Genomic DNA, 54,672 nt, shown 5'->3' with positions numbered 1-54,672 from the left:
GTTGGGGGTTCCCCCTGCGAGAGTAGGACGCCGCCAGGCTAATTAAAAAGACACAACATATGATTTCATTCATATATTGTGTCTTTTTTACGATTCCTCCTTTTAAAAAACAAGTTCCCATACTATCTATTTCAGTAAATTCCAATTTAACAATTCTTAAAACAAAGAAGTTAGTACATTCCGTTATGCAGTTTAACCTTAGAAAAGCTGTCAGTCCCCCCACTACTGAACAGCGTTAATGTGAAAGGCACATTGTTATATTTTTTAAAACATTATTCTGAATATAGTGTCATCTATGATATACTTGAGTAAAGAACTAGATGGATGAAGGGAATATAAATAATGCCAGAATATACCCCAATAAGTTGGCTGAAACCAAAAAATGATTTTGTCTTTAAATTAATCTTTGGTAGTGATAATAAGCGGTCCAGGGAATTATTGTTAGCTTTTCTGAATGATGCTTTAAATGTACCAGAAGGGCCAAGCTTTGAATCTGTAGAAATATTGAACCCCTTTTTTATTCAACAGAACGTTACTGATAAATATGCAATTTTGGATATAAAGGCGAGAGTTTTCGGGTATGGTTATTAATTTAATTGACTTTACATTTTTGCTTCGCATTCTTATCTTAGTTGTTATCGGTTAATGGAAGATTATACGCATGAGGCGTACGGCTATAACCCGCGATAATTTCCGATAATCCTCTCCTTTACCTAGTTGCTCTTCATACAACTTCGCACTATAGTATAAGAATCTTTTATCCAAGTTTTCTGATTGGTTAATTGCATTTCAACATTTACATAATGAAGCTAGAGAGAAAGCATTAAAAGATATGGTTTCTATACATGGTGATGGAGTAAGAGAAGGTAAGCAAGAAATTGCCAAAAAGATGCTTAAAAGGGGTATGGATATCGAGTTAATTATAGAAATAACAGAGCTTTCAAAAGAAGAGGTAAAAAGGTTAAAGGATGAGTTGAAAAACTAGAAAAGGCGCCAGTCTCCCGCTACTGTACGGTGTTAAAGCAGTGGGGGACAGGCGCCTTTACCCTGGGCGTTTTTTTTGCTTTATTCTCTAATCCATTTGCTTGAGAAAACCACTCCATTTCTTTATGATTTAAATAGTAGACGTAATTAAAGGAGATGGGAAACATGCTTCAAAAACTTACTTCAGGTAATCACGCACAACCGTTTCGAGGACCAATCTCCATTACTCGTGTCCGACCTAGTGATATTTACAGGGAAGAAATCGCTGACTCTGCTATTTGGGCCGTTAAGTTATATAGACCATGCTGTATTGAAAAAAGGCTTAACGATTAAAATGCATGAACATGTAAATGATGAAATTCTTAGCTATGTATGGCAGGGGAAGATGTATCATAAGGATTTAGCTGGATTTGAAAAACCGATATCAGCTGGGAATTTAATGATGATGAACGCCGGTTCCAGCTTCTGGCATGAAGAAAAGGTAAAAGAAGATTCTGTGGAGATGTTACAAATTTTCATTCGACCTTACAAAAAAGAGCTGGAGCCGATTATTCAATTCCATGATAAGCCAAAACGTAATAAAGACTGGTATCTCTTGGCGGGCCCGGTTGGCAGTGATACACCACTCCGTATTAGGCAAAATGTCTTTATACTGGATGCACATCCCAGAAAAGGGGAACGGTTCGAAATCCCTGTCTATGATGGCTATAAACCTTTCCTATATGTACTTAATGGAGAGATTCAAATTGACGACATAATGATTACAAAGCAGGAAGCACTCACAGACTTAGAAAACCCAATTCCGCCTGCTACTGCTAAAACAGATACAACGATTATCTTATTCTTCGTGGACATGAATGCAAAGGTGACCCTTGCAGGAACAATCAGTGGAAGGTAAATCAGAGGGGTTCCATTCTTTTGGATACATATTATTCTGGTTGAATATTATAAAGATCAAAAACTCGGGGGAATGTAACCTTCACGCATGGAAAATCAGCCTTTTCTCTTATTCATCTTATTCTAGTAAAATCGAAAAAGCATATTGCTAGACAACTAAAGGTCAATCTATGCCAAAGAAATGTTTCTCGCGCCAATCTATATTCTCATTACGGAGGTGACCAGATTTGTGGCATGAAATAAACGAATAGAATCATTTTCATGCCCTATTCATCATAGAAGACAGACATAAGAAAGGAATTTTATAATGAATCAGGAATTTTTATATATTATTGCAATTATAGCCCTCGGATATTTTTTAAAACGAATTCATGTATTACAGGAAAAAGATGGGGAAGTTATCGCGACGCTTATCTTTAAACTTACTCTTCCTGCATTGGTTCTTGTAACGTTCGATTCGGTGAAAATTGAAACATCATTAATCATGATACCAATTCTAGTCATCATTTATGGAATTGTTATATCAGTAATTGGACTAATTCTATTTAAAGATGAAGAAAGAGAGCTCAAAGGTTCCTTCTTAATGCTTGCTTCCGGATTCAATGTTGGTTTATTTGCCTTCCCACTCGTTTATGTCATCTGGGGAATGACTGGATTAACGTATTTTAGTATGTACGATGTCGGAGCATCCTTTACAACGTTTGGGATCGCCTATATTTTGGGAAGTTATTTTTCAAAAGAAGGATTGATCCTCAAGCCTATTGAGATTTTAAAAAAGCTGGGGAAATCTGTTCCATTAATGACTTATTTATTCGCTACCACTTTAAATTTCGCTCAAATTAGCTTGCCTGATGGAGTGATTAGTGTTGCGGACACAATATCACAGGCTAATATTCCGTTATCTTTATTGTTATTGGGACTGTATATGAATTTTAAATTTGATAGGAAATTACTGAAACCGGTTGTGAAGTTTTTAACGTATCGATATGGCTTTGGCTTACTCTTGGGATTAGCTTTATTCTTCCTTCTCCCATATGACGAGATGTTTCGCTATACGATTGTTATCGGCTTTTTACTTCCAGCAGCCACAGCCGTTGTAGCTTTTGCTGTAGAATTTAAATATAGCAGTACTGCAATCCGCTTAATAGCGACGATTTCTAATATATCGATTCTTATTGGTATCATTATTCTTTATTTGTTTGCGAATTTTATCATATAGGCATGAAATAAATGGAGGTTCTATTGAATCATTATCGATACAAGAAAAACCGAGCGAGACACGAACCCAAAACCGCGTGGCAAACAAAAGTAGGAATGAAAGCCCCCCACTAATTGAAGACTTACTAATATAGTTTAAGAGGAAAGACGGTTCTTCAGCTTCACTTGAAGCAGAAAGAACCGTCTCTTTGTTTTTACCTTAGAAAGGTATAAGATTTCCAGCAATGAAGGGCATTCGACGTAGCTAAAAGTTTAATGCCCTAAGTATTGGAAAAACTAGCCCATTCACTAAAGGACGAGCGAATGGGCTAGTTTCTTAACCCCAGATTAACACTCCACTAACATTCCCTACTTACTATTATTCTCTCAAAAACAAACACAAGTAAAATAATGTCAACAGGTTGTATTGCCAAATATATATTTTGATTTCATTGTATACAGCTACGATTGCGATGTAAACTAAGTAAGGCGAACTGATAATATTTTACTATATGGAAGGAGAACTATAATGGCTGAAAATAAAGGAATACGTGCCAAGGTACAACGCTTTGGTAGTTATTTAAGTGGCATGATTATGCCAAATATAGGTGCATTTATAGCATGGGGTATTATTACTGCATTATTTATTCCGGATGGATGGTTACCAAATGAAACGTTAGCAACATTAGTTGATCCGATGATTACTTATCTATTACCACTATTAATTGGTTTTACTGGTGGAAGAATTATTTATGACTTGCGTGGTGGGGTAATTGGTGCTACTGCAACCATGGGTGTGATTGTCGGAGCGGATATTCCGATGTTCTTAGGAGCCATGATCATGGGTCCTCTAGCAGGTTACTTGCTGAAGAAGGTTGACGAAGTATTTCAAGGAAAGATTAGACAAGGTTTTGAGATGCTTTACAATAACTTCTCATCTGGTATTTTAGGCGCATTGCTTGCGATTGCAGCGGTGCTGGGAATTGGTCCACTTGTAGAAGCATTAAACCGAGGATTAGCTGCAGGGGTTGAAATGATTATTGCTGCAGGTTTATTACCACTAGCAAACGTTATTATAGAACCAGCGAAAATATTATTCTTAAACAATGCAATTAATCATGGAATTTTAAGTCCTATTGGGGTTGAACAAGCTGCAGAAATGGGAAGGTCCATTCTGTTCTTACTGGAAGCAAACCCGGGACCTGGTCTTGGTATTTTACTAGCTTTTGCAGTATTTGGAAAAGGTGCCTCCAAAGCATCTGCACCAGGTGCGGCAATTATCCAGTCTTTAGGTGGTATTCATGAAATTTACTTCCCATATGTACTAATGAAACCAGCATTAATTCTTGCTGTAATTGCTGGTGGGGTAAGTGGTGTGTTCACATTCCAACTATTTGGTGCAGGTCTCGTTGCACCAGCATCACCTGGTAGTATCTTTGCTGTATTAGCAATGGCAGCACAAGGAAGTCATCTTGGCGTTATCTTAGGTTTTCTTGTCGCAACGGTTGTATCTTTCTTAGTTGCAGCAATTATTTTGAAAACAGGAAAAGCAGATGATGTAGACATTACGAAAGCTGCTGGAAAAATGGAAGAAATGAAAGGCAAGAAGAGTACGGTTACTGGAGTGTTAAACCAAGATCCAGTAGAAGCTAACCGTCCAGAAGCTGAAATAGAAAAACAGGATCAACAAGAGCAACAAGAAAAGAAAGCAGAAGATGTAGATAAAATTATCTTTGCATGTGATGCCGGTATGGGCTCCAGTGCGATGGGGGCATCCTTGTTAAAGAACAAATTTAAGAAAAATAATATTGACATTGATGTAACGAATAAAGCGATTAATGATTTACCAGATGATGTAGATATCGTTATTACACAGAAAGAATTAACAGAACGTGCGAAGACAAAAATTCCACAAGCAGAGCATATTTCTGTTGATAATTTCCTTAACAGCCCGAAATATGATGAACTAGTGGAACGTCTTACAAAATAAAGATATTCATTGCAAGGGGTAAATGGCATGTATATTACTGGACGGGAACGAAAAATCGTTGAGCAATTGCTAAATGCTCAAGAATATGTCACCGTAAAAGAATTAGCTTCATTGCTGGAAGTGAGCGAGAGAACCGTTCATCGGGATTTAAGTAAACTGGAAGACTTCCTCCAAGAGAATAACTTGAAATTGTCTAAACAGTCCGGACTAGGGGTAGCGATTCAAGGAAAACTGGAGGACAAGCAGCAACTTCAATTGGTGATTACCAATGAAGCTGTTACAGATTATACACCCGAAGAGCGAAAAGCCGTTCTTTTGTATACACTCCTGGAAATGAAAGAACCTGTCAAGCTATTTACCTTTGCTCATGAATTGCAGGTAACCAATGCTACCATTTCGAGTGATTTGGACCAATTGGAAGAAGAATTATCCTTCTTTGACCTTTCGATAGTTCGAAAAAAAGGACTAGGTATTTTAATTGAAGGAAAAGAAGAGCAAAAGCGAGCAGCACTCAGTAAATTAATAGCAAAGTTTATTGACCCATTTTCATTTATTGGTCAAGTAAAAGAGAACATAGAACATAAAAATAGGCAACAGGCGAAGACCATTTCCGAACGGTTATTGGGGTTAGTTAATCCAGAGAACGTTTCGGTTATTGAAAAGGAAGTGGAACGAGCTAGAAATGAGTTGCCCTATGAACTGGCTGACAGTGCTTATATCGGTCTGGTCGTACACCTTGCCCTGGCACTGGAACGATTGCGAAAAGGGGAACGAATTCAATTTGACCGTGCGTATTTAAAGAAGCTGGAAGGCATGAAGGAATATGATATTGCGAAGCGTATCATTCATAATTTGGAAAAACTCCTATCCATGGAAATACCGGATGATGAAATCGGGTATATTACGATGCATTTACTAGGTGCAAAGGTTCGGGTGCATCATCATCTCTTAGAGGATACTAGTTTGGATATCGCTTATAAAGCAAAGCAATTGATTAAATACGTAAGCAAGCAGATGAATGAAGATTTTACCAATAATAATAAGTTGTTACATGATTTGGTGGCCCATTTAAAGCCAGCAATTTTTCGCTTAAAACAACGTATGAATATTACAAACCCGATGATTAAAGAAATAAGACAAGATTATCAGGAATTTTTTGATATAGTTCGCCAAGGTACAAAAGAGGTCTTTCCGGAGATTGAGTTCCCTGATGATGAGATTGGTTATCTTGTTCTTCATTTTGCAGCAAGCATGCTACAAGATGAAAGAAAATCTAATTTAAAAGCGTTGGTTATTTGTTCTAGTGGGATTGGTACTTCCAAAATGCTCGCATCCAAACTCATACAAAAAATCCCGGAAATTAAGCGGGTAGAAAATAAATCCGTATTTGATTTACAAAAAGAAACCATTAAGGATTACGATCTTATCGTATCCACCATCCCTTTAGACCAATTTGATGGAAATTATATCTTAGCATCACCAATGCTAACTAATACGGAAACGAGACGGATACAAAAGGAAATCAGAAGAAAAGCACTTGTCCCGAAACAGCAAGAGGAAATGAAAGCAGAAGAAGATAGGGATATGATTGTACGGTTAGAATCCATTCAAAATTACTCAAAAGCAATGGTGGATTTGCTAAAAAACTTCCAAGTGAAGGAAGTTAACGGTATCCACTCCCTTCATGAAATACTTGAATCTGTCTGTATCGAATTGGAAGCTAGTAGGATAATAACGAACAAGGATGAGGTAGTAACCAAACTGATCAATCGGGAAAAGGCAGGGGGATTGGGTATACCGAATACATTTCTTGCCCTTTACCATACACGATCCACATATATTCAAACTCCATGTTTTATGATTCTATCATTATCCCATCCCATTGCGATACGAGGAATGGATGGAGAAGATACAAACGTGAGCCGATTATTACTCATGCTTGCTCCAGAAGAAACCTATTCCGAAGTACTGGAAGTTTTTAGTTACTTAAGTACTTTAATTATACAAGGACAAGAAACGATTACATTATTCGAAACAGAAAATGAGAAGAACATGAAACAATTTCTTTCTGAGAAATTTAATGTATTTATCAAAGAAAAAATCTAAATTAAGGAGTGTTTCAAAAATGGCAAAAGATATCTTAAGTAATGATAACATTCACCTGCATGTAAAACTGGATTCAAAAGAGGATGCAATTCGTTATACAGGAAAGATTCTTGTTGATGGTGGGTATGTGGAAGAATCCTATGTTGAAAAAATGCTGGAAAGAGAAGAAGTAACTTCTACTTATATGGGAAATAACCTGGCCATTCCTCATGGTACGGAAGAAGCGAAGAAAAATGTATTAGAAACAGGAATCGCTGTTGTTACCGTTCCAGAAGGCGTTGATTTCGGTGGTGGAAATATCGTTAAAGTTCTAATAGGTATTGCTGGAAAAGGAGATGAACATTTAGAAATTTTATCTAAAATTGCGATTATATGTTCCGAAGAAGCGAATATTGAAAAAATCGTAAATGCACAAACGAAGGAAGAAATTATTTCGCTTTTAGATGAGGTGAACTAAATGTTAGCAGTACACTTCGGTGCCGGTAATATTGGCCGCGGCTTTATCGGCGCCCTTTTATACCAAGCAAATTATCACACTACATTTGTTGATGTAAACGAACAAATCATCAATGAAATCAATCATAGGCAAGAATATCCTGTTGTTTTAGCAGCAGAAAACAGTGAAACCTTCACCGTAAAAAATGTTTCTGGAATTAATAGCATAACAGATCCTGACAAAGTGATGGAAGCTATTACAAAAGCTGATATTGTTACTACAGCTGTTGGGCCAAATGTTTTGGCAATTATCTCCGAATTGATTGCCAAAGGATTGAGGAAAAGAGCAAAGACAACGCATCAGAAGTTAAATCTGATTGCATGTGAAAATATGGTGGGCGGAAGCGAATTATTAAAAGAAAAAATTTACAGTCATCTATCTCAAGAAGAGCAAATAACATTTAATGAATTATATGGTTTTCCGAATGCGGCAGTAGACCGTATTGTACCAAACCAAAAAAATGAGGATCTGCTTGAAGTATCTGTTGAACCTTATTATGAGTGGGTTGTTGAAGAACCAGCGATTAAAGGGGAAAAACCAGAGATTGACGGTATTACCTATGTTAGCGAACTTGCACCATACATCGAACGCAAGCTATTTACTGTCAATACAGGTCATGCTGTTCCAGCTTATCTTGGACATTACATGGGATACGCAACCATCAATGAAGCAACGAAGGATACACATATTCAGGAAATTATTGAGGGAGCATTAACAGAGTCTGGGGAAGCTCTCATCCAAACGTATCAATTTGATCGTGATCAACACGAGGAATATATCCATAAAATCATTGAACGTTTTAAAAATCCGTATATTTCGGATGAGGTTACCCGCGTCGCTAGAGGTCCAATCCGTAAGTTAGGACCACGTGATCGCCTAATCCGTCCTGCAACCATGTATATGGATGTAACTGGAAAAGAACCAAAATATTTAGCAAAAGTTATCGCAGCAGCATTGGAATATAAATATGAACAGGACGAAGAGGCAGTAAAACTGCAGCAACTGGTATCTGAAAATGGATATGAAAAGGCAATTCAAACGGTAGCTGAACTGAATTCGAATCATCCATTGATTCAAACAGTAGTTAATGAATTAGAAGCGTTAAAATCATTAAGAGGTTAGTGGATAGTTTTAACCGGGGTTAACAGGATGAAGCCCCCCATTTAAGAAAAACAAAGAAACGGTTCTTTTGCTTCAATGAAGTAAAAGAACCGTTTCTGTTTTACAAATAAAGCGTCCACAAGGTTAAAACGTGCGATGTTATTCAAATGAGTGGGAATTACACGAAACCAATCGAACCCCAATCTCAATCGCGCGAGAAGTACTCTAAAACGAGTGGGCTCCAATACAGATCGCGCAACAAGTACTTCAAAACAATCCGAGCCGTAATCCAAATCGCTCGGGCCCTAATATTAATCGCGCGACAAGTATTTCAAAACGAGGCGGCACTAATCAACCGAGCGGCAATTTCTCCAAACCGAGCGGGCCCCAACCAAAAACCGTCCGACAAGCACTCCAAATCGCACGACAGCCAACCCAGCCCCACCTAACAACAAATTAGAAATAAAAACGGTTCTCCTGCTTCACCCTGAAGCAGGAGAACCGTCGTCATGTTTCAATCTATTCTTCTATATAAACCTCTTTTAACTGCAATAATTGTGTAGGTAATTGTGAAAGGTTTTTCACTTCGTCACGTACACCTAATAGATATTCTTGATGAAGAAGATATGCAAACGGTGCAAGCTCAACAAGTTTTTCCTGTGCTTGGCTGTAAAGCTCCTTACGTGCTTCAGGGTCTGCAGTTTGTCTTGCTTCATCTAGATACTTATCTAATTCTTCATCCACTGTAAATGTGCGGTTACCTGGTGTTCCAAGGTTGTCTGAGTGGAATAATGGATATAGGCCGTTATCTGCGTCACCTGTTACGGTTGTCCAACCGAATACCATCATTTCGTGTTCGCCATTTGCCGTTTGGTCTAACATGGCACCCCATTCAAGGATTTCAACTTCCAGGTCAATTCCGATTTCAGCAAGCTGTGCTTGAACATTTGTAGCTGTATCGACACGCTGGCGGTCATCATTTGTCCAAATGGTTGCAGAGAAGCCATCTTCATAGCCTGCTTCTGCTAATAAGTTTTTCGCTTCTTCGACATTGTATTCCAGGCCATTTAACGTTTCATCATGTCCGAAGATTCCTGGTGCTAATGGGCCGTTTGCTGGAATACCAGCGCCATCATAGATTCCGTTAATGATTTGCTCTTTATCAATCGCCATGGAAATTGCCTGACGTACACGGACATCATCAAATGGCTCTTTATCCATGTTAAACCCGATATATGCTAAGGATGAACTTTCCTGTCTTTGAACGTGCATTCCATCTGTACCTTCCACTTGTGCCACATCAGATGGGCTAAGTGGAGTTGTGATATGTGCATTTCCTGTAGTTAACTCGGAAATACGGGTAAGATCTTCAGGAACGACATTAAATGTTACAGAGTCAAGCAATGCAGGTTCATCCCAGTAATTTTCGTTATTTACTAGTGTCACGGATTGACCGTTTTTCCATTCTTCAAAAATGAATGGGCCGGTACCGACTGGGTTTGCATTAATAACTGATCCTGGCTGCTCTCCACTTTCAATAGCTGCATAGTCTTCTTCAATCAGTTCTTTTGAAATCATTTGCCCACCTGGATGTGCTAAATGGGCTGGCAGTGGTGCAAATGGATACTCTGTAATAAATCGTACGGTATAATCATCCACCACTTGAACTTCTGTTACCATGTTATACATAAATAGGACAGCTGCACCAATTTCAGGGTCAAGGATACGTTCGATATTTGCTTTTACTACTTCTGCATTGAATTCAGTTCCATCATGGAAAGTAACCCCTTCACGAAGTTTAAATTCCCATGTCGTTTCATCAATTTGCTCCCAGCTCTCAGCAAGGCTAGGTTGAAGCTCCATGTTCTCATCTTGGGTTACTAAATTGTCATAAATATTGATTCTTACGTTTGCAGATGGTGTATCATTTGTCATATGTGGATCTAATGACACTGCATCAGAATCGGTAGCAATAATTAAATCTCCACCTTGATCTCCACTTTCACTTGGCGTTTCCCCACCACTAGCTGATGAAGAATCTTCTTCTGGTTCACTTGCACATGCAGCAAGGAACACACTTAGTACGAATGCTAAAACCATTAATAACCATTTTTTGTTTGTTTTCATGGTGTGTAATCTCCTTTTTCTAATTTAAAATAACATTCTTTTCTTAAGCTTTACTGTTCTTTCATCCCCGTAGTTGATATAAAGTCTGACATAAGGTGCTTCGTTGATTTCCGCTCCGGGCAGTCACGCACCTTAGGGCACGGCCTCAGCCTCCTCGCGGAAAACCCACCGGAAACCGAAGTGTATTTCTGGAGCGGGTATTAGAGAAGTATCACACGTCGGACTCTATAGATATTGTGAAAAGAACAGTCATTTAGAAAACAGCTTAAAATAAAAAGCTTGATTGTTCATCTAGGCTAAAAATAAATGCCTGCATTAAATCTCTTGTTGCAACAAGGTCAGTGATGCTAATCATTTCCACTGGGGAATGGGTGTAACGGGATGGAATGGATAAGACACCAGTTGGCAATCCTGTATTTGCCAGGGCAACGGCTCCACCATCCGTAGCAATTCCTGGAAAAACCTCTAATTGGTAGGGGATGTTTGCTTTTTCAGCTACTTTTTTTAAGGCATCTTTGATTGTTTTTTGGACAATTAAACTAAAATCCATTACCTTAATTCCTGTCCCAGCACCAAGGAATAAGCTTTGGTCCATTGTTTCTTCTGGTGTATCACTGACTGCGGTTGTATCCACAGCAATGGCGATATCTACGTTTTCCAAAGCATTCATTGCAGCTTGTGCTCCTCTTAGTCCAACCTCTTCCTGAACGGTAAAAAGAAAGACGAGTTCACCGGCAAATTCCTTATCCTTAAGATTATTCAGCACTGATAAGAGAACCGCACATCCGGCACGATCATCCAGTGCTTTTCCGACGATCATCTGCTTATCCTCTTTTCCAATTACCTTCGTTTCGGTTGCCCAAGTGACGGGTGTACCGACCTCGACACCCATCTCGATGGCATCTTGTTTGGAGGAAGCGCCGATATCTATGTACAGATTGGAATGAGGGCGAACCTTTTTCGGGTCATCGAATTTAAGGAAATGTGTAGAAATTGTCCCTATGATACCGTCCAAATCTTGTTTGGAACCGAGCACTTTGACAGGTTGAGCCAGAAGATTCCGGTCGTCATGGCCACCGAGTTTTTCAAAACGAAGCAATCCATTATTCTCTATCTTTTTCACAATGAATCCAACTTCGTCCATATGTGCGGTGAGTAATGTCACAGGTCCAGGCTTTGTTCCTTTTTTTCTGGCAATCACGTTACCCATCGAATCTACTTTAACGGTATCGGCTTTTTCTTTGACATAATCGCGGATAAAGTAGGTGACGTTCTGTTCATATCCAGATGGACCGTGTAACTCACTAAGCTGTTTGACAAGGTTGTTGAGCACCACATTTCCTCCTTAAATGTTCCATAAATTATCCTAAAAAAACACAACTATTGTCATTTTCCGACAATTGACTATTATTTTATACTAAATAGAATATGAAAACAATCCTTTTTTTAGATTCATAGATTTATATAAGACGAAGGGGGAGAAAATCCCCGGATCGTCAAACCTTTAAGCCATTGGCTGTAATGATTCTGCTTCGAATTTTTCCATATGATGACAGGCAGCTTGATGGTCAAGATTGTTTTCATCTGTACTGCGAAGTTCCGGTGCTTCTGTTCTGCATAATTCTGTAGCAAATGGACAGCGTGTGTGAAATCTGCAGCCTTTAGGCGGATCAATTGGTGAAGGGACATCCCCCTTTAAAATGATTCGCTCTTTCTTTTTATCGACATCGGTACTAGGAATGGCAGATAAAAGTGACTTTGTATAAGGATGCTTCGGATTTTCAAACAGTGATTTCTTATCGCCAATTTCCACGATTTTTCCTAAATACATGACAATGATTCGGTCGGAAATATGACGGACAACCCCAAGGTCGTGGGAAATAAACAAGTATGTCAACTTAAATTCACGTTGTAATTTTTTTAAAAGATTTAAGACCTGCGCTTGAATGGACACATCCAATGCGGACACCGCTTCATCGGCAATAATCAGTTTAGGATTGACGGATAGGGCACGAGCAATTCCAATTCGTTGTCTTTGTCCACCACTAAATTCATGTGGCAGCCGGTCTGCCTGGTGTGCGCCGAGTCCGACCGTTTCGAGCAATTCGATTACTTTGTCATTACGCTGTTCTTTTGGCCATACATTTTGGATTTCCATTGCCTCGGTTAAAATTTGCCTTACAGTATGTCTTGGGTTAATCGAAGCATATGGATCCTGAAAAATAATTTGCAGGTTTTTCCGCATCTGGTTCATTTCTTTTTTGTTGAGGGATAATAAGTCAGTCCCATCAAATTCCACGCTTCCGGAAGTTGGTTCATCGAGGCGGAGGATGGCTCGTCCCGTTGTGGATTTTCCGCAGCCGGATTCTCCAACAATACTTAAGGTTTCCCCTTCATAAACGGTGAAGGAGACGTCATCCACTGCTTTGACATGATTGACGGTTCTCCCGAAGAATCCGCCTTTTATTGGAAAATACTGTTTTAAGTTTTTCACGTTCAGAAGTTCTTTTTGCTTATCCATGGACAGTCACCTCCCTGTCTTTTACCCCGTCCCATTCATCGGTGTGCATCCAGCAGCGGATTTGATTTCCATTTTCATCGGTTTGTAGCTCTGGCATTTTCGTTTTACATAATTCGGTTGCAAACGGACAGCGGGGAGCAAATCGGCATCCGGTTGGCATTTCTGCAGGGCTTGGAACCGCGCCTTTAATGACTTCCAAATCTCCCTCGATATCCTGATCGTGGGGTGGAATGGACTTCATTAACCCAATCGTATACGGATGTTTCGGTTCTTTAAATAATGTTTTGACGTCTGCGTATTCCACAACTTGCCCACAGTACATGACGGCAACGACATCACAGGATTCTGCTACGACTCCCAAGTCATGGGTAATTAAAAGGACCCCCATTCCCAGTTGCTCCTGCAGGTTTTTGATTAAATCTAGGATTTGCGCTTGAATGGTCACATCCAGTGCTGTCGTTGGTTCATCGGCAATTAATAGATTTGGATTGCAGGCAAGGGCAATTGCAATCATGACCCGCTGTCTCATTCCACCTGATAGCTCATAGGGATACTGTTTTACTCGTTTTTTAGGGGAAGGAATACCGACTAATTCCAGCATTTCAACTGACTTTTTTAATGCTTCTTTCTTGGAAAGTCCCTGGTGGATCCGGAATGATTCTCCAATCTGTTCCCCAATGGTTAAGGTTGGATTTAGAGAAGTCATCGGTTCCTGAAAAATCATCGAAATTTCATTGCCGCGGATGTTTCGCATTTCGGATTCTTTTTTCTTAAGCAAGTTTTCCCCTTTAAAAAGAATTTCTCCGCCAACGATTTTTCCAGGTTCTTCGATTAATCTCAGGATGGACAGGGACGTAATGCTTTTCCCTGATCCGGATTCCCCGACAACGCCGAGTGTTTTTTGCTTTGGAATCGTAAAACTGACACCGTCCACTGCTTTTAATTCGAGGTCCTTTGTGAAAAAGGAGGTTTGTAAGTTTTTTATTTCCAGTATATTTTCATAAGAATTAGGTTTTCCCATTATGCATTTTCCTCTCTAAGTAACGATTGGTAGCCTAATCTAAGTCAATTCGTTTATTTAAAAATTTGTACGCAATGTCGACAAGTAAATTTACAAATACGAACAGTAGTGCAGTGACTAATATCGTACCTTGTACAACAGGGAAGTCTCTTGCACTGATGGAGTCAATAACAAGGCGTCCCATCCCATTAATGGCAAATACGGTTTCCGTTAATACCGCACCACCGAGCAGACCACCGAATTGCAGGCCAACGACGGTAACTACCGGTATTAAGGCATTTTTTAGGGCATGACGGTAAATGACAATCCGTTCTTTTACCCCTTTTGCCCGAGCGGTCCGGATATAATCCTGCCCAATGACATCGAGCATGCTGGAACGGGTCATACGGGCGATAATCGCTGCACTCCCGGTTCCTAACGTAATGACCGGTAGCACGATTTGACTAAAGCTTCCCCAGCCGGATGGTTTAAACCAGCTCGTATTTTCCAGAAACGGGATCCAGCTTGGCAGGTCCATTCCGATGGCAAACCATTGAATAAGCATGAGTCCGAGCCAGAAATTCGGCATGGATAAGCCGAAAAGGGCAACAATCATGATTCCTGTATCTGCAAAGGAGTTTCTTTTCGTAGCGGAAATGACTCCGGCGATAATTCCGATAAACACAGCTAAAATGGTGCTGTAAAAGGCTAGTTCCACTGTAACCCAAAACCGTGAACCAATTTCATCTCCTACGTCACGACCACTCCGGATTGAATTTCCTAAATCCCCTTGGACAACATTGGATACGTACGTAAAATATTGAACAGGCAATGGGTCATTTAAGCCTAATCGTTCCCGTAAATTGTCCACCTGTTCCTGTGGTGCACTTTCTCCAGCCATAATTTGTGCCGGGTCACCTGGAACTAAATGCATCATGCTAAAAACTAATATCGAAACCCCGATTAACACGGGAATAGTTTGTAGTATTCTTCTTACTATATATTGAATCAATGCGAATCACCTCTATTAATCTTTTGTCTTCGGATCAAAGACATCTCTTAGTCCATCCCCAAGTATATTAAAAGCTAGTACGACGATGACGATAGCAATTCCCGGGAATAATGCTACATGTGGTGCATTGTACAGGAAGTTACGCCCATCACTTAACATCGCTCCCCATTCCGGTGTCGGCGGCTGAGCCCCTAAACCAAGAAATGATAGACCACTAGCTGATAGAATAGCAGTTGCTATGCTCAGTGTTGCTTGTACGATCAGTGGGGAAGTGACGTTAGGGAAAATATGCTTAAAGATAATTCTCCTGTCACTAGCCCCTAATGCTCGCATTGCATCAATATATTCTAGTTTTTTAACGGATAAAGTGGAACTTCTTACAATTCTAGCAAAAATAGGAATCGAGGAAATCGCCACAGCTATGATTACATTGACTAGACTTCCTCCTAGTACACTAACAATGGCGAGTGCTAATAGAATACCAGGGAAGGCGAGTAATACATCCATGGTTCGCATGATAATGCTGTCTGTCCGCTTGCCATAATAACCGGAGATAATTCCTAGAAAAACCCCAACTGTCGCTCCTAAAGCAACAGACGAAAAACCTACTATTAATGTAAGGCCAGTACCATGAATGAGCCGGCTAAAGATATCCCTACCGAAGTTATCCGTTCCCAGCCAATGTTCACTGGACGGAGGCTGAAGCTTGTTCACCATATCTTGTGTATTGGGAGAATATGGTGTAAATAACGGGCCGAAGATGGTGACAAATATAAAAAACAGAATCAACCCTCCGCCAATAACTGCCGATTTATTCGTTCTAAGCTTGTAGAAAATATCGTTCCATCTCTTAGAACGAGCACTATTGGAAGGACTTGTTTGATTATTGTCCATACTATGTAATGGTTCCATCATGCTGTCACACCTTTTCAAAAAATATGAATTGATTGTATCATAAATTGTCGAAATATAGAAGGAGGGAAGCATGGGGGAGGTTGAAGGGCAGAGCCGGGCACACGAACCAAGCGGGAGCAAGTTAAATCGATCGAGAGTGACACGAATCGATCGAGATGCAAGTTAAAACGATCGAGAGCGAAGTAGACTTTTTCTGAAATCAGGTTCGGAGCGGACATTTTCTTCAGTATTTCATAGCTATTGCATAAACTCAAATTCAGACTTATGATTAGTATGACTGGAAACAGAGGCTAGGTACCCTGCTTCCACAATATCAAATGGAAGCAGAAGAACTGTCTCTATGCATCCGAAGAATTTGAAGAAAGTGGGTTATTGAGTAGTTATGGTGAAAAATGTTTATACCATCGGAGAGGCACTTATTGATTTTATTCCTCATGAAATTGGGGTGCCGATTCATGAGGTGGTCAGTTTTAAAAAGATGCCAGGTGGGGCTCCGGCTAATGTGGCAGCTGCGGTTGCAAAGTTAGGCGGGAAGAGCAGTTTCATTGGGCAGGTTGGTGAGGATCATTTTGGCTATTTCCTAAAGGATACTTTGGCGGAAACTGGTGTGGATGTCACTTACATGTTTCATACGAAGGAAGCAAATACGGCTTTAGCGTTTGTCGCACTAAAGGAAGACGGGGAAAGGGAATTTGTTTTTTACCGTAAACCAAGTGCAGATATGCTGCTTCACATAGAAGATGTAAAGGAAATCCAATTCAAAAAAGATGATATGTTACATTTCTGTTCTGTAGATTTAATTGAGGCAGATGTAAAGTATGCACATGAAGAAGCGATTCGAAATATAAAGGAAGCACAAGGGTTGGTATTTTTTGATCCGAATGTGAGAAAGAATTTATGGGAAGACTTGAATGCTTATCAAAAAACAATCCAAAGCTTCTTACCATATGCGGATGTGCTAAAGATAAGCGAGGATGAATTATCGTTTATTACCGGGATAGAAAATGAAGAAGAAGCCATTCAGTCCCTGCTTCAGGAACCAAATGAATTGTTGATTTTGACAAAAGGGAAAGATGGAGTAAGCTTCTATACGAAAAATGAAAAAGTAGATGTCCCAGGATTCAGCGTGAAGGCAATCGATACAACCGGTGCTGGAGATTCGTTTATCGGAGCTTTTCTATATCAATTTTCAATGATGGAAAAAGCAATCGCGGAACTCACAGCGGACGAGCTATTGGAGATGGGGCGATTTGCCAATGCGGTTGCGGCACTGGTTACGACGAGTGAAGGGGCTATTCATGCGTTGCCAACGAAGGAAGATGTCAAGGAATTTTTGAAGCAGCAGTAGGAAGCGGAGCGGGCTGAAATTGGAAGCAGAAAAATCGTCCCTATGCTTCATTGGAGGGAAGAGTGTTGATAACGATTAAGCATATTGCGAAGATGGCTAGGGTTTCGAGGTCTACGGTGTCCAGGGTGTTGAACAATTCTGGTTATGTGAGTGAAGAGGCTCGAAAACGGGTGGAAAAGGTAATCGAGGATACTGGTTATGCCCCAAGTGAACAGGCCAAATCATTAAGGACGAAGAAGACAAAGGTTATTGGGGTTATTTTGCCGACGATTCAAACAGAAACTCCGAGCAGAATTGTCACTGGATTGGGCAGGGAATTATCCAAGCATGGTTATCAAATTCTGCTGGCTAATACAGACCATAATATAGAGAAGGAAATGGAAAATCTGGACTTGCTGAAAGTACGTCAGGTCGATGGAATAGTTTTGATTGCAACGAATACAGAACCTGAACTATTAAAGAAGCTTGAAGAGATGGACATTCCGCTAGTCATTGTAGGACAGGAAGCAGATGGTATGATGCATGTCAGCTATGACGATTACCATGCAGCAAGGGAGCTTACGAGATTTTTTATGGAAAAGGGCCATGAGAAGATTGCTTTTATTGGTGTCGATGAAACCGATAGAGCAGTGGGTTATTTGCGTAAAAAAGGATTTTTGGATGAGATGCGTGAGCAAGGTTTGCCAGTAGAAAAGGAATGGATACAGAAAGGGATTTTTGATATCGAATCTGGTTATGAGGCCATGAATCGAGTGGTGGAAACTTCGGAAGTACGTCCGACAGCTACTTTCGCAGTGACAGACAGATTAGCGATTGGGGCGATGAAATATTTGAAAGAGCAGGGACTCCATGTTCCAGCGGATATGGCAATTGCAGGCATCGGTGCTTCGGAAATGGCTCAGTATGTCGATCCTCCTTTAACAACGGTAGACTACCAGAATGAGCGCGCAGGTGAAAAAGCAGCCCAACAAATTTTAGCGAAAATTGATTCCAGGCCTTTCCAGGAAAAAATTATTTTAGACTATAGACTAATCGTTCGAGATAGTGTATGATGTTATTGAAATCGATACCATAAATATTTTCATTGTGTGGAATCGATTCCACGGAAACAGAATAATAAAGGTGGCTATTGGAGTCATCTATTTATTTTCTAAAATGTGGAATCGATACCACAATGGTTTCATACGCTAAAGTATATTTCCTTTTTAATGACAAAGAATAAAAAGGAAAAATTAAATATGTGCAATATGGAATCGATTCCATAAAAGATAGGAGAGTGAGTAGCATGTCAGAAAATAAAAAGATAGCAAAAGAGCTGATTGATGCTATCGGTGGAACGGATAATATCGAGTCTGTTACACACTGTGCGACAAGATTACGATTTATTATTCAGGACGAGGAAAAGGTAGATAAAAAGCAAGTAGAAGAAATTGATAAAGTGAAGGGTGCGTTCTTTAATTCTGGTCAATACCAGGTTATTTTTGGAACGGGCACAGTCAATCGCATTTATGAAGAGGTAGAAAAGTTTGATTTGAACACGGCATCCAAAGCGGAACAATCGAAGGAAGCTGCTAAGAAGGGAAATAAATTACAGCGGGCAATTCGTACATTTGGAGATGTCTTTGTACCGATTATTCCGGTCCTTGTTGCAACCGGTTTATTTATGGGTCTCCGTGGATTGTTAGTACAGGAGCAAATCCTGGCCTTGTTCGGTTTAACACCAGATGATATTTCAAGCAATTTCTTATTATATACAGAAATATTAACAGATACAGCATTTATCTTTTTACCAGCATTGATTGCCTGGTCGACCTTCCGCGTGTTTGGAGGGACACCAATTATTGGTATAGTCCTCGGTTTAATGCTCGTTAGTCCGGCACTACCTAATGCCTGGGGTGTAGCATCTGGTGCGGAACCATTATATTTCTTTGGATTTATTCCTGTTGTAGGTTATCAAGGTGCCGTATTGCCAGCCTTTATCGCGGGTATTATAGGTGCGAAGCTGGAAAGGGCGATTCGAAAACGCGTACCGGATGCATTGGATCTCATTTTAACACCGTTTTTAACGTTATTAGTGATGAGTATTGCTGCATTATTCGTTATTGGACCTATCTTCCATGTGGTTGAAAACTATATTTTAGATGCAGCACTATTTGTGTTAGGCTTACCATTTGGTTTAGCCGGTATTGTCCTCGGTTTCTTTAATCAGGTCATTGTGATCACAGGGGTTCATCATATCTTTAACTTGCTTGAGGTTCAGTTACTTGAAAATCTGGGTAATAACCCGTATAACGCCATTATTACTGCGTCTGTTGCAGCCCAAGGTGGAGCGGCGCTTGCAGTTGGGTTAAAAACAAAGAGTAAGAAGCTAAAAGCGTTGGCAATGCCATCTTCTCTATCCGCCTTTTTAGGAATTACCGAACCAGCTATTTTCGGGGTTAACCTTCGTTATGGAAAGCCGTTCTTAATGGCACTAGTCGGTGGGGCTGCAGGTGGATTTCTTGCATCGATTTTGAACCTGGCTGGTACAGGGATGGCGATTACGGTTATTCCGGGAACGTTATTATATTTGAATGAGCAAATCCTTCTTTACATTTTAGTGAACCTTGTAGCCATTGCGGTTGCATTTGTTTTAACATGGATGTTTGGTTATTCCGATAAGGATATGGAAAAAGTAAAAGGGAACTAAGTAAGGAGATTTTTATGAAACAATCATCAAAAGACATGCATCAGCAGGCATATGAACGCATGAAGGAGTATAAACAGACGGTTGCAAGCGATCCGTATCGCTTGCATTACCATGTCATGCCACCGGTTGGATTATTAAATGATCCCAATGGGTTTGTTTATTATAAAAATCAGTATCATCTTTTTTATCAATGGAATCCATTTGCCGCGGAGCATGGTGCGAAATTCTGGGGACATTATATTTCCGATGACCTTGTACACTGGAAGGTGGCTCCCATCGCATTGGCACCTGACGAGTGGTATGATAAAAATGGCTGTTATTCGGGAAGTGCAGTCGTTCATGAAGACAAAATGTATGTATTTTATACAGGGAATGTAAAAGATACAGATGGAAACCGGGAATCCTACCAATGTTTGGCCATCTCGGAGGACGGTATCCATTTTGAAAAAAAGGGTCCTGTCATTCATGTTCCAGATGGATATACCGCGCATTTCCGTGATCCGAAAGTGTTTTGCGAAAATAATCACTGGTATATGGTACTGGGAGCTCAGACAGAAGCGGAAACAGGGGAGGCAGTAATGTATACATCCCTGGATCTGGAAAATTGGAGTTTTCAGGGAACACTTGCCGGAAGCGGGCATCATGGACTTGGTGATTTTGGTTATATGTGGGAGTGCCCGGATTTGTTTTCATTAGATGGTAAGGATATTTTACTGGTCTGCCCCCAAGGCCTGGATCCAGAAGGGTTTAAGTATCAAAATGTCTTCCAATCGGGCTATTTTGCCGGAAAATTCGATGATGATTCTGGTGCTTTTCAACATGGTGAGTTTGTGGAGTTGGATCGTGGATTTGACTTTTATGCCCCGCAGACAACAGAGGATGCAAAAGGAAGAAGGCTGTTGTTTGGGTGGATGGGAAATGCCGAGGAAGATGGTGCCACCCAGCCAACCGTGAAACATGAATGGATTCATGCGATGACATTACCAAGGGAGCTTGAGTGGAAGGATGGCCGCTTACTGCAACATCCAGTAGAAGAACTTCGTAAATTGCGAGAAGATGAAGTGAAGCATGAGGATGTTGTGGTGGTGGGTCAAGACGTGAAGCTTGAAGGTGTCGCAGGAAATGTGTTTGAGTTGGAATTGAAGGTAAAAGAGTGGAATGCTGCTTGGTTGAATCTTCAGATTGGGGATTCCAGAATTCAATACGATCAAAGTTCTGAAACGTTCACTTTTGAGCGAAGAAGTTTTTCAGAGGAACGTTCGTTGGAGAGCAGACATTGTGTTTTGAAGGAGTTAACATCCGTTCGAATTTTCAAGGATACGTCTTCTGTGGAAATTTTCATCAACGGTGGGAAAGAAGTATTTTCCTCCCGTGTGTTTGACGGAGCGGATGCGAATGAAGTTGCCTTTTCTGCGGATAGGGATGGAAAAGTTGTGCTCGATGTAAGAAAATGGAATGTAAAGCGGGTTACTGACTATTAGAATGGGAATGGAGGTACGATGATGTTTGGAAAATTATTTAAGAAAAAAGAGGAAAATGTAGCGGACGTTTCGCTTGCTGCACCTGTAAACGGAGAATTGGTCGCATTGGAAGATGTGCCGGATCCTGTATTTGCGCAAAAAATGATGGGTGACGGGGTAGCCGTGGACCCTGCAGACGGAGTAATTGTGTCACCGGTTGACGGGAAAGTTGTTCAAGTATTTCCAACGAAGCATGCGGTAGGAATTCTGGCTGCCAATGGAGCAGAAATATTAATCCATATTGGCTTGGAAACGGTGAGCCTGGATGGAGAAGGATTTACTGCCCATGTTGGTGAGGGAGATAAGGTGAAACAAGGAGATAAACTCATTGAGTTTGACATGGACATCATCCGCGAAAAAGCGAAAAGTACGGTTACTCCAGTGATTATCACCAATACCGATGATATGAGCGAAATAAAAGTAAAAGAAAAGCAGAAGGTAACTGCAGGACAGGATGAAATTATATTTGTAAGGAAATAGAAAGCAAGGTTGGAAGCATGAGAAGCATGGGGCGGTTCTCGTGCTTCCTTTTTTTGCTTTTTTGGGGCGAAAGGTGGGAGAAGGCTGAAATATTGGAGCGAAGGCTGAATGGAGCGAAGGCTGAATTAATGGAGCGAAGGCTGAAATAATGGAGCGAAGGCTGAAATAATGGAGCGAATGCTGAATTAATGGATTGAATGCTGAATTAATGGATTGAATGCTGAATTAATGGAATGAAAGCTGAATTAATGGATTGAATGCTGAACTCTTCCAAACTTATAATGAAATCTAGTAAATATATTTTTAAGGAGGAGAAACGTTGAAATCAAAAGTTCTGATGATTATTTTCGGTAGTGTTGTTACTCTGGGAATCTTTTCACTTGTACTGGCACCATCTGGACTGGCTGCAGAAAAGGGAAGAGAAGTGAATGTTCTTTATTTTAATGATGCGCATGAGATTAGTCCTGTAGTAAATGAATATGGGAATCGTGGGGAAGTCGCACGATTGAAGACGGCTATTGACATGGTGAAAGAAGAAAATAAACATACGGTGGTCACATTTGGAGGAGATCTTGGTGGTGGGACTTTATTTGGTGGTGTTTTCAAAGGCTTTCCGATGGTAGAGGCCTTTAATAAAATTCCGATAGATTTAGCAAGTTTTGGCCAGCATGATTTTGATTTTGGTTCAGAGGTTACGGAAGAATTAGTGGAACAATCTGACTTCCAGTGGATTTCTTCTAATTTAACGGATACTGAAGGGAATCCGTTCGCCGATGTTCCGCGGTATTATGTTGAGAATTTGCAGGGGATTAAAATCGGATTTATCGGTTTAACGGACGGAATGGGTACCACTACTCAGGATGGAAAGGTAATCCAGCAGGACATCATTGAATCAGCACAAGCAGCGGTTGATTTATTGGAAGAAAACGAAAATACGGATATCATCATCGCATTAACACAGCAGCCACAAGAAAATAATATGGCATTATTGGATGCGGTGCCGGAAATTGATGCTATATTATCAGAAGAAATGTATGAGGCTAAGTCTACCATTTATAACCATAATGGAAAATATATTATGACACCAGAAGGTAATATGGGATCCGTTATCCAATTAAAGGTGGTTAAACATAAACAGGATGTAACCTTCTTTCCAGAGGTGATTCGGGTAAATGGAGAGGTGGAAGAAGATCCAGAGTTAAAAGAGCTGGAAGATTATTATGAAGCAAAGCTTTCTGAAATGATGGATGAAACTATAGCAGAGCTGCGAACTGACCTCGTTTATGGAGAAAATCATGAAAGCAGATTTCAGGAAACGAATATTGGAAATTTCATAGCAGATAGTTTTATGACCTATTATAATGCAGATATCGGCTTTATGAATGGCGGCGGAATCCGTTCCAGTGTGGAAGCAGGTGATTTCACATTAAGAGATGCGTATTCCATTCTTCCATTTGGAAATAAAGTCATGCTCGTTGAATTAACTGGAGAAACGATTGCAAAAGCGCTTGAAAATGGTGTATCCAATGTAGAAAGTTTAAGTGGAAGATTCCTTCAAGTCTCGGGTATTTCCTATACTTATGATTCGAGGGAACTGGTTGGGGAAAGAGTGCAGTCTATTCTTATTGATGGCGCCCCGATAGATTTCGAACAAACTTATAGGGTTGCATTGCCCAACTTTATGTATTTTGGTGGTGATGGTTACGATATGTTGGCGGATGCTGAAGTAATGGTGGATGACAATAGTGCACGTACTGATGTAGAGGTATTGATAGAGTATGTGGAAGAACTAGGCGTTATTGAGCCATTTGTTGAGGGTAGAATTCAAGTTTTACCTTGAAGCGTGGGGATGGATCTTTTGCTTCCAAATGATTAGTTTGGAAGCAAAAGATCCACACATTTGAAAATGATTAATTATCCCTGTACAGCATTCTCTACTACTACTTTAGAAGAAACCAAATCAACTGTATTTGCAATGGTATCCCCAACTGGACAATGGTTTTCAATAAATTCTTTATATGCTGCAATTTTTTCTTCTGGGGCATCTGTTTCTATATGAAATGTATAGCGAATTTCTGAAAAACCTGGTCGTACATCTGATTTCCCTAAAAATCCGTCGAGGTCAATATCTCCTTCTAATTCCACCCAGAAGTTTTGCGGGTTAATTTCAAATTTTTTCGCGTACGTTCTAGCTACAATAGATTGGCAGGCACCTAAAGCGGAAAGAAGCAACTCAACCGGATTCATCCCTTTATCTGTTCCCCCGAGATTTTCTGGTTCGTCCACAATAACCTTATGTCCTCTAGCCTCTGTTTCTACTAATAAGTTTTCTTTCAAAAATGTCTTTGCACTAACTGTCGTTACAGCCATGTAATATCTCTCCTTTTTTATAAAATCAAAAAACCCTTCTCTGAAAATGAGAAGGGTTCACAAAACATGGGTTGGGCTCTACAGCGTTTTGTTCGCACCTTCTCATCTTCGGAATCTTACTGTTATTCCTCTGAAATTGGCACCGTGTTCAAGTGAAGATTTATTTCACTGAACTGGTTGCCGAGAGTTCACAGGGTCAGCCCCTCCCTCTCTCTTGATAAGAAGTAATAATTCATATTATTTTTATAGGATTTATATAATATATTATCAGATAATATGTAATAGTCAACAAAAACTTTCAGAATAATTATTCGGGAGTACAGCTAAAAATAAACCGAGCTCTGGGATTAATTCAGTAAGTATTGGTAGAAAAAATCGATTGGGCATGATAGTCAAAACTCGATCGGAATAGGCTAAAATTGAGCGTTGGGGTACTGAAACCAAGCAAGGCTGAATGTAATTCGAGCGTCAGGTGATTGCAATCGAGCGAGAGGGGATTTAAATCAATCGGCAAATCGCCAAATCGAGCGAAAGGGGGACACATACCGATCGACAGGTGAACGCAATCAAGCGAGAGCGAAGTTATATCGCTCAACATATAAGCATAATACTAATCCCCAGAGTGAATAGTATCAGCAGAAAAGGAAGCAAACTGTCGAATTAAAATGAAGTAGCGAGCCCTTCATTGCCAACCTTCCAAATTAAAAGTAACCTATCCCAAAAATACATTAAAAAAAGAAAAAACGGCCCTTTCGCTTCCATTAATTAATAAAGCGAAAGAACCGTCTCTATACTTTCCATGTTAAGCAGGCTTCCTAGTCCATATCCAACCTAGTAAGCCGGATAATAGCAGAATTACGCCAATACCGATTATGCTAAACATATTGGTTGCTGTGTCTGGTAATTTATCTCCAAGTACGGAACCATTATTGTTACCTGTGCTCGATTTTTCTGCTTGATTTCCTTCTGATTTAGAGGAGACCTTTGCACCTGCACCGCCAGCTTCTCCATCCGAACTATCTTTCTCCACTATTATCATTTTCGATTCGTCACCACTTCCTGGTACTTCAAAAATGCCGTACGCACTAAAATGATGGACTTCTGCAACGATTTTTCCGGTATTCTTATCATAGCTAAGAATACCTTCCTTGGAGTCTGTGACATTTCCCTCATCATCAATATGACGAAGCACTAAGTCATTCCAATTTTTCACCTTATCCGGATCAACGGTAAATGTGATTTAGAAAGGCTCAGAAAATTGTTCTGCATAATATTCAAAGTTAAATAATAGATTGAATTGAAAAACGGAACTTAAGGCATTGGAAAATTGGTCGGTAATATCAACCATTTCTAATAGCGTTAATTCATCCTTTGCCATTGCCTTTAATGCCTTTACAGGAATTCGAAGTTCAGCATTATTCTGAGTAAGAAATATATATTTATCATTGCCGAGCTGTTTTAGAATGTCTGGGAAAAGTGACATGTTTCTCGCATTTTTTAATACTAAATTCCCTTGTTGGTCACTTAATTCCTTCACCTTGTCAGAATTCCAGATGGTATAATAAACATCATCAGTAACAGTTGGTTCTGTGGATTCAGGTTCACCAGCCTCGTAATTTGGTGCTTTTTCATCATTATCACCGGGCAGATTTTCTCCCTCTGGTAATTCGAATAAACCATATCCACCTAAATGATCGACCTGTACGGTAACTTCACCTGTTTCCTTATTGATGTTAAGTTCCTGGTTCGGGTTGTTCACTATATTTCCGTCAATATCTAAATGGCGCAGGATGATTTGATCCCAATTTGTCACCTCATCGGGATTTATGTTAAACGTTATCGTTATTGGCCCATCACTGCTCTCCATATAATCCCAATTTTCGTAGTCGAGAATATCAAAGGTGTAAAATGGAGTCAAAGCATTCTCCATGACCTCCTCACCCAAATAGTAACTTATATCGGATAAAAAGAATTCAACTAATTCCGTATTAGATAAAAATCCTTCAATGGAATTTAATTCTACAGAAAAATATGTACTCGCGTGATTAAATATTAGATAATTGCTCATATTATGCGAGAGTAATAGATTGGTAGGGAAAATGGCACTTTTTAAATCATATACGACAATATCGCCATTTTCACCGATGTAACTGTGGATATTGATTTCGTTAAACTCATAGAAGTTGTAAACATCCCCAGTTACGGAATCGTAAACATGATATGTAACCGCATCATAAACATCATCAGTTACACTGTCATCTTCATAAACCTCATAAGGAACCGAGTCTGTATCATAAACATCCCCGTCCACCGTTTCTTCATAGACTGCACTACGGACAGAACCATCACTGTCTTCGGTGTAAACATCATCCCGAACATTTTCATCATCATTGTACCCTCCCGCAACTGTTAAAGAGCTACCAAAGGGAAGTATCAGCAGGACAAATGCAGCTAAACCGCTGATAAAAGACAAATTAAAATCCTTCATTTTCCCATCTCCTTTATTGTCAAAAACAGTAACTTTTTACATAACACCACCTTCCCGAATAGTAAAAAAGTCTCAGGTGTATTATCTTACATACCTTTATTATCATCAACCAAATATTGGAAATGAAGAGGCTTTTCAAAAAGTAGGGATAAAGATTTTAATAGGAACTGTTTCGACTATGTACCACAGCGTCCTGAAAAAGAAAATCACTTTACTTCAGTCCTTTGAGCCTCCGTTAATATTCCTTTTCCTGTTTTTATGGATAATGACAAAAGTCAGCGATCCCCGAAAAGCCCAGGAAGCGGAATTGTATTGGTCTCGAACTTCCTGGTTCCTCTTATCCTCCTCTTTGAACAAGCCTTTCAATGAAAAATTATTCCTCAAAACAGTCCAATCTATTTGCTCAGCAAATTCAATGTCTCGGCAATTTTGGCGTGTATTTGCTCCGTTATGTGGAAATCTCTGCTATTATGTGCTTTGCCAATAGGGTTTTCCTCAAATTGGTCAAACGTTTGTACTAATTTTTCATAAATAATTAATGCCTCTTGAGCGTAAGTCGTGTTCTCCTGTTTTACTGCCAAATCTACTAAAGTAGTAATCGTTGTTTCATAGATGGTAGAATCAAATGGATCCACTTCCAAAGCATCCAAATATAATGGGATTGCCTTCTCTATTTCTCCAATCCTCTCCAGCATGACACCCGCCCGATAGAGGACAAGCGAATTATTTGGTTCAAGCTGTGATACATTCTTGCTGATTTCCTCGACTTTTGGGTGATAAGACGCCGTTTGTTTATGCTCGGAAAGTTGAATATAGACATCTCCTAGGGCAAGCATGTATGAAAATTGATAAGGATTCCTGTTCACCGCTTCTTCTAATAGGACTTCCTTTTCCTCAAGTACATTGGAATGTATTGCTTTTTGGTAAGCCTGTTCTGCGTGCATAAACTGATAGGAAAAGAAACTTGCAACCATGATGATGGCTGCGAAGGCAAACAGTCCAAGCTTTGTATATAGTTTTAATGGTGTAGCTGTTTTCGTTTGTCCGGTAGGCGTAAGCCCCATCACGAGCAGCCAGCAAATCATAAACCAAATGGCTCCGTAAGATAGATTAAAGTCAATAAAACTGTGCAGGGAAATCACTAGGCTAGCAATGAACACGGCTATAAGCGATATTGGATTCGATTTTGGTTGATAGTTTTTCCAGATGCGATAATAGAGTGTTCCAAATATAGTGATGAATAGAAGGGTACCCAGCCAACCGATGTCAATGACGAGCTCCAAATATTCATTATGCACTTTATTTGCCTGGTATGGCAGCTGCTGATATTTCTTATAAACAGACTCCCATGCATCGCCACCAAATCCAATAACTGGAGAATCCTTACTCATGTTGATAGCATCTTCCATCATGATGATCCGCTCTCTTGCTGTTGCACTCTCGTTAATACTAGTAATCCGCTCTTGAATGGAAGCCGGAAGTTGTTGATAGACTTGACCCTCAAATCCAATATCAAGAAGTAATAAGACTGCGGCCATGAGAATCACTGCTGGCCCTATAAATTTATTTTTACTGTCCAGTTTAATAATCAAGCTATTTAGTTTTTGGTTATTTTCAATGAACCAAACAAGACCAGTTGTTAACAGACATAAAATGAATAGAATGATTGCGTTTCTTAATGGGGCATCCGATTGTAAGAATAGAATCATCATCAGTGCTCCTACTACGGAGAAGACGGTGTAACCTACATATTTCACTTGGCTGGATGGCCTCAGTAATAATAACCCAACAAACCAAGCCACAGGGAAAACGAAATACATCCCACGTGAATAAGACTCGATAAATCCAATAAAAAATAGAATAAGTGGTGCAGCATAAAGAATGATAGATAAATAACTTACATTTCCCCGAAGCAGCATGATTAATGAGAAGAGGTAAAATACAATCATGACCATCCCAAATGTATTTGGATATTGGAAAACTCCCGCAAAGCGGTTGAAAATAAATGCGTTAGGAAATTCCAACCAGCCGAATTCATTCAACATCATATGTACGGCAATCCAAATAGAGGTTATTTGGAACAAGATAGGCAGCAGCTTTTTCAGGTTTCGGTCTTTAAGTACTGCCCAGTAAAGCAGAAAAAAGAAAGCAATATAACTTGTCCACCGCAACACCGAATCCCATGCACCTTGGGGATTTTCTGCATTGAACAGGGAAATAAGAAACATTACTGGTACTAAGCAAGCAAACCAAATAGGCTTCAGTGTATGCAATTCCTTTTTTATTACAAGGGTAATAAATAGCATCATAAATAACACGAAAATAACGAGTTGTACCCCATAAAAGTCCGTATCAAAATACAGCCCTCTATGATAGGGTGATAGAATCAAAATAAAAGCTAAGAAAATAAAAATAAACCAGTTCATGGTGCTGCCTCCGAATCTCGTTGTTAATAAGAACATTATACATGAAATGGATAGTAAAATGGAAAGCATGGCGACGGTTCTTCTTTTTCTTACAAAGGGAATACAGACTGGGTGGGATCCACCTGCCTGCGGGTGAATGCTGAAATAATGGAATGAAACTGAATTAATAGAAGGAAGGCTGAATTAATGGAACGAAGGCTGAATTAATGGAATGAAAGCTGAAATAATGGAATGAGAGCTAAAAAACAGAAGCGAAAGCTGAAAAAAGAGGGAAAATGCTCCATAAAAGATAAAACATCAACCCACCAAATCAACGATAAAAAAAGACGGCGCTCTCCCTTCCTAAAATCATGAAGGAGAACACCATCTCTATGGTAATTGCTGTATTTCCGTGTGATCGTCCTTTTCCAACTCGTCATTCTCTAAACGATCATCAGGCCCGAAAACGGCTCCGATAATCGCGCCAATAAGATACCCAGTAGAAGCGCCAGGAGAGCCAGCGACCTTATTACCTAAGTAACTACCGTATGCAGCACCATTCTCTGCGCCTTTTCGAGAGCAACCGATTTCAATAGAATCGTCACCACTGCGAATAATGCTTTGTAAATGATCCATATCCTACATCCTCTCTACTTCCTCTATAATGTTATTACCAATTTTAAGAGAAAACATACCAAATTATTTTCATAGGTTACTTGTTGTGTGGCATTGGCTATCAATAGTTAATGATATAAACGGATAAGTAGTTCCGAAATATAGAAGCAAGACCGTCCCATCCGATGCTTCCTCTCTTGACATACAACAGTTATACATCTAAAATAACTATTAATATTATTTGTTTGAAAATTTACGGAATATAAATACTCGCATCCATGTTACAGCAGCTTAGAATTGATAGATGAACTTCTTTTTCAATAATGCGTAGTTAATTTTTCAAAGCGCCTTGTAACACTTGTTGCAAGGCACTTTGTGGTGTTTAATACTTTAGGGTATAAAATATTAGCCATGAAGTGGATTCTAAAATTTTAATGTCCAAAGTATAACAAAAACTATTCGCTTAAAGACGAGAGAATGCGAGTTTTACTAAAAAGTACATCTTAAGGAGGAATTATATATAATGGATAAATTATACGAGGGGTTAGACGAGATTTGTGAGGAAATCGTAGAAATACGCCGCTATTTACACCAAAATCCCGAGCTATCTTTTCAGGAAGAAAATACGGCTAAATATATTGCGGAATATCATGAGAAGTTAGGACATGAGGTGAAAACCAAGGTAGGCGGTAATGGTGTTGTTGCTTATTTAAAAGGAGACAAGCCTGGTCCAACCGTGGCAATGCGTGCGGACTTTGATGCACTGCCAATCAAGGAAGAAACCGACCTTCCATTCCGTTCCCAAAATGAAGGAGTCATGCATGCATGTGGTCATGATGGGCATACGGCAACACTATTAGGTTTGGCGAAAGTATTAAATAGAATGAAAGAAGATGTACAAGGGACCGTAGTTTTCATTCATCAGCATGCAGAAGAAGTGATTCCTGGCGGTGCGAAGTCGATGATAGAAGCCGGATGCTTGGATGGGGTGGACGTTATATTTGGTACGCATCTTCAAGCACAGGTCCCAGTCGGGGAAGTGAATTATCGTGTTGGACCATTACAGGCGTCAGCTGATTTCTTTGATATTAAAATTCAAGGAAAGGGTGGTCATGGTGCCTATCCTCATCAAACGAAAGATAGCATCGTTATTGGAAGTCAACTCGTCAATAATTTACAGCAAATTGTCAGCCGAAAAGTGGATCCGCTAGAATCTGCTGTCGTGTCCATTGGTTCATTTGAAGCAATTAACGCAAATAACGTTATTGCGGATACAGCTGTTTTGAAAGGAACCGTCCGCACGTTTAATGAAGAAGTGAGAGATTCGATTGAAGAGGAAATTGGAAAAGTGGTGCAAAATACTTGTCAATTATCCGGGGCGGAAGGTGAGTTGAACTACCGAAGAGGATACCCGTCATTGGTAACCCATAAAGACGAAACAGAATTTGTAGCGGAACTGGCAAAGGATGTTCCAGGAGTGGACGTTGTTGCCGAATCCCCTCAAGTGATGGGTGGGGAAGACTACTCGTATTATTTGCAGCATGTTAAAGGAACATTCTTCTTCACGGGAGCAGAAAGTCCTGATGCGGAAGAATCTTATCCGCACCATCATCCGAAATTTGATATTGATGAAAAAGCGTTATTGGTTGCGGCAAAAGTTCTTGGAGCTGCGACACTGAAGTATATGGAAGAGAATAAGTAGGACGTTTTATTACGTTTCAGTTCCATTTCAGAAATGACGTAGAGCAGATGAATTTTGATGGATGGGACGTACATTTAAATTGAACATTCCACATTTTGATAATAGATGATTAACTGGTTATTATTCCTTTAAGTAAAAACTTCAAAGTTAAGTGGTTGGCCGCTCTGGATGTGCGTGGTTTATATTGCTAAGGCTGAGTGTTACTGCACTCGGCCTTATTTTAGTTTTAATGGAGAGGTTCTAGGTGCCCGAGTGAACTCAAGAATCATGTAAAAGGTCACGTAGAAAGGTTCTAAGTGCCCGAACGAGCTCGAGAATCAATCAAAAGGTCAGGTAGAAAGGTTCTAAGTGCCCGAACGAGCTCGAGAATCAATCAAAAGGTCAGGTAGAAAGGTTCTAAGTGCCCGAACGAGCTTCAGAATTAATCAAAAGGTCAGGTAGAAAGGTTCTAAGTGCCCGAACGAGCTTCAGAATTAATTAAAAGGTCAGGTAGAAAGGTTCTTGGTTCCCAAACGAACTTCAGAATCAATCAAAAGGTCACGTAGAAAGGTTCTAGTTTCCCGAACGAGCTCAGGAATCATCCAAAAGTTCCTGTAGATGCCCAGGCATGATTCCGAACCTTTTCTAGAGGACGTCTCCACAATTTATAAGCACAGTATTGGATCAATACCGTGCTTCAATAGTCGCAAACTGGCTTCCTCATACTTCTCGAAAATGGGCTTGAAAAATAAAGCGCTTTTATTTATAATATGATTAATTAATCAGTTAATTTGTTTCCCGAACAAACTAACTTAAACTTATTATCTATTAATCTTGAAATTTTTTTTGAGATTAAAGAAAACGGTTTCTGAGTAGTGAGGATATGTAATTGTCTGCTGAACTGCACTACAATGTTGGTCGTGTGTTCTATTAGTGTTAGAAGTATGAGAAGTGGCAGTTCAGCACCATTTTTGGAAGGGTTTGAAAACGTTTTAATTATTTATTTTGGGGAGGTAATGTTTATGTCAACAGCAGCAACAGAAAGCAACACATTATATAATTCTGCCAAGACATGGCAAATAGGTTTATTTGCATTAAATAATACCGCGACCAACTTATATTTATTTATTATCGGTTTTGTATCCTACTACGCTACAGGAATTGCAGGTCTGACGGTTGTGGCAGTCAGTGCCGTCATCGGTCTGAGCCGGGTTTTTGATGCGGTTACAGACCCAATTATTGGATTTATCATTGATAAAACGGAATCCAGGTTTGGTAAATTCCGACCTATGATGATTATTGGAAACGTTATCCTGGCAGGCTCCGTACTCATTATGTATAACGTTACCCATTTATTGCCGCAAGCATGGCAATTACCATTTTTTATTTTGCTGTATGCTGTTTATATTGTTGGGTATACGTTGCAAACAGCGTGTACGAAAGCAGCACAAACGGTTTTAACGAATGATCCAAAACAGCGTCCGCTATTCAGTGCCTTTGATGCAGCGTATAACATTGGGGTATTTACAGGTGGGCAAGTGTTTGTATCTAACTACTTAGTGGCCAAACACGGTGACTTTACGATGTCTTTATTTACGGAATTAAATATGTATGCGATTGTGTTTGCTGGACTTTTTACTATTTTGGCAACGTTTGCTATTAAAGACAGAGACAGAAAAGAATTCTATGGTTTGGCAGATGCAACTGTAAATACGAGATTCAAAGATTACTGGCCAATTCTTAAAGGAAACAGACCACTTCAAATGCTGGTTATCGCTGCTTCAACCGATAAAATTGCAACGATGGTACTGAGACAACCAGCAGTGTACATTATGTTCTTCGGTATTATGATTGGCGATTATGCGTTAAGTGGAACATTCTCCCTTATTACGATTGTTCCTAGTTTATTAATTACATTTTTAGGGGTTCGAATTGCAACGAAAACAGGTTTGAAAAGTGCCTTAGTTAAAGCAACCTGGGTTGGGTTAATCACTGCAGTTATTTTAACTGTATTCTTTTTACTCGTTAATCCAAGTACGGTTACGTTTGAAAGCTTTGGCATTGCAACAATTGCATTTATTATTTTATATTGTATCTTGCGTGGGATTGAAAGTTTAACACCAGCGATTGTTATTCCGATGATTGCTGATGTATCCGATTACGAAACGTACAAAACAGGAAGATATGTACCGGGTATGATTGGAACGATTTTCTCTTTTATCGATAAAGTTATGTCAGCACTTGCACCGGCTCTAGTTGGTATTGTAGTGGCGATGATCGGGTATCAGAATGAATTTCCGCAATTGGGAGAAGCGCTAACCACTCCACTATTGTTTGCAACACTCATCCTAATGTTTGGAATTCCTATTGTCGGATGGTTTATCTCCTTATTAGCTATGAAATTCTATAACTTAGATGATAAGAAAATGAAAGAAATTCAGGCTACCATCGCAGAAGTGAAGGAAAAAGCGAAAAAAGAAGAACAAGAAGCAAAAGTAGGAGTATAAGTAAGTAGACGGCGGTTCCCATTTTCCGTTTTGTGAGGGGGAACCGTCTTTTCGCTTTAAATGGACGTTATGAAACGAGTGGGCGATTCTTTTCTTATAAGTAAGTTTATGTTGAAGGGGGGGGAATCGTCTATTTATTTGCAACGGAATACAACATTGCCACCTTCGTCTATTATGTAAAAAATTAAGGACAGGGTGTTGATTCAATGAAGCAGAAAAACAACCACGACCAACATTTCATTATTTATCAATCCCGACTAAACTGATATAATTAATATTGTATATGATTCACAGCAAAAGGGGGGATTTGGAGTGAATATCGAAAATATGAAAGCGTTTGTGTTTGTTAATCATTTTGGGAGTATTAACAAAGCAGTAAAGGCACTGTTTTTGTCTCAGCCATCGGTAACATCGCGTATTCAGTCTTTAGAGCGTGAATTATGGAGTCCGCCATGTACCAGTCGTTGAAATTGGTCAGGGAAATGCCTATGAAGCGGTCACAGAGGTTGGCATCGAACACCTTGAAGAAGCACTGAAAAAGTATTAAGAATACATGTATCACTACCTGCCATATGTGGTGGGAGTGATGCATTTTACACGTCGCTGGGAAAGAAAGTCAATCAATTTAGGAAAGATTTTAAAGTAGCAAGTACAGAGATATTTGCTAAAGGTCGAGGAGAATGTCGTTCTTTTGAGGATGTTCAAATTTTTGGTGAAAAGGAAGAATAAGAGTAGTGCCATCTGACTGAGAACGACTTAGTCTAAAAATCTACTAACTACTATCGTGTGGCGGGCTGCTTTAGAAGCATATCTACAGAAGGGAAAGTTAGAAATATAAGTGTCAGCCCCATCTGTGAAAGCTCGGTTCGCGGGAACTCACTTCATTATTATTTCTTCTACCTGAGCACGCGTGTTAATGAAAAAATTAAAAAAGAGAGGGTTATTTCTTATGAGTGATATTGTGATTGTCTCCGGCAGTCCATCTTCTTCCTCCAGGTCGGAGCGGGTATTATACCATTTAGGGTCATTGGCTGAACAGAAAGATTTGTCCGTAAAGCATATTTCCGTTAAAGATGTGGATGCGGAGGATTTGCTTTTTGGAAATTTTAATAGTCCTGAAATAAAAGAGATTGCAAGAAAATTGGAACAGGCCAAAGGTGTCATCGTTGGAACTCCTGTATACAAAGCATCCTATTCGGGCGTAATAAAGGCTTTATTCGATATTCTTCCTCAAGATATTTTGAAAAATACTCCTGTACTCCCACTGATGACTGGTGGAAGTCCGTCCCATCTCTTAGCCATCGAATATGCACTAAAGCCATTATTAGCATCTTTAAAAGGTCAAAACTTAAAGGGACTATATTTCCTGGATAGCCAGTTGGATAAAACAAAGGAAAACCCAATCATAGATGAGGATATTTTAGACAGAACGACAAAGCAGCTTGATTATTTTATAGAGAAAGTAAAGCAGGGTGACGGTTCTTTTGCTTCCTTCTTGTAGTCGGAAAAAAGGTTTCATTTAAGTACTTAAGGTTGGATAACGGAATTTCTTTTTGAAAAATATCAGAAAAACATGTATTGTGTTTTCCTGATATTTTTTTTATGTGGATTGAATGGGAAGTGGATGGAGCGAGAACTCGTAGCATTTTAGTGTTTCGTTAGGGAACGAATATAAAATTTTTAGGACTCATTATCTTAAAGGGTGCCACCGCTCCATGCTTTCTTTCATATATACCTTTCTAAATTCATATATTGATAAAGAATTATATATGAAAGGGGATAGATGAATGATTCCATTTCCCACCGTGTATTTTAATCCGCCTGTTATAGAAGCAACAAGTGTAAGTTACCCGACAATCAGTCCCAAGGCGGTTATTGGAACAGATACAATGATTATTGGAAATATTACGATTTCTGACGATGTGTTCATCGGATTTAAGAATTTATTGCGTGCCGATTCAGGTTACCCTTATTATGTTGGACCGTACACAAATATTCAGGATAATGTATTGATGCATGTACATCCAGGAAGAGAGCATGTCGAAGTGGATGGGAGAAAATGGGGTGTTTACCTGGAAGGTGAGAATAGTGTTCTACATCATGCTTGTGTACATGGGCCGCTGTACATAGGCCGTAATACTTTTGTAGGCCAGCAAGCCAATATTTACGATGCTGTCATAGGCCGGAACTGTGTGATCATGCATGGGGCCACCATTACGAATGGAGTGGAAATTGCAGACAATCGCTTCGTTGCACCTGGTCAATCGGTATGGAAGCAGGAAGATGCCGATAAGCTGCCAACTGTTCCAGAAGAGCATAAAAATTTAAATCAGGAAATTGTCGATCACTACTATCGCCTAGGAAAATCGTATTATCAGCATACTCCACTTGCTTTTTCCTTTTAGAAACAGGGAGTTTTTTCCGCTGTGTCAAGCATGGGGCGCTTCTCCTGCTTCCTTCCTTTTCAGGAGAAGTGGAGGAATGTCCCTGTTCTTCTACTATCCCCCATATGTATCGACAGTCATGAATTGGGTTATTCCTCATTTCCTGGGAAATATCGACAAACTCCCTGCTTTTATTCCCCGTCATTCATCATTCCAGCTTCTATGTCTATGTCATAAATTGCCAATATCAGTGGTTATCCGTTACGATAGAAATAAGAGGTAAAAGGAAAGAGGAGGTTTTTTCTAATGAAGATGGCATTTATCTCAGATATTCATGGAAATGCAACTGCCCTTAAGTCAGTGTTGGAGGATATAGAAAAGAAGAATGTGGACAAGATTGCCGTTCTTGGTGATATTTGTTTTCGGGGGCCTGAACCGAAACGTGCTCTTGATATGGTACGGTCTTTAGATGCTGCTGTGATTAAAGGGAATGCAGATGAATGGGTTTGTCGGGGAATCAATGAAGGGGAAGTACCAGAACAGGCGCTTGAGATTATGCGGAAGGAACGGGAATGGACATTTGAACGGCTTACAGAAGAGGATATTCATTATTTATGGAATTTGCCTTTGGAATTAACAGTGAATTTGACAGATGATCTGGAAATTCATGCGTTCCATGCAACACCTAATAGTTTATTTGATGTAGTAAAGCCGCATCAACCGGATGAAGAACTGGCAAACAAATTAATGAATCATCCGACAGCAAATTTGTTCTTTTATGGTCATATTCATCTCCCGTATGCCCGTTACATAAATGGAAAGTGCCTGGCAAATCTGGGCAGTGTTGGGTTGCCGTTTGATGGGATGAATCAGGCATCCTATCTTATTGTGGAAGGAGAAGGAAGCCAATTTCACGTTGGTATCCAAAGAGTACGATATGATGTGGAACAGGTGAAAAAGCAATTAATGGATGTGGGGTATCCTAATCTGGAGTTTTTAATGGGAGTGGTGGAGCGAGGGGCGCTTTAGTGTCATGCTCATTTTTTTTCTGTATGAAGCGCCGTATTTCCATGATGGACTGACTAATTAATTTCTGTACGACCTCCTGATTTGCAGGTATGATAGTTGAAGGAGGTTGATAAAATGGATACGATCATTTTTGACGTCGATGATACATTGTACGATCAGGCAATGTCTTTTAAAAATACATGTAAGCGAATGTTTCAAGAACCATTTACGGAAGAGGAACTAAATCAATTTTACATCATTAGCCGCAAGTATAGTGACGCGTTATTTGATAAATGTGAAGCAGGGCAAATGACAGTAAGGGAAATGCATATCCGCCGAATAAAAGATGCGTGTTCAGAGATGGGGATGACCATTAGCGAGGAAAAGGCATTGGAATTCCAGGAAGCATATGTCGAGGAGCAACAGAAGATTACGTTGTTTGAGGAAGTAGAAGAACTGCTAGGTTCCCTTCGTGAGCAAGGGAAACAGCTTGCGGTTTTGACTAACGGATCAACAGGTCATCAGTCGATGAAAATAAAGCAGCTGAATTTGGCTAAATGGATTCCCGAAGAAAATATGTTTATCTCTGAATCGATAGGCTATGCCAAACCGGCTCCGGAAGCTTTTCATATTCTTGAAAATAAACTGGATTTGGATAAACAGAAAACCGTTTATGTTGGTGATTCCTTTGCAAATGATATCGTTGGGGCCAAGCAAGCTGGCTGGAACGCCATCTGGATGAACCATCGGAGAAGGAAGATGCCGGAGAATTCCTTTAGGCCGGATAAAGAGGTACATAGTGCTAAAGAGCTTGTGGAAGTGTTCGAGAAGGATGTTTTGGTGGAGCGAAAGCTGAATTAATGGAACGAATGCTGAATTCATGAAGCGAAAGCTGAATTCATGGAGCGAAAGCTGAATTCATGGAGCGAAAGCTGAATTCATGGAGCGAAAGCTGAATTATTGGAATGAAAGCTGAATTATTGGAATGAAAGCAAGAATTATTGGAATGAAAGCTGAATTATTGGAATGAAAGCTGAATTATTGGAATGAAAGCTGAATTATTGGAATGAAAGCTGAATTATTGGAATGAAAGCTGAATTATTGGAATGAAAGCTGAATTATTGGAATGAAAGCTGAATTATTGGAATGAAAGCTGAATTATTGGAATGAAAGCTGAATTATTGGAATGAAAGCTGAATTATTGGAATGAAAGCTGAATTATTGGAATGAAAGCTGAATTATTGGAATGAAAGCTGAAATATTGGAATGAAAGCTGAATTATTGGAATGAAAGCTGAAATATTGGAATGAAAGCTGAATTATTGGAATGAAAGCTGAATTCTTGGAATGAAAGCTGAATTCTTGGAATGAAAGCTGAATTACTGGAACGAAGGCTAAATTCTTGGAGCGAAAGCTGAATTCCCAAAACGAAGGCTCAATTCCCGGAGACAAAGTACAAGAAATAATCTGAAGCACAATCGGTCACGTAGAACCTCTACGTGACCGATTGTGACTAAATATCATGCATTTGGACATGCAGAACCGTTCAAATGCATTACCTTACTGCCAAATTTCAATTAACTTTGTAGTGCTTTCTTTCAGTTCAGTATATGCTGTATCAGAAATGCTCTCTTTTTCTTTTTGCTGTTCCAGTTTGTCGTCAAATAATTCAAGATGATGGATTACTTTTTCGGCGTCATCTTTTTCCTCAAATTTCTCCACGGAATCTAAGATTGCCTGTAACGAACTGGCTGCTCCATGATTAGCGAACTCTCCATCTTCCTCAAAGCGGTCAATGCCTTCTTTCATATATTTACCACTTACATAGGACAGTCCAAATCCTAGTGCATATTCATCACCAACAGCATTTACATAGCCATAATCGAAGTTTTCAGCATAGCCTGGGATATCTGATGCATTATTTTCCACTGCTTCCATGTCGGCTGGTACGGTATAAGGCATCTTACCTGTTGGATTAAAATTACCGCGAATCACATCAACTATCGCATCTGGAGTTGTATTAAAGGTTGCCAATACAGCATCTGCGCCAGGTTCAATTTCATCGATAAGCCATGGATTTGTCATATTAACGACTAAAATATTCGTATCTACTGTTTCTTGAATTTCAAGAATGCGCTCGGAATCAATTCCTGTGTCTGCATCTTTCTTCAGTTCCACAGATGGTGGATCATCCTCAGTGTCATCAGCTCTCCAGCTTAAGGATGGCATCACCGAAATCAGTGCATAGGTAGCCTCTTCTGGTGAGTTTACGATTTCAATCGATGGGTCTGCCAGTGCAATGGATGTAGCCAAGCCTTCACTCGCTTCAGCTGCATCTTCTTCATCCTTTTCAAAAACTTCTACATAAAGCTTCATATCGTCCACTTCATTATCTGTTATTGGCAGCACTGGAGTGTTCGTTTCCCGCCCGTTGCGTAGTAGTACAATCGATTTGCGATGTGCTTCATCAGCAAGTGCTTGTGAGTCAGGTTCATCCGCGATTTGCTGTGCTAGCTCTGGATCTACGTAAGGGTTTTCAAAAAGTCCCAATTCAAACATTTCCGTTAGTAAGAAAGAAATCGAGTGATCAATAGCAGATTCTTCTACTAGCCCTGTATGAATCGCTTCAAGTAATGGCTCGACATCTGTACCACCGGAAAAAAGGTTCGTTCCAGCTGTGATTGCTTTTGCATAGCGTTCTGGCTCTGTCAAATGCTCAACACCCCAAGGGCGATCGCCATCAGAAATTATTCCGGTATCCGAGTTAACATAGCCTACGAAACCTAATTCATCACGGAGAAGGCCTTGAAGCATACCTTCATTATAGGCAAAGGCAACTTCCTCGAATTGCTGGTCCTCGGAATACCATAGATGATCCGGAAGTTGAATAGCACTTGGTTCATTCACTGGCATCGCATAATATGGCATGATGGATGTTGTACCAGCCTCTACTGCAGCTATAAACGGTGGGAGGTGATAATCATATAGACTTCCCTCTGTTGGGTATTCGTTCGTTTTTCCCCATTCGTGATGTGGATCGGTTCCATCCAAGCGAGGACCACCACCAGCAAAGTGCTTAATGGTTAAAGAAACACTGTTTTCACCTAATTCCTCACCTTGAAATCCTTCTACAATAGAAGCAATCATATCGGAAACAAGTTCTGGATCTTCCCCAAAGGTACCATCAGTACAGGTCCAGCGCGGTTCGGTAAGTAAATCAGCCATGTAACCATAGAGTATGCATTCCCGTAGCTCGCCATTCTTTGGCTGCGATCTCAGCAAATTCTTTGACCAGTTCCGGATCTTGTGTTGCAGCTAATCCAAGTTCACCAGGCCAAGTGGACAGTTGGCCTCCCGCCTCAGCGTGACCATATGTTTGATTCGGATTCACATGGTTGCGCGGATTAGACGTCATGATAACTGGTATTCCCAGTCTTGAGGCCTCACCAAGCTCCTGAAATTCATTGTTACGGGCAGCTAAATCCCGTGGTTCCGGATCATCACGAACGATGAAATAGCGTAAATGATCTTCGGTTAGTTTGGTTCGGCTTGATACGTTGCTGAACGTGGAAATAAGCATTAATCCGGCTTTTTCTTCTACAGTCATTTGAGATATAAGATTTTCTACTCGATCCTCTGTCGGTAGTCTCCAGTCTTCATAAGGATCCAATTGGCCATTAGCATTTAAATCCCTAAATTGCTCGCCATCAACCTCGATTATTTCCTTTACTCGTGCATCAACTTCAGGCACTGAAGCTTCACCATTAACCGTTCCTATGAAAGGAGCCACAGATGAAAGAACTAATAAGAAAGAGAATGATACGATAAAAATTTTATTGCGATAATTCGAAGTGTCCATGTTTTTTTTAAAATTGATTTAAAAACTATTGTGCTGATTTTTGAAGCTTTTCCAAAAAAGATTTACACAAATATCACCCCCTTAAAGTCTCCTTATCTATTAAACTATTTCCAAGTTGACTTAGAATAAGAGTATATAAAAATATGCTTGTCCTGGAGGGTATTATCGTTTTACTCTAGTAAATTTTAGAATATGTAATGGATGTGTAAAATACCATCACGGGACTAAATGATAATTTGGATGGCAAACAAAGTATGTAAATCTTATTTGGAAGCGCTTTAAATTTCAATAGTTTTTTTCAGACTTTTTTAAAAATAGTAAAAAAAGAAGCATAAGGAAAAAGCACGAGGACAGTTTTTTGCATCCTTTGAACTATTTTGGAAGCCCAGGAACCATCCCACGTGCTTCTTGGCTTACCCCCACTAAATAAAAATATGGCTTCGAATGTTGTTAATAATTCAAGTGAATGGGAGGAGTATAACATGCTTAAAAAAGCAATGATTTTAACGGCAGTCATCCTCGTTTGTCTACCGTTGTTTGACAAAACCATGGTGGCTGAGGAGTACATCGTTGAGCAAGGAGATACGCTTTTGAAAATTTCTGACCAGTTTGGTACATCGCCAGAAACGATTGTTAATCTGAACAGATTGTATTCCACTAGACTGGAGCCGGGTCAATACCTCGAACTTCCGGATACATACAAGGTGAATGACGGGGAAACCCTTTATAAAATTTCTATGAAACTGGGAGTCTCCTTGTCTGACTTAGTTTTAGCTAATCCAGCCATTTCAAATCCTCATTGGATATATCCGGGACAAGTTATCAACGTGCCCATTAATAATGAGATGCATTTTATGGGGGATACCAGTGAGAAAAGGATTGCCCTAACCTTTGACGATGGACCTGAGGTGACCTATACAACACAAATACTAGAAATATTAAGGGAAAAAGATGTGAAGGCTACCTTTTTTGTTGTAGGAGAAAGGGTCAGGAAATATCCTGAACAATTACGACAGATGTACCAGGATGGACATGCAATTGGCAACCACACTTGGGATCATCCCCACTTGCCAGAGCTCAAAGATCAGGAGTTCATAGAAAACATCCAATCTGCTGCGGAAGAAATTGAGAGAGTAATAGGGGTGAAGCCAACTTTATTCCGACCACCATATGGAGAGATAAAAGAGCGGCGGCTGGAGTGGCTTGAAAAACAAGGTTACCAGACGATTATGTGGACAGCAGATACAAAGGACTGGAGCGAAATTTCTGCGGAAGAGATTGTTTCCAAAGTGATGAAAGAAGCGAATCCGGGAGTCATTGTTTTACAGCATAATTACCATGCTTCCGGGCCATTTGAAACCGTACAAGCATTGCCCCGAATAATTGATGAATTGCGCACACAAGGCTATGAATTTGTTACAGTTTCTGAACTGCTAAATTAGTAAGAAGAGGGACGTTTTCCTGCTACCATCGGACTAATGGGAAGCAAGAAAACCGTCCCTTTGTTTATTCTGTAAAATTAAGCGTTTTCATAGATTCTATTGTTTCACCTCCGTTTCATCAATGTTAAATTTTGTTAATGCTGGAAATTTAGGTTAGGAAATTAGGGTCAATTTAGTGAAATTTCATTGTAATAATTACCAAAATAGTTGGGGGAAGATTTCCTATTTTTGTAGGCATGAAAATCTGCCTAAAAATAAATTTTCATGATTTCAGTAAAACCCTTGAAAATACTAGGAATCTGTCAGAATTCGAGAAAACCAAAACGACATAAATCGACACATTTCGGGAAGTGACAGGCACCCGTTCGGTCATGGGGCGGGGAGACTATTAAGTTTGAAATGTGTTTGTAACAAAATTGGTGGCTGGGTCGTGGGGACTGTTTTTCGTTTCAGCCCTTGTAAAAATGAGGCCCTTATTGGAAGAATATGTAGTAGAAAGTCAAATTTTATTCACTTTAGGAAAGTATTAAGAAAAACGAACACGTTCGCTAGAAATCGAGCGAATGCGAGTTTTTCTAAGAAAGGAGTTCTGTTCTTGGAAATATTTCTGCTGATTTTGTTTTACGTGTGTGTATTTTTTCCGGTCCTTCATCTGCTCCATTGTTTGCCCTGGTTTCGGGTAAAGGGGGAAGATGAAAAGCGTAATCCCGAGCTTGAAAAAGGATTAAGTATTTTAATCCCCTGCTACAATGAAGCAGGCATTATTGAGACGTCTGTGAACAGCATGAAATCATTGTCCTACCAAAATTTTGAGGTGATTTATGTCAATGATGGATCGACCGATGACACGTTTCATTTATTACATCAGTTTCTCAAGCTGGAGCCGTGTTTTAAAACACCCCTTAGTAAATTAAAGCATCAGAAAGTGGAAGGCACATTTCAGTCTAAGCTATATCCAAACATTTATGTGGTGAATAAAGTAAATGGCGGCAAAGCAGATGCATTAAATGCAGGGATAGAATATTCAACGAAGGAACTGGTCGTTACATTGGATGCAGACACGGTATTAACAGAGACAGCATTAGCTGCCATCAATAACAGATTTGATGATGAGGATGTCGTTGCAGCTGGTGGTATGGTCCATGTGCTACAAACGAAAACAGCGAATCCTTTAGAAAACCTTTCCCTATCCAAGACGAATCTTCTTATTGCAGTGCAAATGCTGGATTTTCTAAAAGCATTCTATGTCACCAAAATATCACTGGCTCGTTTTCAAGGGTTAGCAATTATATCTGGGGCATTCGGTATTTTTAAGAAAAACCTGCTTATTGAGGTCGGGGGCTACCGGTCATCTGTAGGGGAAGATATTGATATTACACTGAAAATTCAGCGGCATATATCAAAAAGGAAAAATAAGATGAGGAACAAGAAAATCGTCTTAATTACGGATGCCATCAGTTATACCGAACTCCCCGAAACGTGGAGAGATTTGTTTAAGCAGCGAATTCGTTGGCAGAAGGGATATGTCGATTGTTTGGTTCATTTTCTTCCCTTCCTGTTAAAAACATGGCTGACAAGATCGGTTTCCTTTTTCTATATTGTTGAATCGTTTTTTGTTGCGATTTTAGCAGCATATGTAACAGTAGGACTATTCTTTTACAATGCTGTGACGAATTTTTCCCTTGCTTTAGTCAGCTTTATCGCTCTCTATTTGCTGTATATTATACTATTTAATTTCGTATACAACCTGTTGGCGATGGCCCAGGTGAAGCGATACGGATTTAAGTTTGGAAAAGGGGATTGGTTTCGCTTGTTCATAATGATTGTTTACGATGTTTTCATACACCGCTTTATTACGATGTACTTCGTGATGTATGGTAGTATCGCTTATTTCTTTAACAAAGACTGGAAGAAAGTGAATCGAACAGGCAGAAACTATGAAACTGACATTGCTTCGTAGTTTACAAGATTACAAGAAAACGGACGACCATTTCGAGCTATAGGTGAGGATAATATGAACAAAGATAAATTAAAGAAAATTCTCCTGATTGTCATAACTGCTTTTGGCGTTCTCATTATTGCTTCTGGAAGCTATGCATGGAACGCATTTACATCAGCGATTACGAATATTCAGGAGGAGATTGATGATCAAAAAACGCAAAAACGTCTGGAAAGCATCAATTTGGAAGCGGGCGATCCAATCACAATATTGCTCATGGGTATTGATGAACCTGATGGTGAAGAAGATCCTTATCAACGCTCTGACTCCTTGATATTCGTCACATTAAATCCGCATACCGAGTCAACGCATATGGTAAGTATCCCCCGTGATACATATACGGAAATCGTTGGGTATGGTCAAAAGGATAAAATTAATCATTCCTATGCTTTTGGTGGTACGAAAATGACAATCAATACCGTGGAAGAATTCCTGGGTATTCCGGTGGATTATTATGTCAGAGTGGACATGGATGGTTTTGAAGATATTGTGAATGCACTTGGTGGTATTGAAGTGGAGAACGATTTTGAGTTTTACTATCGAAAGGTGACCTTTGAGGAGGGGCTTTTACATCTTGACGGGTATGAGGCATTGCAATATATACGGATGAGAAAAGATGACCCTCGTGGGGATTTTGGACGCCAGGAAAGGCAGCGTCAAGTCATTCAAGCGATTGTGGATAAAGGAACCTCGATACAGGGATTAACATCATCGCTTTCTAATTTCCAGGGAGTCCTTGAGATTATAGAAGACAACTTCAGAACGAATATGAGCTTACAGAATATGTGGGATATACAAGGGAATTACCGAGATGCATTGAAAAATGTGGTAGAACATGAAATTCCTGGAGAAGACGGAGAAATGGATGAAACGTATTACTTTATGCCTGATGAAGAGAAGGTAAAAGAGCTTTCTGAGGAATTAAATAAACAGAAACAAACTGTAAACTAGTCTTCAAGTTTTTGAAAAAGTTTGTTTCATAAACAAATATTGTAACCAATGTAATGGATGCTCGTTATTTAGAAAGTAGTTGATACATTCCATGGCAAATTACTTATTTTTAAGAGGGAACCGAAACAAAGGGTTTTTTATTGATATCGCAAATGAACTGATTGAAAAAGGGCATCAATGCTTTCAAATGAAATTTGAGTTAGGGGAACTGTTGTTTAAAAGCAGCATGAATACCATTTATGCTCCATTTCATCTTTCAAAAAGAGAGTACCCGATAACAGATGAAGCACTCCGAAACTTAAAAATTTATAACATCACGTACAAAGAGAGAATTTTAGAAAAGGAGACGACGGAAAAGGAACTAAGGGTTTATAAGCGATATATGTATCTTATTGACAAATACATCGAAGACAATGACATTGATATTATTTGTTTGTTTAATGGTTATCATTGGATTGATCAGGTGTCGAAGGTGATTGCAGAAAAACGTGGACTGAAAACTTATATTTTCGAAGATGGAATTTTTCGGCCATATACGATTACCTGTGATGAGAGGGGAATTAATGCGGATAGCTCTGTTCCTAGATATGCTGCGTTTTATGATTCCCTGGAAATCAATCCGGACAGGATCAATTGTTACTTATTTAAACCGGAAAATGTCGAACTGAAACATCATACGAAAGAGAATTTGTTGTTCGTTGCTTTTATTAAGGCGATTAATATGATTGGGAATTTGTTTCGCCTTAGTCCAAAGCTCTATATCCATATTACATTATGGCAGGCTATTAAATATTTTGTGCATAAAAAAGTCTTTCCATTACGGCGGAACAATAACTTTGAATGGCCTAAGGAGTATATATTTCTTCCATTTCAAGTGGCTAGGGATACACAAATATTATATAACTCCCCAAACATAAAAAATATGGAACAGTTATTGGAGGTGGTGCTTGGGGCAGTAAAAGAACTTAATACCGCTCAAAAACGGGAAGTGAAGATCATCATTAAAGAACATCCGGAAGATATGAGCCGGAATCATTATCGAAAGCTTAAAAAGAGATTTAAGAATAATGACAATGTAATTTTTATTCAAAAATATGACGTGAAACAGCTTATTAGTAAAGCATTAGCTGTGGTAACCATTAATTCGACGGTTGGTATCGAAGCACTTGCTCAGTATAAACGCGTGATTACACTAGGAGAAGCTGCTTACAATATCGATGGAGTTGCAACAAAATGCGATAACCCTAAGATGTTAGGCGATGTTCTGAAGGTTGTACTGGAATTCGAAGTAAATAAGGAGAGAATTACGAAATTCCTTTATTATTTAAGGTTTCATTATCAAATAGAAGGAACGATTAACAGGAGGAATAAAGTGACAGCGGAAAATGTCGCAAAACGAATTACTCCTTCTCCTGAAGGGAATCTTTTACATGAATTATCAAAATGATGGTTTGTTTTTCCAAAGCAATGAATATTAAGTTGTTATGAAAAAGCGTTGTAACATGCTGCTATAGAAAGTGACTGCCAGAAGTGGAAATTACGTTACGGCACTAATGAAGTCAATTGCAACAAACATACGAGAAAACGAGGTGTTAATAAATGATGAAAGTGATTGGTGTTATTCCTGCAAGGTATGGATCTTCACGGTTTCCTGGTAAACCATTGGCCCCGATTCATGGAAAGCCAATGATTCAAAGAGTGTATGAGCAAGTATCTCAAAGTAAAGCACTTGATAAGGTGGTAGTTGCAACCGATCATGAAGAGATTATGGAGACAGTAATAGGATTCGGAGGCAATGCAGTTATGACAAGCACCGAGCATGAGACAGGCTCAGACCGGATTGCGGAAGTGACCAAGAAGGTGGATGGAGATTTCTATATCAATATTCAGGGTGATGAACCATTAATTCGCCATGAGTTAATTGATGCACTTGTAGAAGCAGCGAAGGAGGACCCGAATGCAGTTGTCACAGCTAAAACAGCTATTACAAATCCAGAAGATATCGTGGATCCGAATGTAGTAAAAGTGGTGACGAACAATATTGGATTTGCCAGATACTTTTCCCGGTCGCCAATCCCATACAACCGGGCCAAAAAAGAAACAACCTATTACAAGCATCTTGGGATTTATGGGTACCCAAAAACAGTAATCAACGAATTTGTTCAACTGCCATCTTCTCAGCTGGAGGGTATCGAAGTATTGGAGCAGCTCCGCCTATTGGATAATGGCTATTCCATTCGAGTAGTGGAAACAACCTATGATGCAGTTGGCGTTGACACACCAGAAGATATTGAAAAAGTAGAAAAAATACTAGGAGGAGTACAGCATGTCTAAAACAGTATCATTAAACGAAACAATCACATTTGGGGGAAACAACCCGTTTGTCTTAATTGCGGGACCTTGCGTAATCGAAAGTGAAGCACTCATTATGGAAACCGCAAAACAGTTAAAGGAAATAACCAGTAAGCTTGGCATTCCATTTATTTTCAAGGCTTCCTATGATAAAGCAAATCGTTCCTCCATCCATTCCTTCAGAGGGCCGGGAATTGAGGAAGGGCTGGATATTTTACAAAAGGTGAAAGAACGTTTTGATGTTCCTGTTACATCGGACATTCATGAGCCCTCACAGGCGGAAAGGGTTGCAGAGGTATTGGATATTATCCAAATTCCTGCATTTTTATGTCGCCAAACGGATTTACTGGTTGCAGCAGCAAAAACAGGAAAGGTCGTTAATGTGAAAAAGGGCCAATTCCTCGCACCTTGGGACATGAAAAATGTGGTTCATAAACTGAAGGAATCAGAAAACGAAAATATCTTACTAACCGAACGTGGTTCCACATTTGGATACAATAATTTGGTTGTCGACATGCGCTCCCTCCTTGAAATGCGTGGATTAGGTGCGCCAGTTGTTTTTGATGCAACCCATAGTGTCCAAATTCCAGGTGGTAATGGAACGTCAACAGGTGGAAAAAGTGAGTATGTACCGTATTTATCCAGAGCAGCGGCAGCGGTTGGTGTAGATGCGATTTTCATGGAGGTGCATCCAAATCCGGAGGAAGCAAAATCAGATGGTCCAAACATGGTGAAGCTAGATGAGCTAGAGGAAGTATTAAAGCCAATTATCGAGATTGATCGTTTGATAAAACAACAATCATAACCGGGAGGGAAATATAATGCAAAATGCAGTAGAAACAAAAGTAGATTATTTAAGCAGTGTGAAGGAAGTATTGGCAAAGGAAGCAAACGCAATTCTGGAGCTCAAGGATATGGTTGGGCCATCTATTGAAGAAGCCATTTGCACGATTCTGTCATGCGAGGGCAGAGTTATTATTACTGGCATTGGAAAATCAGGCATTATTGGCAGAAAAATCAATGCAACGATGGCTAGTACAGGTACACCTTCTTTATTTCTGCATCCATCAGAAGGCTTGCATGGCGACTTGGGAATGGTTACAAACGATGATGTTATTCTTGCTATTTCAAATAGTGGGGAGTCAGAGGAAGTGCTTCAGCTGCTGCCATCGATTAAGAAAATTGGATCCAAGTTAATTTCCATCACGAAAAATCCGCATTCTACTTTAGGAGTAAAATCAGATATTGTGCTTTGTATCGGAAATGTGCAGGAAGCATGTCCTTTAGGTTTAGCTCCTACATCAAGTACTACTGTAACCCTTGCTTTAGGTGATGCGATGGCGATTGCTTTATTGGAAGCAAGAGGTTTTCAAAAAGAAGATTTTGCATTATTTCACCCTGCTGGTTCGTTAGGAAGAAAATTATTGCTAACCGTGAACGATGTGATGGAGTCGACTGGCTATAATCCAGTTGTCTATGAAACAGCTACCGTAAAGGATGCGCTTTTTCAAATGACTGCCCAGGGAATAGGTGGGGTTTCCATTGTGAGTGAGGAAGGGAAGCTTGTCGGTATCCTTACAGATGGGGATATTCGCCGTGCACTGGCGGTATCGAATAAGGTGTTTGATAAGTATGTTGCCGAGCTATTCAGTCCATCCCCTATTTATATTCGACAAGGGGCATTGGCCAAGGATGCTATCTTGCTGATGGAGAATAATCAGGTAAACGTACTGCCGGTAGTTGATCTTGCCCATCGTCCGGTTGCGATGATTCAGGTTCGTGACTTGATGAACTTAGGTTTATAAGGAGGTTTGGAATGAATATTAAACTAATCGTATTCGATGTGGATGGTGTGTTAACGGACGGAAGATTATGGATTGGTTCTGATGGTCAAGAGTACAAAGCCTTTCATACACAAGATGGGATGGCCATAAGTCTAGTCCATTATGCCGGAATTAAAACGGCAATTATTACCGGCAGAAGATCAACTGCCGTAACGAAGCGGGCAAAGGAATTAAAGATAAATTATATCCATCAGGGTATTGATAATAAAAGGAAGATTCTCTGGAATATGATAGAGGATTTGGAAATCAGTCAAGAGCAAATTTGCTATATCGGTGATGACATCAATGACCTTCCAGTTATGAAATCTGTTGGCTTTCCCTGTGCACCGAACAATGCGGTGTCCACCGTGAAAGAACACGCAAAGTATATAGCGAAAGCAAACGGAGGAGAAGGAGCAGTCCGGGAAATCCTAGACCATATTCTGTCTACTCAGGAAGATTATGAGGAATTGATCGAAGGATATTTAGCAGGGAGAGTAAGAGTGATCCAATAATTTATTTTACACGGTTTTAATAGTCGCGTTGATATAAAGTGACGACATAGTGCAGGGCACCACCCGATTCCGCTCCGGGCAGTCGCTTTCCGTGGGCAACGCTTCAGCCTCCTCGGAAGAAAACCACTTCCTGCGGGGTCTTCAGCCGTTGCTTTTCCCGCAGGATTCGACTACCCTCCGCTACAATCAACCAGCTTAGTAGTGGTTAGCTATGTAAAGAATTTATTTTGCCTTGTCAATGCTGGGAAAATAAAAGCACAAAACCAGCGTAGTGTATTTCAGGAGCGGTTAAAACGCACCAACTAGCAGACTATCATTTCAAGTTGCGTCGGACTATACAGATTTTCGCGTCAGTAACAGGCTTTTAATTTTAAGGAAGAGGAGTGGGGCTAGTGAATTGCCCAATTTGCGAAAAGCATGAAAATCTATCAGAACCTATCTATGAAACTGAAAATTGGGTGATTTCACATGGCCCATTGGCTTCTCAACTTTTAGGTTATATGTATGTGGAGCCAAAAAGACATGTGGAGGATTGGGCCCAATTTACAGAAGAAGAATTAGTGGAATTAGGTCCGCTCATTAAAAAAATAGAAGCAGCCATTCAAAAGGAACTGTCCGTCGACCGGTTATATATGGTGACCATCAGTGAAGCGGTTCGGCATCTGCACGTACATCTCATACCAAGAGAGGTGGATGGAGATGTAAAGGGCGTTGCCTTAATTGAACAGGCGACACAACAGAAGGGGAAAGCTCATCCTTCTATCACTAAGCTGCAATTGGAGAAGTTTTGCGGTCGACTACGGTTGCAACTCACTAATCGACAGAATCATGATATTACATAATAAGGTGTTTTGATGATGGCTCTAAAGTTTTGGGAAAATAAAGATTTTATAAAAACTCTTTCGAAAAGAGAGATTATATCTAAATATAAACAATCCTTGCTTGGGAAATTATGGATATTAATAGAACCAATGGGACTGATGATTGTTCTGACCATCGTGTTTTCCGTTTTTGTCCGATTGCCTAGTGAAGGGGTACCATATGCAGCATTTTTATTCGTCGCACTACTTCCGTGGTTGTACTTTAATAAGGCTGTTGGTGCCTCGACCAGGATTATTGTGAGCAGTTCCGGTTTAATTAGACAGCGGAATTTTTACCGGCCAGCACTGGTATTAATCAAGCTGTTATCGGAGACGGTCAATTTTGGAATGACATTAATCGGTTTAATCGCTGTTTTGGGCTACTACCATATTGTACCAGGGATAAATGCCTTATACGCGATACCGATTTTATTCGTACAAATTATCATGATGCTCGGTCTCATGTTTCTTTTATCGGCGGCAAATGCGTATGTAAGGGATGTTGGATTGGTAACTCCGATTATTTTGCGATTGGGTCGTTACTTATCTCCGGTGATGTATTCATTCCATTCTATCCCAGCACAGTACCAGCTCATCATGGCATTGAATCCGTTAACGGGAATTTTGGATGGGTACAGACAGGCATTCCTGCATAATCAGCCGCCAAATATGACATTATTACTCTACTCCTTCGTGTTTAGTATCGTCATATTCGTGATTGGATGGATTACATTTAAGAAATTAGAGAAGAATTTTGCGGATGTCGTTTAAGGTTTGAGGGTGTTTTTGATGGAAGAAGATTACGCAATTCAATTAGTTCAAGTTGGAAAAAAGTATAAAGAAAATGCCAGCCGCTTATTTCATGTCAGGAATAAACTGCTTTTTCGAAAATCTAAAAAGGAAGGCAAATGGTCAATTAAGGATATATCCCTAACCATTCAGAAGGGCGAATCGGTTGCCATCCTTGGGGACAATGGCTCTGGCAAAAGTACATTACTGAAGGTCATATTAGGTGTTACTTCTCCGACAACCGGGGAAGTAAAGATAAATGGGAAAATCGGTGGCTTAATTGAGTTAGGTGCTGGATTTCAAAAGGAATTATCAGGCAGGGAAAACATTTATATGAATGGTGTAGTACTCGGTTTAACAGAAAAAGAGATTGATGGGATTGTAGATGATGTCATCGAATTTTCGGAGTTAGAAGATCATATTGATAAGCCAATCAAGACCTATTCTTCAGGAATGAAAATCAGACTTGGCTTTTCCATCGCCATTCATGTGAACTCAGACATCGTACTGCTCGATGAAGTGCTTGCTGTTGGGGATCAGCGTTTTCGAAAAAAAGCATTACGTGCAATAAGGGAATTTTTAAAGGGAAAAACAATTGTATTTGTTTCCCATAGTGCACACCAAGTACGAGCGGTTTGTGAAAAAGCGGTTGTTCTTGATAAAGGAGAAGTCATTTATTTTGGGGATGTAGATTCTGCATTAGAACTATATGAAAACGAAATAGTGGAAAGGAATGACAAAGAAATTGAAGAAAAAAATGAGGAAAATCGCCAAACGGATTCTATCACAACTTAACCTGTATCAACCTAAAAATAAATCTTCTCAAAAAATCCCTTTTGAAGAAATAGGGAGCAGCTGGAAGGATGCTGATAAGCCGGTCGCGTTTATGTTTGGCTTTAATCCGTGGAAACGGGAGCATATAAGCAACGTCTTCCCTGAATATCGAACAGCATTTGTATTCGGAAGTGCTGATCTAGATCGTTTGCGACCATATTTTCCAAAGAATCGCAATATGGTATTTATTGTTTGGGGATATAAGGAACCCGATGAAATAAGGGAATATGCGAAAAAGAAAGGAATTAAACTCATTCGAACGGAAGATGGCTTTGTTCGTTCGGTTGGGCTTGGTGCAGGCCATAGCTTGCCTATGTCGATCGTGACAGATGAAAAGGGTCTTTATTTTGATTCGCGCGGGCCTTCTGATTTAGAGGCCATGCTGCAAACGTATAAATTTCAAGAAAACCCGGATTTACTGGAAAAGGCCAAGGCTAGTATGGAGAAGCTTATCCAGGCTAATGTAAGTAAATATAATCATGTAGCTCCAACTGATATTGAAAAAATTTACGGTGCGAAAATGAAAAAGAGGATTTTAGTCATTGGGCAGGTGGAAGAAGATGCATCTATTCAATATGGATGTGACCGGGAAATCACCAATAATGACCTAGTGTGGGCTGCTTTTAATGAAAATCCGAACGCAGAAATTATCTATAAGCCACATCCAGATGTGTTAACTGGTCATCGGAAAAAGGTTTCCAATCCAAAAGATGTCGAACATATTGCCAAAGTAATAACAGTGCCGCTCAGCTTGACCGATACCCTGCAAACCATTGATCATGTGTACACGATTACCTCCTTGTCGGGATTTGAAGCATTGATGCGCGGGATTCCTGTTACTTGTTTTGGAATGCCATTTTATGCAGGATGGGGGCTGACCGATGACAGACAAGTTAATCATCGCCGCAACCGAAAACTTACAGTGGAGGAATTGTTTGCAGGTGCTTATTTAATGTATCCAAGATATATCAGCCTGCAAACGAAGGAATTAATTGGCTGTGAGCAGGCAATTGATGAATTGGTCAAACAAATTCAAAGAGACCGGCTTCAAAAAGATCTGGAATACAAACAAAAAATATTAAAGATGAAAAATAAAAAGAAAAAGCCATTTGAGGAAGTGGGCGTGAACTGGGAAGAGGATACGGACTCCAAAAAGCCGATTGCCTATATGTTTGGTTTTAATCCGTGGAAACGTGAGCATATTAGCCGTATGTTTCCAGAATACCGAACGGCCTTCACATTTGGAAAAACGAGCTTGAAAAAGCTTTTTCCTTATATTATCGATGAAACGAACATCGTATTTATTGTTTGGGGATATAAGGAATCGGATGAAATTAGAGAGTATGCGAAAGAGAAAGGAATAAAACTCATTCGAACGGAGGATGGCTTTGTTCGTTCACTTGGCCTA

Annotated in this window: 47 protein-coding genes, 2 pseudogenes and 1 riboswitch (1 of these 50 cut by a window edge); of the genes and pseudogenes, 35 read left to right on the top strand and 14 right to left on the bottom strand. The window is 39.8% G+C overall.

Annotation, left to right across the window (positions count from 1 at the left end):
* Positions 1–342: 342 nt before the first annotated feature.
* Positions 343–591, top strand: coding sequence for a PD-(D/E)XK nuclease family transposase (locus GMJ66_RS15990; protein ID WP_156291317.1), 249 nt, complete (start codon positions 343–345; stop codon positions 589–591).
* A gap of 51 nt (positions 592–642) precedes the next feature.
* Here GMJ66_RS15990 and GMJ66_RS21245 read toward each other — a convergent pair whose 3' ends face one another.
* Positions 643–765, bottom strand: a complete 123-nt coding sequence (locus GMJ66_RS21245) for a PD-(D/E)XK nuclease family transposase (RefSeq protein WP_197046736.1) — start codon at positions 763–765, stop codon at positions 643–645.
* 67 nt (positions 766–832) lie between these two features.
* Here GMJ66_RS21245 and GMJ66_RS15980 point away from each other — a divergent pair, with 67 nt between their 5' ends.
* The 8 genes from GMJ66_RS15980 to GMJ66_RS15945 all read left to right on the top strand — a co-directional run bounded on the left by GMJ66_RS15980 (position 833) and on the right by GMJ66_RS15945 (position 8,792).
* Positions 833–985, top strand: a complete 153-nt coding sequence (locus GMJ66_RS15980) for a hypothetical protein (protein WP_156291316.1) — start codon at positions 833–835, stop codon at positions 983–985.
* Positions 986–1,149: 164 nt separating this feature from the next.
* A complete protein-coding gene (locus GMJ66_RS15975) occupies positions 1,150–1,317 on the top strand; it encodes a hypothetical protein (protein ID WP_156291315.1) in 168 nt (55 codons plus the stop codon).
* 1 nt (position 1,318) lies between these two features.
* On the top strand, positions 1,319–1,882 hold the full coding sequence (locus tag GMJ66_RS15970) for a pirin family protein (protein WP_156291314.1): 564 nt from the start codon (positions 1,319–1,321) through the stop codon (positions 1,880–1,882).
* 306 nt (positions 1,883–2,188) lie between these two features.
* Positions 2,189–3,100, top strand: a complete 912-nt coding sequence (locus tag GMJ66_RS15965; protein ID WP_156291313.1) for an AEC family transporter — start codon at positions 2,189–2,191, stop codon at positions 3,098–3,100.
* A gap of 507 nt (positions 3,101–3,607) precedes the next feature.
* A complete protein-coding gene (locus GMJ66_RS15960) occupies positions 3,608–5,068 on the top strand; it encodes a PTS mannitol transporter subunit IICB (RefSeq protein ID WP_156291312.1) in 1,461 nt (486 codons plus the stop codon).
* A 27-nt stretch (positions 5,069–5,095) separates the two neighbouring features.
* The gene (locus GMJ66_RS15955) at positions 5,096–7,174 is read left to right on the top strand and encodes a BglG family transcription antiterminator (RefSeq protein WP_156291311.1); all 2,079 of its coding nucleotides are present in this window, start codon (positions 5,096–5,098) and stop codon (positions 7,172–7,174) included.
* A 19-nt stretch (positions 7,175–7,193) separates the two neighbouring features.
* Positions 7,194–7,631: a PTS sugar transporter subunit IIA gene (locus GMJ66_RS15950; RefSeq protein ID WP_156291310.1), complete on the top strand. Its 438-nt coding sequence runs from the start codon at positions 7,194–7,196 to the stop codon at positions 7,629–7,631.
* On the top strand, positions 7,632–8,792 hold the full coding sequence (locus tag GMJ66_RS15945; protein ID WP_156291309.1) for a mannitol-1-phosphate 5-dehydrogenase: 1,161 nt from the start codon (positions 7,632–7,634) through the stop codon (positions 8,790–8,792).
* 498 nt (positions 8,793–9,290) lie between these two features.
* Here the strand turns inward: GMJ66_RS15945 and GMJ66_RS15940 are convergent, their stop codons facing one another.
* From GMJ66_RS15940 to nikC, 6 genes are all read right to left on the bottom strand, one after another.
* Positions 9,291–10,898 carry a glutathione ABC transporter substrate-binding protein gene (locus GMJ66_RS15940; RefSeq protein WP_156291308.1) on the bottom strand — a complete coding sequence of 536 codons (1,608 nt, stop codon included), beginning with the start codon at positions 10,896–10,898 and terminating at the stop codon, positions 9,291–9,293.
* A gap of 265 nt (positions 10,899–11,163) precedes the next feature.
* A complete protein-coding gene (locus GMJ66_RS15935) occupies positions 11,164–12,231 on the bottom strand; it encodes a M42 family metallopeptidase (RefSeq protein ID WP_156291307.1) in 1,068 nt (355 codons plus the stop codon).
* A 171-nt stretch (positions 12,232–12,402) separates the two neighbouring features.
* On the bottom strand, positions 12,403–13,419 hold the full coding sequence (locus GMJ66_RS15930; protein WP_156291306.1) for an ABC transporter ATP-binding protein: 1,017 nt from the start codon (positions 13,417–13,419) through the stop codon (positions 12,403–12,405).
* Positions 13,412–14,440 carry an ABC transporter ATP-binding protein gene (locus GMJ66_RS15925; protein ID WP_156291305.1) on the bottom strand — a complete coding sequence of 343 codons (1,029 nt, stop codon included), beginning with the start codon at positions 14,438–14,440 and terminating at the stop codon, positions 13,412–13,414. Before GMJ66_RS15925 ends, GMJ66_RS15930 begins: the two co-directional genes overlap by 8 nt.
* A 34-nt stretch (positions 14,441–14,474) precedes the next feature.
* Entirely contained in the window at positions 14,475–15,431 is a 957-nt protein-coding gene (locus GMJ66_RS15920) for an ABC transporter permease (protein WP_156291304.1), read from the bottom strand.
* A gap of 15 nt (positions 15,432–15,446) precedes the next feature.
* A complete protein-coding gene (gene nikC, locus GMJ66_RS15915; RefSeq protein WP_156291303.1) occupies positions 15,447–16,346 on the bottom strand; it encodes a nickel transporter permease in 900 nt (299 codons plus the stop codon).
* A gap of 385 nt (positions 16,347–16,731) precedes the next feature.
* On the opposite strand from nikC, the gene GMJ66_RS15910 reads away from it, so the two are divergent.
* The 6 genes from GMJ66_RS15910 (at position 16,732) to GMJ66_RS15885 (ending at position 24,223) form a co-directional block, all read left to right on the top strand.
* Positions 16,732–17,694 carry a carbohydrate kinase family protein gene (locus GMJ66_RS15910; protein ID WP_156291302.1) on the top strand — a complete coding sequence of 321 codons (963 nt, stop codon included), beginning with the start codon at positions 16,732–16,734 and terminating at the stop codon, positions 17,692–17,694.
* A 65-nt stretch (positions 17,695–17,759) separates the two neighbouring features.
* Positions 17,760–18,746 (top strand): LacI family DNA-binding transcriptional regulator, encoded by a 987-nt coding sequence (locus tag GMJ66_RS15905; protein ID WP_156291301.1) that lies wholly within the window; start codon positions 17,760–17,762, stop codon positions 18,744–18,746.
* Positions 18,747–18,979: 233 nt separating this feature from the next.
* Positions 18,980–20,383, top strand: a complete 1,404-nt coding sequence (locus tag GMJ66_RS15900; protein ID WP_156291300.1) for a sucrose-specific PTS transporter subunit IIBC — start codon at positions 18,980–18,982, stop codon at positions 20,381–20,383.
* 14 nt (positions 20,384–20,397) lie between these two features.
* Complete coding sequence (locus GMJ66_RS15895) at positions 20,398–21,864, top strand: glycoside hydrolase family 32 protein (RefSeq protein WP_156291299.1); 1,467 nt, start codon at positions 20,398–20,400, stop codon at positions 21,862–21,864.
* Between the two features lie 21 nt (positions 21,865–21,885).
* Positions 21,886–22,383, top strand: coding sequence for a PTS sugar transporter subunit IIA (locus tag GMJ66_RS15890; RefSeq protein ID WP_156291298.1), 498 nt, complete (start codon positions 21,886–21,888; stop codon positions 22,381–22,383).
* Between the two features lie 319 nt (positions 22,384–22,702).
* Entirely contained in the window at positions 22,703–24,223 is a 1,521-nt protein-coding gene (locus GMJ66_RS15885) for a bifunctional metallophosphatase/5'-nucleotidase (RefSeq protein ID WP_156291297.1), read from the top strand.
* Positions 24,224–24,297: 74 nt separating this feature from the next.
* On the opposite strand, the gene GMJ66_RS15880 is transcribed toward GMJ66_RS15885, so the two are convergent.
* From GMJ66_RS15880 to GMJ66_RS15860, 5 genes are all read right to left on the bottom strand, one after another.
* On the bottom strand, positions 24,298–24,753 hold the full coding sequence (locus tag GMJ66_RS15880) for an OsmC family protein (RefSeq protein ID WP_156291296.1): 456 nt from the start codon (positions 24,751–24,753) through the stop codon (positions 24,298–24,300).
* A 99-nt stretch (positions 24,754–24,852) separates the two neighbouring features.
* Positions 24,853–24,977: riboswitch (SAM riboswitch) on the bottom strand.
* A 578-nt stretch (positions 24,978–25,555) separates the two neighbouring features.
* Positions 25,556–25,945, bottom strand: coding sequence for an LPXTG cell wall anchor domain-containing protein (locus GMJ66_RS15875; protein WP_197046735.1), 390 nt, complete (start codon positions 25,943–25,945; stop codon positions 25,556–25,558).
* Between the two features lie 48 nt (positions 25,946–25,993).
* Entirely contained in the window at positions 25,994–27,241 is a 1,248-nt protein-coding gene (locus GMJ66_RS15870) for a hypothetical protein (RefSeq protein ID WP_156291294.1), read from the bottom strand.
* A gap of 395 nt (positions 27,242–27,636) precedes the next feature.
* Positions 27,637–29,667 carry an O-antigen ligase family protein gene (locus tag GMJ66_RS15865; protein WP_197046734.1) on the bottom strand — a complete coding sequence of 677 codons (2,031 nt, stop codon included), beginning with the start codon at positions 29,665–29,667 and terminating at the stop codon, positions 27,637–27,639.
* 369 nt (positions 29,668–30,036) lie between these two features.
* Positions 30,037–30,282, bottom strand: coding sequence for a glycine zipper 2TM domain-containing protein (locus GMJ66_RS15860; protein ID WP_156291292.1), 246 nt, complete (start codon positions 30,280–30,282; stop codon positions 30,037–30,039).
* A gap of 502 nt (positions 30,283–30,784) precedes the next feature.
* Between GMJ66_RS15860 and GMJ66_RS15855 the strand changes: the two genes are divergently transcribed.
* The 8 genes and pseudogenes from GMJ66_RS15855 to GMJ66_RS15820 all read left to right on the top strand — a co-directional run bounded on the left by GMJ66_RS15855 (position 30,785) and on the right by GMJ66_RS15820 (position 38,702).
* A complete protein-coding gene (locus tag GMJ66_RS15855) occupies positions 30,785–31,963 on the top strand; it encodes a M20 family metallopeptidase (RefSeq protein ID WP_156291291.1) in 1,179 nt (392 codons plus the stop codon).
* Positions 31,964–32,964: 1,001 nt separating this feature from the next.
* Positions 32,965–34,449 carry an MFS transporter gene (locus tag GMJ66_RS15850; RefSeq protein WP_156291290.1) on the top strand — a complete coding sequence of 495 codons (1,485 nt, stop codon included), beginning with the start codon at positions 32,965–32,967 and terminating at the stop codon, positions 34,447–34,449.
* Positions 34,450–34,761: 312 nt separating this feature from the next.
* Positions 34,762–34,890, top strand: a pseudogene (locus GMJ66_RS15845) (LysR family transcriptional regulator); the annotation flags it as partial.
* Positions 34,889–34,996 (top strand): annotated as a pseudogene (locus GMJ66_RS15840) (glutaredoxin family protein); the annotation flags it as partial. The pseudogenes GMJ66_RS15845 and GMJ66_RS15840, both read left to right, overlap by 2 nt.
* A gap of 402 nt (positions 34,997–35,398) precedes the next feature.
* Positions 35,399–35,950 carry an NADPH-dependent FMN reductase gene (gene ssuE / locus GMJ66_RS15835; RefSeq protein ID WP_156291289.1) on the top strand — a complete coding sequence of 184 codons (552 nt, stop codon included), beginning with the start codon at positions 35,399–35,401 and terminating at the stop codon, positions 35,948–35,950.
* A 286-nt stretch (positions 35,951–36,236) separates the two neighbouring features.
* Positions 36,237–36,854 carry an LbetaH domain-containing protein gene (locus tag GMJ66_RS15830; protein ID WP_156291288.1) on the top strand — a complete coding sequence of 206 codons (618 nt, stop codon included), beginning with the start codon at positions 36,237–36,239 and terminating at the stop codon, positions 36,852–36,854.
* A 285-nt stretch (positions 36,855–37,139) separates the two neighbouring features.
* Positions 37,140–37,862, top strand: a complete 723-nt coding sequence (locus GMJ66_RS15825) for a metallophosphoesterase family protein (protein ID WP_156291287.1) — start codon at positions 37,140–37,142, stop codon at positions 37,860–37,862.
* A gap of 114 nt (positions 37,863–37,976) precedes the next feature.
* A complete protein-coding gene (locus GMJ66_RS15820; protein WP_156291286.1) occupies positions 37,977–38,702 on the top strand; it encodes an HAD family hydrolase in 726 nt (241 codons plus the stop codon).
* Between the two features lie 698 nt (positions 38,703–39,400).
* Here GMJ66_RS15820 and GMJ66_RS20945 read toward each other — a convergent pair.
* Both GMJ66_RS20945 and GMJ66_RS20940 read right to left on the bottom strand, forming a co-directional pair.
* Positions 39,401–41,065, bottom strand: coding sequence for a glycoside hydrolase family 3 protein (locus GMJ66_RS20945; RefSeq protein ID WP_197046733.1), 1,665 nt, complete (start codon positions 41,063–41,065; stop codon positions 39,401–39,403).
* Positions 41,058–41,591, bottom strand: coding sequence for a glycoside hydrolase family 3 protein (locus tag GMJ66_RS20940; protein WP_197046732.1), 534 nt, complete (start codon positions 41,589–41,591; stop codon positions 41,058–41,060). Before GMJ66_RS20940 ends, GMJ66_RS20945 begins: the two co-directional genes overlap by 8 nt.
* Before the next feature lie 590 nt (positions 41,592–42,181).
* Here GMJ66_RS20940 and GMJ66_RS15810 point away from each other — a divergent pair.
* The 12 genes from GMJ66_RS15810 to GMJ66_RS15755 all read left to right on the top strand — a co-directional run.
* Positions 42,182–43,141: a polysaccharide deacetylase family protein gene (locus GMJ66_RS15810; RefSeq protein WP_197046731.1), complete on the top strand. Its 960-nt coding sequence runs from the start codon at positions 42,182–42,184 to the stop codon at positions 43,139–43,141.
* Positions 43,142–43,736: 595 nt separating this feature from the next.
* Positions 43,737–45,101, top strand: coding sequence for a glycosyltransferase family 2 protein (locus GMJ66_RS15805; protein WP_197046730.1), 1,365 nt, complete (start codon positions 43,737–43,739; stop codon positions 45,099–45,101).
* Positions 45,102–45,155: 54 nt separating this feature from the next.
* Entirely contained in the window at positions 45,156–46,091 is a 936-nt protein-coding gene (locus tag GMJ66_RS15800; RefSeq protein WP_156291283.1) for an LCP family glycopolymer transferase, read from the top strand.
* 91 nt (positions 46,092–46,182) lie between these two features.
* Positions 46,183–47,538 (top strand): capsular polysaccharide export protein, LipB/KpsS family, encoded by a 1,356-nt coding sequence (locus tag GMJ66_RS15795; protein ID WP_156291282.1) that lies wholly within the window; start codon positions 46,183–46,185, stop codon positions 47,536–47,538.
* 152 nt (positions 47,539–47,690) lie between these two features.
* Entirely contained in the window at positions 47,691–48,425 is a 735-nt protein-coding gene (gene kdsB / locus GMJ66_RS15790) for a 3-deoxy-manno-octulosonate cytidylyltransferase (protein WP_231514954.1), read from the top strand.
* Positions 48,418–49,248 (top strand): 3-deoxy-8-phosphooctulonate synthase, encoded by an 831-nt coding sequence (gene kdsA, locus GMJ66_RS15785; RefSeq protein WP_156291281.1) that lies wholly within the window; start codon positions 48,418–48,420, stop codon positions 49,246–49,248. The genes kdsB and kdsA overlap by 8 nt, the downstream gene beginning before the upstream one ends.
* Before the next feature lie 16 nt (positions 49,249–49,264).
* Positions 49,265–50,248 (top strand): KpsF/GutQ family sugar-phosphate isomerase, encoded by a 984-nt coding sequence (locus GMJ66_RS15780; RefSeq protein WP_156291280.1) that lies wholly within the window; start codon positions 49,265–49,267, stop codon positions 50,246–50,248.
* 11 nt (positions 50,249–50,259) lie between these two features.
* On the top strand, positions 50,260–50,781 hold the full coding sequence (locus GMJ66_RS15775; RefSeq protein ID WP_156291279.1) for a KdsC family phosphatase: 522 nt from the start codon (positions 50,260–50,262) through the stop codon (positions 50,779–50,781).
* 392 nt (positions 50,782–51,173) lie between these two features.
* Positions 51,174–51,623 (top strand): HIT family protein, encoded by a 450-nt coding sequence (locus tag GMJ66_RS15770; protein ID WP_156291278.1) that lies wholly within the window; start codon positions 51,174–51,176, stop codon positions 51,621–51,623.
* Between the two features lie 15 nt (positions 51,624–51,638).
* Positions 51,639–52,412, top strand: coding sequence for an ABC transporter permease (locus tag GMJ66_RS15765; RefSeq protein WP_231514953.1), 774 nt, complete (start codon positions 51,639–51,641; stop codon positions 52,410–52,412).
* Between the two features lie 18 nt (positions 52,413–52,430).
* Positions 52,431–53,225, top strand: coding sequence for an ABC transporter ATP-binding protein (locus GMJ66_RS15760; protein ID WP_156291276.1), 795 nt, complete (start codon positions 52,431–52,433; stop codon positions 53,223–53,225).
* Positions 53,164–54,672 carry the beginning of a capsular polysaccharide export protein, LipB/KpsS family gene (locus GMJ66_RS15755; RefSeq protein ID WP_156291275.1) on the top strand. The gene runs 3,027 nt beyond the window's last position, so only the first 1,509 of its 4,536 coding nucleotides appear in the window; the start codon lies at positions 53,164–53,166; its stop codon lies beyond the right edge, outside the window. Before GMJ66_RS15760 ends, GMJ66_RS15755 begins: the two co-directional genes overlap by 62 nt.

The organism is Oceanobacillus salinisoli, from assembly GCF_009733865.1.
GTDB lineage: Bacteria > Bacillota > Bacilli > Bacillales > Amphibacillaceae > Oceanobacillus > Oceanobacillus salinisoli.
This window is presented reverse-complemented; position numbering and strand designations above follow the sequence as displayed.

Coding starts and splice junctions, on each gene's coding strand:
- GMJ66_RS15990 (WP_156291317.1), top strand. CDS start 343: ATGCCAGAATATACCCCAATAAGTTGGCTGAAACCAAAAAATGATTTT.
- GMJ66_RS15980 (WP_156291316.1), top strand. CDS start 833: ATGGTTTCTATACATGGTGATGGAGTAAGAGAAGGTAAGCAAGAAATT.
- GMJ66_RS15975 (WP_156291315.1), top strand. CDS start 1,150: ATGCTTCAAAAACTTACTTCAGGTAATCACGCACAACCGTTTCGAGGA.
- GMJ66_RS15970 (WP_156291314.1), top strand. CDS start 1,319: ATGCATGAACATGTAAATGATGAAATTCTTAGCTATGTATGGCAGGGG.
- GMJ66_RS15965 (WP_156291313.1), top strand. CDS start 2,189: ATGAATCAGGAATTTTTATATATTATTGCAATTATAGCCCTCGGATAT.
- GMJ66_RS15960 (WP_156291312.1), top strand. CDS start 3,608: ATGGCTGAAAATAAAGGAATACGTGCCAAGGTACAACGCTTTGGTAGT.
- GMJ66_RS15955 (WP_156291311.1), top strand. CDS start 5,096: ATGTATATTACTGGACGGGAACGAAAAATCGTTGAGCAATTGCTAAAT.
- GMJ66_RS15950 (WP_156291310.1), top strand. CDS start 7,194: ATGGCAAAAGATATCTTAAGTAATGATAACATTCACCTGCATGTAAAA.
- GMJ66_RS15945 (WP_156291309.1), top strand. CDS start 7,632: ATGTTAGCAGTACACTTCGGTGCCGGTAATATTGGCCGCGGCTTTATC.
- GMJ66_RS15940 (WP_156291308.1), bottom strand. CDS start 10,898: ATGAAAACAAACAAAAAATGGTTATTAATGGTTTTAGCATTCGTACTA.
- GMJ66_RS15930 (WP_156291306.1), bottom strand. CDS start 13,419: ATGGATAAGCAAAAAGAACTTCTGAACGTGAAAAACTTAAAACAGTAT.
- GMJ66_RS15925 (WP_156291305.1), bottom strand. CDS start 14,440: ATGGGAAAACCTAATTCTTATGAAAATATACTGGAAATAAAAAACTTA.
- nikC (WP_156291303.1), bottom strand. CDS start 16,346: ATGATGGAACCATTACATAGTATGGACAATAATCAAACAAGTCCTTCC.
- GMJ66_RS15900 (WP_156291300.1), top strand. CDS start 18,980: ATGTCAGAAAATAAAAAGATAGCAAAAGAGCTGATTGATGCTATCGGT.
- GMJ66_RS15895 (WP_156291299.1), top strand. CDS start 20,398: ATGAAACAATCATCAAAAGACATGCATCAGCAGGCATATGAACGCATG.
- GMJ66_RS15890 (WP_156291298.1), top strand. CDS start 21,886: ATGTTTGGAAAATTATTTAAGAAAAAAGAGGAAAATGTAGCGGACGTT.
- GMJ66_RS15880 (WP_156291296.1), bottom strand. CDS start 24,753: ATGGCTGTAACGACAGTTAGTGCAAAGACATTTTTGAAAGAAAACTTA.
- GMJ66_RS15870 (WP_156291294.1), bottom strand. CDS start 27,241: ATGAAGGATTTTAATTTGTCTTTTATCAGCGGTTTAGCTGCATTTGTC.
- GMJ66_RS15865 (WP_197046734.1), bottom strand. CDS start 29,667: ATGAACTGGTTTATTTTTATTTTCTTAGCTTTTATTTTGATTCTATCA.
- GMJ66_RS15860 (WP_156291292.1), bottom strand. CDS start 30,282: ATGGATCATTTACAAAGCATTATTCGCAGTGGTGACGATTCTATTGAA.
- GMJ66_RS15855 (WP_156291291.1), top strand. CDS start 30,785: ATGGATAAATTATACGAGGGGTTAGACGAGATTTGTGAGGAAATCGTA.
- GMJ66_RS15850 (WP_156291290.1), top strand. CDS start 32,965: ATGTCAACAGCAGCAACAGAAAGCAACACATTATATAATTCTGCCAAG.
- ssuE (WP_156291289.1), top strand. CDS start 35,399: ATGAGTGATATTGTGATTGTCTCCGGCAGTCCATCTTCTTCCTCCAGG.
- GMJ66_RS15830 (WP_156291288.1), top strand. CDS start 36,237: ATGATTCCATTTCCCACCGTGTATTTTAATCCGCCTGTTATAGAAGCA.
- GMJ66_RS15825 (WP_156291287.1), top strand. CDS start 37,140: ATGAAGATGGCATTTATCTCAGATATTCATGGAAATGCAACTGCCCTT.
- GMJ66_RS15820 (WP_156291286.1), top strand. CDS start 37,977: ATGGATACGATCATTTTTGACGTCGATGATACATTGTACGATCAGGCA.
- GMJ66_RS20945 (WP_197046733.1), bottom strand. CDS start 41,065: ATGGCTGATTTACTTACCGAACCGCGCTGGACCTGTACTGATGGTACC.
- GMJ66_RS15810 (WP_197046731.1), top strand. CDS start 42,182: ATGCTTAAAAAAGCAATGATTTTAACGGCAGTCATCCTCGTTTGTCTA.
- GMJ66_RS15800 (WP_156291283.1), top strand. CDS start 45,156: ATGAACAAAGATAAATTAAAGAAAATTCTCCTGATTGTCATAACTGCT.
- GMJ66_RS15795 (WP_156291282.1), top strand. CDS start 46,183: ATGGCAAATTACTTATTTTTAAGAGGGAACCGAAACAAAGGGTTTTTT.
- kdsB (WP_231514954.1), top strand. CDS start 47,691: ATGATGAAAGTGATTGGTGTTATTCCTGCAAGGTATGGATCTTCACGG.
- kdsA (WP_156291281.1), top strand. CDS start 48,418: ATGTCTAAAACAGTATCATTAAACGAAACAATCACATTTGGGGGAAAC.
- GMJ66_RS15780 (WP_156291280.1), top strand. CDS start 49,265: ATGCAAAATGCAGTAGAAACAAAAGTAGATTATTTAAGCAGTGTGAAG.
- GMJ66_RS15775 (WP_156291279.1), top strand. CDS start 50,260: ATGAATATTAAACTAATCGTATTCGATGTGGATGGTGTGTTAACGGAC.
- GMJ66_RS15765 (WP_231514953.1), top strand. CDS start 51,639: ATGGCTCTAAAGTTTTGGGAAAATAAAGATTTTATAAAAACTCTTTCG.
- GMJ66_RS15760 (WP_156291276.1), top strand. CDS start 52,431: ATGGAAGAAGATTACGCAATTCAATTAGTTCAAGTTGGAAAAAAGTAT.